47 protein-coding genes and 2 tRNA genes (1 of these 49 running past the window's edge) are annotated in these 49,143 nt (G+C 56.4%); 32 read left to right on the forward strand and 17 right to left on the reverse strand.

Annotated features, from left to right (window positions below):
* From TU74_RS15120 to TU74_RS15140, 5 genes are all read left to right on the forward strand, one after another.
* A protein-coding gene (locus TU74_RS15120; RefSeq protein ID WP_048376965.1) for an AsmA family protein crosses the window boundary here: on the forward strand, window positions 1-991 show its end. 1,229 nt of this gene lie to the left of the window's left edge; the window shows 991 of its 2,220 coding nt (coding positions 1,230-2,220); its start codon lies beyond the left edge, outside the window; it ends in the stop codon at window positions 989-991.
* A complete protein-coding gene (gene mutY, locus TU74_RS15125) occupies window positions 988-2,055 on the forward strand; it encodes an A/G-specific adenine glycosylase (protein ID WP_048376966.1) in 1,068 nt (355 codons plus the stop codon). The genes TU74_RS15120 and mutY overlap by 4 nt, the downstream gene beginning before the upstream one ends.
* A complete protein-coding gene (locus TU74_RS15130; RefSeq protein ID WP_047272894.1) occupies window positions 2,052-2,324 on the forward strand; it encodes an oxidative damage protection protein in 273 nt (90 codons plus the stop codon). The genes mutY and TU74_RS15130 overlap by 4 nt, the downstream gene beginning before the upstream one ends.
* Before the next feature lie 104 nt (window positions 2,325-2,428).
* Window positions 2,429-2,504 (forward strand) — tRNA-Phe (locus TU74_RS15135).
* Window positions 2,505-2,608: 104 nt separating this feature from the next.
* Window positions 2,609-4,357, forward strand: a complete 1,749-nt coding sequence (locus tag TU74_RS15140; protein ID WP_241485571.1) for a site-specific integrase — start codon at window positions 2,609-2,611, stop codon at window positions 4,355-4,357.
* 134 nt (window positions 4,358-4,491) lie between these two features.
* On the opposite strand, the gene TU74_RS15145 is transcribed toward TU74_RS15140, so the two are convergent.
* The 3 genes from TU74_RS15145 to TU74_RS15155 are packed head-to-tail and all read right to left on the reverse strand — an operon-like array spanning window position 4,492 to window position 6,735.
* Window positions 4,492-5,229, reverse strand: coding sequence for a hypothetical protein (locus TU74_RS15145; RefSeq protein WP_048376968.1), 738 nt, complete (start codon window positions 5,227-5,229; stop codon window positions 4,492-4,494).
* 23 nt (window positions 5,230-5,252) lie between these two features.
* Window positions 5,253-6,119, reverse strand: a complete 867-nt coding sequence (locus tag TU74_RS15150) for a hypothetical protein (RefSeq protein WP_048376969.1) — start codon at window positions 6,117-6,119, stop codon at window positions 5,253-5,255.
* Between the two features lies 1 nt (window position 6,120).
* The gene (locus TU74_RS15155; RefSeq protein ID WP_048376970.1) at window positions 6,121-6,735 is read right to left on the reverse strand and encodes a recombinase family protein; all 615 of its coding nucleotides are present in this window, start codon (window positions 6,733-6,735) and stop codon (window positions 6,121-6,123) included.
* 390 nt (window positions 6,736-7,125) lie between these two features.
* Between TU74_RS15155 and TU74_RS15160 the strand changes: the two genes are divergently transcribed.
* Both TU74_RS15160 and TU74_RS15165 read left to right on the forward strand, forming a co-directional pair.
* Window positions 7,126-8,634 carry an AAA family ATPase gene (locus TU74_RS15160; protein WP_048376971.1) on the forward strand — a complete coding sequence of 503 codons (1,509 nt, stop codon included), beginning with the start codon at window positions 7,126-7,128 and terminating at the stop codon, window positions 8,632-8,634.
* Window positions 8,635-9,372: 738 nt separating this feature from the next.
* Window positions 9,373-9,888: an Hcp family type VI secretion system effector gene (locus tag TU74_RS15165; protein ID WP_241485572.1), complete on the forward strand. Its 516-nt coding sequence runs from the start codon at window positions 9,373-9,375 to the stop codon at window positions 9,886-9,888.
* Window positions 9,889-10,132: 244 nt separating this feature from the next.
* On the opposite strand, the gene TU74_RS25105 is transcribed toward TU74_RS15165, so the two are convergent.
* From TU74_RS25105 to TU74_RS15185, 4 genes are all read right to left on the reverse strand, one after another.
* Window positions 10,133-10,492 (reverse strand): hypothetical protein, encoded by a 360-nt coding sequence (locus TU74_RS25105; protein WP_420912168.1) that lies wholly within the window; start codon window positions 10,490-10,492, stop codon window positions 10,133-10,135.
* Window positions 10,493-10,519: 27 nt separating this feature from the next.
* Entirely contained in the window at window positions 10,520-10,876 is a 357-nt protein-coding gene (locus TU74_RS15175; RefSeq protein WP_047291710.1) for a DUF6572 domain-containing protein, read from the reverse strand.
* A gap of 74 nt (window positions 10,877-10,950) precedes the next feature.
* Complete coding sequence (locus TU74_RS15180) at window positions 10,951-11,214, reverse strand: bacteriocin immunity protein (protein WP_047279765.1); 264 nt, start codon at window positions 11,212-11,214, stop codon at window positions 10,951-10,953.
* On the reverse strand, window positions 11,211-12,563 hold the full coding sequence (locus TU74_RS15185; RefSeq protein ID WP_053070017.1) for an S-type pyocin domain-containing protein: 1,353 nt from the start codon (window positions 12,561-12,563) through the stop codon (window positions 11,211-11,213). Before TU74_RS15185 ends, TU74_RS15180 begins: the two co-directional genes overlap by 4 nt.
* A gap of 249 nt (window positions 12,564-12,812) precedes the next feature.
* Here TU74_RS15185 and TU74_RS15190 point away from each other — a divergent pair, with 249 nt between their 5' ends.
* Window positions 12,813-13,283, forward strand: coding sequence for a hypothetical protein (locus TU74_RS15190; RefSeq protein ID WP_047272892.1), 471 nt, complete (start codon window positions 12,813-12,815; stop codon window positions 13,281-13,283).
* A gap of 274 nt (window positions 13,284-13,557) precedes the next feature.
* On the forward strand, window positions 13,558-13,854 hold the full coding sequence (locus TU74_RS15195) for a DUF3077 domain-containing protein (protein WP_230683743.1): 297 nt from the start codon (window positions 13,558-13,560) through the stop codon (window positions 13,852-13,854).
* A 6-nt stretch (window positions 13,855-13,860) separates the two neighbouring features.
* On the opposite strand, the gene TU74_RS15200 is transcribed toward TU74_RS15195, so the two are convergent.
* The 3 genes from TU74_RS15200 to TU74_RS15210 form a co-directional block, all read right to left on the reverse strand.
* A complete protein-coding gene (locus TU74_RS15200) occupies window positions 13,861-15,144 on the reverse strand; it encodes an arsenic transporter (protein ID WP_048376973.1) in 1,284 nt (427 codons plus the stop codon).
* Between the two features lie 17 nt (window positions 15,145-15,161).
* Window positions 15,162-15,515, reverse strand: coding sequence for a metalloregulator ArsR/SmtB family transcription factor (locus tag TU74_RS15205; protein WP_047279767.1), 354 nt, complete (start codon window positions 15,513-15,515; stop codon window positions 15,162-15,164).
* A 64-nt stretch (window positions 15,516-15,579) separates the two neighbouring features.
* Window positions 15,580-15,828: a DUF1272 domain-containing protein gene (locus TU74_RS15210; RefSeq protein WP_047272888.1), complete on the reverse strand. Its 249-nt coding sequence runs from the start codon at window positions 15,826-15,828 to the stop codon at window positions 15,580-15,582.
* 210 nt (window positions 15,829-16,038) lie between these two features.
* On the opposite strand from TU74_RS15210, the gene TU74_RS15215 reads away from it, so the two are divergent.
* Both TU74_RS15215 and TU74_RS15220 read left to right on the forward strand, forming a co-directional pair.
* A complete protein-coding gene (locus TU74_RS15215; protein ID WP_048376999.1) occupies window positions 16,039-16,644 on the forward strand; it encodes a biliverdin-producing heme oxygenase in 606 nt (201 codons plus the stop codon).
* Window positions 16,641-18,878 (forward strand): ATP-binding protein, encoded by a 2,238-nt coding sequence (locus tag TU74_RS15220; RefSeq protein ID WP_048376974.1) that lies wholly within the window; start codon window positions 16,641-16,643, stop codon window positions 18,876-18,878. Before TU74_RS15215 ends, TU74_RS15220 begins: the two co-directional genes overlap by 4 nt.
* A 60-nt stretch (window positions 18,879-18,938) precedes the next feature.
* On the opposite strand, the gene gltS is transcribed toward TU74_RS15220, so the two are convergent.
* From gltS to gabP, 4 genes are all read right to left on the reverse strand, one after another.
* A complete protein-coding gene (gene gltS, locus TU74_RS15225; RefSeq protein ID WP_047291719.1) occupies window positions 18,939-20,147 on the reverse strand; it encodes a sodium/glutamate symporter in 1,209 nt (402 codons plus the stop codon).
* A gap of 57 nt (window positions 20,148-20,204) precedes the next feature.
* Window positions 20,205-21,143 carry a formimidoylglutamase gene (gene hutG / locus TU74_RS15230; RefSeq protein ID WP_048376975.1) on the reverse strand — a complete coding sequence of 313 codons (939 nt, stop codon included), beginning with the start codon at window positions 21,141-21,143 and terminating at the stop codon, window positions 20,205-20,207.
* Between the two features lie 19 nt (window positions 21,144-21,162).
* Window positions 21,163-21,888 carry an IclR family transcriptional regulator gene (locus tag TU74_RS15235; protein WP_047279770.1) on the reverse strand — a complete coding sequence of 242 codons (726 nt, stop codon included), beginning with the start codon at window positions 21,886-21,888 and terminating at the stop codon, window positions 21,163-21,165.
* Window positions 21,889-22,083: 195 nt separating this feature from the next.
* Complete coding sequence (gene gabP, locus TU74_RS15240) at window positions 22,084-23,475, reverse strand: GABA permease (protein WP_047272883.1); 1,392 nt, start codon at window positions 23,473-23,475, stop codon at window positions 22,084-22,086.
* Between the two features lie 545 nt (window positions 23,476-24,020).
* Between gabP and TU74_RS15245 the strand changes: the two genes are divergently transcribed.
* From TU74_RS15245 to TU74_RS15265, 5 genes are read left to right on the forward strand one after another with little or no spacing between them, the layout of a single operon-like run.
* The gene (locus TU74_RS15245) at window positions 24,021-24,794 is read left to right on the forward strand and encodes an ABC transporter ATP-binding protein (protein ID WP_047291721.1); all 774 of its coding nucleotides are present in this window, start codon (window positions 24,021-24,023) and stop codon (window positions 24,792-24,794) included.
* A gap of 13 nt (window positions 24,795-24,807) precedes the next feature.
* Complete coding sequence (locus TU74_RS15250) at window positions 24,808-25,560, forward strand: transporter substrate-binding domain-containing protein (protein ID WP_048376976.1); 753 nt, start codon at window positions 24,808-24,810, stop codon at window positions 25,558-25,560.
* A gap of 57 nt (window positions 25,561-25,617) precedes the next feature.
* Window positions 25,618-26,310: an ABC transporter permease gene (locus TU74_RS15255; protein ID WP_048376977.1), complete on the forward strand. Its 693-nt coding sequence runs from the start codon at window positions 25,618-25,620 to the stop codon at window positions 26,308-26,310.
* Window positions 26,310-26,999, forward strand: coding sequence for an ABC transporter permease (locus TU74_RS15260; protein ID WP_047272879.1), 690 nt, complete (start codon window positions 26,310-26,312; stop codon window positions 26,997-26,999). The genes TU74_RS15255 and TU74_RS15260 overlap by 1 nt, the downstream gene beginning before the upstream one ends.
* Window positions 26,980-28,212 (forward strand): methyltransferase, encoded by a 1,233-nt coding sequence (locus TU74_RS15265; protein ID WP_048376978.1) that lies wholly within the window; start codon window positions 26,980-26,982, stop codon window positions 28,210-28,212. The genes TU74_RS15260 and TU74_RS15265 overlap by 20 nt, the downstream gene beginning before the upstream one ends.
* Window positions 28,213-28,251: 39 nt before the next feature.
* On the opposite strand, the gene uraH is transcribed toward TU74_RS15265, so the two are convergent.
* Window positions 28,252-28,662 (reverse strand): hydroxyisourate hydrolase, encoded by a 411-nt coding sequence (gene uraH, locus TU74_RS15270; RefSeq protein WP_047291726.1) that lies wholly within the window; start codon window positions 28,660-28,662, stop codon window positions 28,252-28,254.
* Between the two features lie 24 nt (window positions 28,663-28,686).
* On the reverse strand, window positions 28,687-29,166 hold the full coding sequence (locus TU74_RS15275; protein ID WP_048376979.1) for a GlcG/HbpS family heme-binding protein: 480 nt from the start codon (window positions 29,164-29,166) through the stop codon (window positions 28,687-28,689).
* A 136-nt stretch (window positions 29,167-29,302) separates the two neighbouring features.
* Here TU74_RS15275 and TU74_RS15280 point away from each other — a divergent pair, with 136 nt between their 5' ends.
* The 16 genes from TU74_RS15280 to TU74_RS15360 all read left to right on the forward strand — a co-directional run bounded on the left by TU74_RS15280 (window position 29,303) and on the right by TU74_RS15360 (window position 46,553).
* Complete coding sequence (locus TU74_RS15280; RefSeq protein WP_047291729.1) at window positions 29,303-29,977, forward strand: heavy metal response regulator transcription factor; 675 nt, start codon at window positions 29,303-29,305, stop codon at window positions 29,975-29,977.
* Window positions 29,970-31,337 carry a heavy metal sensor histidine kinase gene (locus TU74_RS15285; RefSeq protein WP_048376980.1) on the forward strand — a complete coding sequence of 456 codons (1,368 nt, stop codon included), beginning with the start codon at window positions 29,970-29,972 and terminating at the stop codon, window positions 31,335-31,337. Before TU74_RS15280 ends, TU74_RS15285 begins: the two co-directional genes overlap by 8 nt.
* Before the next feature lie 151 nt (window positions 31,338-31,488).
* A tRNA-Thr gene (locus TU74_RS15290) sits at window positions 31,489-31,564 on the forward strand.
* 172 nt (window positions 31,565-31,736) lie between these two features.
* Complete coding sequence (locus tag TU74_RS15295) at window positions 31,737-33,059, forward strand: tyrosine-type recombinase/integrase (RefSeq protein WP_048376981.1); 1,323 nt, start codon at window positions 31,737-31,739, stop codon at window positions 33,057-33,059.
* Window positions 33,060-33,971: 912 nt separating this feature from the next.
* A complete protein-coding gene (locus tag TU74_RS15305) occupies window positions 33,972-34,952 on the forward strand; it encodes an integrase domain-containing protein (RefSeq protein ID WP_048376983.1) in 981 nt (326 codons plus the stop codon).
* A complete protein-coding gene (locus TU74_RS15310; protein WP_048376984.1) occupies window positions 34,949-35,269 on the forward strand; it encodes a hypothetical protein in 321 nt (106 codons plus the stop codon). The genes TU74_RS15305 and TU74_RS15310 overlap by 4 nt, the downstream gene beginning before the upstream one ends.
* 154 nt (window positions 35,270-35,423) lie before the next feature.
* The gene (locus TU74_RS15315; protein ID WP_048376985.1) at window positions 35,424-35,705 is read left to right on the forward strand and encodes a SinR; all 282 of its coding nucleotides are present in this window, start codon (window positions 35,424-35,426) and stop codon (window positions 35,703-35,705) included.
* A 64-nt stretch (window positions 35,706-35,769) separates the two neighbouring features.
* Window positions 35,770-36,321, forward strand: coding sequence for a restriction endonuclease subunit S (locus tag TU74_RS15320; protein ID WP_241485573.1), 552 nt, complete (start codon window positions 35,770-35,772; stop codon window positions 36,319-36,321).
* Window positions 36,322-36,324: 3 nt separating this feature from the next.
* Window positions 36,325-37,848, forward strand: coding sequence for a type I restriction-modification system subunit M (locus tag TU74_RS15325; RefSeq protein WP_048376987.1), 1,524 nt, complete (start codon window positions 36,325-36,327; stop codon window positions 37,846-37,848).
* Window positions 37,838-39,055 carry a restriction endonuclease subunit S gene (locus TU74_RS15330; RefSeq protein WP_048376988.1) on the forward strand — a complete coding sequence of 406 codons (1,218 nt, stop codon included), beginning with the start codon at window positions 37,838-37,840 and terminating at the stop codon, window positions 39,053-39,055. Before TU74_RS15325 ends, TU74_RS15330 begins: the two co-directional genes overlap by 11 nt.
* Window positions 39,055-39,891 carry an HAD family hydrolase gene (locus tag TU74_RS15335; RefSeq protein WP_048376989.1) on the forward strand — a complete coding sequence of 279 codons (837 nt, stop codon included), beginning with the start codon at window positions 39,055-39,057 and terminating at the stop codon, window positions 39,889-39,891. Before TU74_RS15330 ends, TU74_RS15335 begins: the two co-directional genes overlap by 1 nt.
* Window positions 39,892-40,062: 171 nt before the next feature.
* Window positions 40,063-43,338 carry a type I restriction endonuclease subunit R gene (locus tag TU74_RS15340; RefSeq protein ID WP_048376990.1) on the forward strand — a complete coding sequence of 1,092 codons (3,276 nt, stop codon included), beginning with the start codon at window positions 40,063-40,065 and terminating at the stop codon, window positions 43,336-43,338.
* Window positions 43,335-44,111 carry a M48 family metallopeptidase gene (locus tag TU74_RS15345; protein ID WP_048376991.1) on the forward strand — a complete coding sequence of 259 codons (777 nt, stop codon included), beginning with the start codon at window positions 43,335-43,337 and terminating at the stop codon, window positions 44,109-44,111. Before TU74_RS15340 ends, TU74_RS15345 begins: the two co-directional genes overlap by 4 nt.
* 126 nt (window positions 44,112-44,237) lie before the next feature.
* Window positions 44,238-45,221 carry an adenosine deaminase family protein gene (locus TU74_RS15350; protein ID WP_048376992.1) on the forward strand — a complete coding sequence of 328 codons (984 nt, stop codon included), beginning with the start codon at window positions 44,238-44,240 and terminating at the stop codon, window positions 45,219-45,221.
* Window positions 45,211-45,765 carry a non-canonical purine NTP pyrophosphatase gene (locus TU74_RS15355; protein WP_048376993.1) on the forward strand — a complete coding sequence of 185 codons (555 nt, stop codon included), beginning with the start codon at window positions 45,211-45,213 and terminating at the stop codon, window positions 45,763-45,765. The genes TU74_RS15350 and TU74_RS15355 overlap by 11 nt, the downstream gene beginning before the upstream one ends.
* Window positions 45,765-46,553, forward strand: coding sequence for an SIR2 family NAD-dependent protein deacylase (locus TU74_RS15360; protein WP_048376994.1), 789 nt, complete (start codon window positions 45,765-45,767; stop codon window positions 46,551-46,553). The genes TU74_RS15355 and TU74_RS15360 overlap by 1 nt, the downstream gene beginning before the upstream one ends.
* Before the next feature lie 770 nt (window positions 46,554-47,323).
* On the opposite strand, the gene TU74_RS15375 is transcribed toward TU74_RS15360, so the two are convergent.
* Window positions 47,324-48,979, reverse strand: coding sequence for an ATP-binding protein (locus tag TU74_RS15375; protein ID WP_241485574.1), 1,656 nt, complete (start codon window positions 48,977-48,979; stop codon window positions 47,324-47,326).
* Window positions 48,980-49,143 lie beyond the last annotated feature (164 nt).

The following is a 49,143-nucleotide window of genomic DNA, read 5'->3' on the forward strand; positions in this document are numbered from 1 at the left end:
CCAGGCCGAAGTGCAATCGAGCGAGGCTGGCGCACTGGCCGCTTCGGGCGACACGCCTTTGCCCGCTGCACCGACCAAAAGTGGCTGGAGCACCGCCAAGCTGATTCCGGTCACTCGCCTCAAGGCGCTGGACCTGACCGCCGACATCAGCTTCGGTCAACTGACCATCAGCAAACTGCCGATCCAGAACGCAGCCCTCAAAGCCAACAGCCAGGGCGGCCTGCTGACCCTCGAAACCCTGCGTGGCGATCTGTACAAAGGTCACTTTGCCGCCAACGGCAGCCTGGATGTGCGGCCGATGCTGCCGCTGGTGAACCTGCAAACCCGGATCAACAACGTACCCGTGGAAAAAATCCTGCAGAGCCAGGGGCAAAAACCGCCAATCAATGGCCTGCTGACCCTCGACAGCAACGTCACTGGCAGCGGCAACAGCCAGAACGCGCTGATTGAAAGCCTCAACGGCACCGCCAATTTCGTGCTCAACGACGGTGTGCTGCTCAACGCCAACCTTGAACAGCAACTGTGCCAGGGCATCGCCACCCTCAATCGCAAAACCCTGAGCGGTGCGCCCCGCGGCAAAGACACGCCCTTCAAGGCGCTCAAAGGCAGCCTGGTCTTCCACAACGGCGTGGCCAGCAACCCTGACCTGATCGTGCGCATCCCCGGCATGAGCGTCAAAGGCGATGGCGACATCGACCTGCGCGTTCTGGGCATGGATTACCGGATCGGCATCACCGTTGAAGGCGACAAGAGCGCCATGCCTGACCCGGCGTGTCAGGTCGGTAAAAATTTCGTCGGGGTCGAGCTGCCTTTGCGCTGCCGTGGCCCGCTGGAACTGGGCGCCAAGGCCTGCCGTCTGGACAAGGAAGGCCTGGGCAAAGTCGCAGCCAAAGTGGCGGGCAACAAAATCAGCGAGAAGCTTGAAGAGAAACTCGGTGACAAAGTCAGCCCGGAACTCAAAGAGGCCCTCAAGGGGCTGTTCAAGCGATGAGAGACGAGCAGTTCGCAACCGTGGTGCTTGAGTGGTTCGATCGCCACGGCCGCCACGACCTGCCCTGGCAACAGGGCATCACCCCTTACCGGGTGTGGGTCTCGGAAATCATGTTGCAGCAAACCCAGGTCAGCACCGTGCTGAACTACTTCGACCGGTTCATGGCGTCATTGCCGACGGTCCAGGCGCTGGCCGCCGCCCCCGAAGACGAAGTGCTGCACCTGTGGACGGGGCTGGGTTACTACACCCGGGCCCGCAACCTGCAAAAAACCGCCAAGATCGTCGTCGAGCAATACGGCGGCGAATTCCCCCGGGACGTCGAAAAACTGGTGGAGCTGCCCGGCATCGGGCTGTCCACCGCAGGGGCGATTGCCAGCATCAGCATGGGCCTGCGCGCCCCTATCCTGGACGGCAACGTCAAACGCGTGCTGGCCCGCTACACCGCGCAAGAGGGGTATCCGGGCGAGCCCAAAGTGGCCAAACAGCTGTGGGCCACCGCCGAACGCTTCACCCCCCACGACCGCGTCAACGCCTACACCCAGGCGATGATGGACATGGGCGCCACGCTCTGCACGCGCACCAAGCCGAGCTGCCTGCTGTGCCCGCTTGAAACCGGCTGCCAGGCGCACATGCTGGGCCTTGAGACCCGCTACCCGATCCCCAAACCGCGCAAAGCCGTGCCGCTCAAACGCACCTTGATGCCGATGCTGGCCAATGGCGAGGGCGCGATCTTGCTCTATCGCCGCCCGTCGACGGGGCTGTGGGGCGGTTTGTGGAGCTTGCCAGAACTCGACGACCTCAAGGACATCGAACACCTGGCGCTGCAACACGCACTCACGGTCGGCACGCAACAGCCCATGCCCGGCCTGACCCACACGTTCAGCCACTTCCAGCTGGCCATCGAACCCTGGCTGATCCACGTCAAGGAGTCCGGCCATCACGTGGCCGAGGCTGACTGGCTCTGGTATAACCTCGCCACCCCGCCGCGCCTGGGCCTGGCGGCCCCGGTGAAAAAACTGCTCAAGTACGCAGCCGACCTATTGAACGCAGGAGAGTCGTCATGACCCGCACCATCATGTGCCGCAAGTACAAAGAAGAATTGCCCGCGCTGGAACGCGCGCCCTTTCCGGGCGCCAAAGGTCAGGACATATTCGACCACGTCTCGGCCAAGGCCTGGGCCGACTGGCAAAAACACCAAACCCTGCTGATCAACGAAAAGCGTTTGAACATGATGAACGCCGAAGACCGCAAATACCTGCAAGGCGAGATGGACAAGTTCTTCAGCGGCGAGGAATACGCAAAAGCAGAAGGCTACGTTCCGCCAAGCGAATAAACCCCGGTTTTAAAGGGTTTGGTCTGTAAGCGACGGTAATAATTAAATATTTTTCAAAAAAGTGTTTGACGGATTATCGAAAAAGGCTTCTAATGCGCCCCGTTGCCCAGATAGCTCAGTCGGTAGAGCAGGGGATTGAAAATCCCCGTGTCGGCGGTTCGATTCCGTCTCTGGGCACCAAAACATTTAAGCCCCTGATTCCGCAAGGTTTCGGGGGTTTTGTGTATCTGGAGTAGCTGTAGCCCGCCCAACTGAGTACACATGGCGGGTACACGATGGCATTCATGGCACAACCCTGGAAAGATCCGAGAAGCGGCATCTACTACATTCGCCGCCGCGTCCCAAAGGACGTGAAGCCCTACCTCCCCCAATTCGGCGAGTTCTACAAGCGCAGCCTTGAGACTACCTGCCGGATCGAAGCCAAAACTCGTTTCGCATCAGAGTGGACAAAATCCGAAGAACTCTTTGGCCGGACTCGCCTTCAGAATCAGGGCGACTTCCAACCCGCTGCGCGTGATGCCATACAGATCGCCGCATGGTGGGCAAAGCGAGAGCTTGAGGACTCCGAGCTATCAGGAAATTTTGAGCAATGGCTCATTTGCACTGACGATGATGTAGAAACACTTGCATCCTGCTTTGGCGCTGGGAAAGCGAGAGACATACTCAAGCGGCGCGACTTTGGGGCACGTCGCATGGCGAGTCTCGACAAGCTCATTTCTGAAGAGCTTTGTCGGCACAATCTCCCCCCGGCAACCAATGGCTCAGCCTTCGAGACCCAACTTCGGGAAGCATTCCTTGCGAAACAACTGGAACTCTCGGAGATCGCTTTCAAGCGCTATCACGATGACCACGCAACCACACTAAGCATGCCGCCAGAGGCACCACTCAGCTTCGACACTGCTCGGCATGAACGCGAAGAGAACAAGCTATCCGAGGTCTTCGAATCCTGGGCTCGCAGGGCACGCGACACTGACGGCGATAGTCGAGACGTGCGAAAGCGCATAGGCGAATACCAAGCGACCATCAATCGCTTCATCGAGCTATTGGGCGACCTGCCAGTTGAACGTATCAGACGCAAGACTGTAGAGGAGTTCCAAGGCTTCCTGCGCCGCCTTCCGAGCAAGGGCGATGGAATACGAGCTTTAAACGCCCCAGAACAGATCGCCAAGGCCGATGCGTTGGATTTACCTCGCCTTAGCACAGCCACGGTAAAAAACCGCCTAATGGCCCTCTCAGCGGTTCTTAGCTATGCGGTTCGAATGGAGTATCTGGCCGAAAACCCCGTGACCACCTCCGGAATTACCCAGCAGCTCGCCAAAGCCAGCAGCAAAGCCGCTCGTACTGCTCCACGTAAGTCGTACACTCGGACCGAGCTCATCACCATCTTCTCCAGCCCCGCTTTCCGAGGTGAATGGCTGCCTCCACGTGCCTCCTTCGGTAAAGCATGGTTCTGGCTGCCACTCCTTCTCTGCTATTCGGGTGCCCGCCGTGAAGAGATTGCGCAGATGCGAGCATCCGAGGTGAGACAGAGCGAGGACGGGATATGGTATCTGGACCTTATGTCTACGCCGGAGGAGGACGGTAATGACAAGCGCACGATGAAGACACTTGGCAGCCACCGGGCGGTCGCTGTGCACCCGGACCTTATCGAGTTGGGTCTCTTGGATTATGTGGCCGAGCTTCCACAGGACGGCCAACTGTTCCCATTGCTAACCCCAAGCCCTGACGGATGGTATGGACATAACTTCGGCAAACGCTGGAGCGAGTATCTGAAAAAAGTTGTTGGCTTACAGTCACCCGTCAGGCCAGCTCACGGATTCCGCCACGCTTTCAAAACGATGTGTCGAGAGGCCGGGATTCCTGAAGAAGTGCACGATGCAATGACAGGACACGATAACGGCTCCGTCAGTCGCAAATATGGGGAACGCCAACTACTCCATATTCAGCGTGAACATTTGATCACTCTTCCAAGTATCGCTCGGCTCGCTGGGCTCTTGGAGAAACCAGAAGCATCGACCGAGACATACAGATAGGCTCAAGCGAGCCAACCATATGCGCGTCCGAAGGAGGTCCACCTGGGCACAGGAAGCCTCCCTCGTGGACATCAAGGGATGCGGACAAGGTGGCCCGCTTTTCCCCACAGAGATATTGAGTGGCCCACTTAAGGTCAAACGCAGAGAGCCTCCAGTTCAGCATCTGAAGTGAACACAGGCTCGACCTCCTGGACCACCCTGCGACCAACCCTCCGACTTAACTCCTCGGCAACCTCCAAGTTCCGCTCACACAGGACCTCGACTGAACCGGGATAAACACCAGAAGCAGCCAAGTTGAGCAACTCCTGAAAGACCCACTTGAAGGATGTCCCAGAAAAACGACTGCAAAATTCAAGCACTTTCTCGGTCATCACGTCCTGAAGATCGGATGCAGCTCTGAGCAACTCACGGTTGGCTTCAAGCGCATCATGTCGAGGCATCCACTCAGGAACAAACAAAGGGGTAACTTCAGCCAGCCCAGCGGCCCGCACGGACTCTCTGAGGTAGCGGTACTGATGTTTGGTCATATTCAGCTCGAAGGCTCCCGTGAGCTCATTCTTCACCAACCCAAAACGAGCTTTGAGAATAGCCCCGAGCTCCGAGCGCTTTACTCCCTCAGGGCGAACACTCAAAGCCAGGGTCTTAGCCACAGCCTGCTGCTGGGAAATGGAGGCATGTTCTACCTCGACAAAAGGACCACCATCCTCTTTGTTTACCTTCGCTTTCAACTTCGTGACTTGCCTGCGAGAGAGGCCAGTTGATTCCGCTACAGCTCGTATGCTTAGTCCTTGCTCAAGTAGTCGGGTGGCGGTTAGCTCGATGACTTCTTCAGCTTGAACAATCTGCTGCGAAGAAACAGCGGGAGTTTCCATGGAGAGTCCTCATAGTTGTTTATCTACGAGTGAGGACTTTTGCCTCCATTGTGGCGGCTACGAGTTCGGCTCGAAGAGCAACCCGAAGACCCTCCCTGTTCACGTTTGGCTCTGCGCTGGGCCCTTTTAACAAAATCTGTCAAAGGGATACCTTTTTCGATGTTCTCAATGAAATAGTCCAAAGCTTGGGGATTTCCTCGAATACCGTCCGCTATGAACTTGGTAAACAGACGAGTCCCTGCATCTTTGACAGGTGGAAACAAGAGTCTTCTCTTCAGGTCAGCCCGGTCAGACGCAGCATCGGGGTCGACGATAATCCAGTAAGATACGCCGCCACATTGAAAGCAACGTCCCGCATCAATTTCCGCCTCACTGACGCTAATGCAACCGCTTGGAAACTCAAGAGACGGCTTCACATACTCAACATCGCAATCGTCTTCAAGGCAGTGCGGACAGGTAAACCTGCCAATCGGGTTAGACAGCCCCTGCCTGGCAAAAGAGTCCCGTAGGGCCGCCGCCTTAGTTCTTTTACGAGCCGCGACAGCCTGCTGAAGCACAGAAAGGACCTCTTCATACACCTCGGGCCCAGCATCAAGATATTCCCCTTCAGACAACGGAGAGACAGCTTTAGAAGTGCTCTTCAGATGCGCAGCGAGGTCCCGCCACTCAGCAGCAGGATTGTCATGCTGGAAGTCGTACAGGGAGGACATCAACAACTTACTGGCAGCTTCTGCGATCTGCTTGTCTGAAGTTTGGAGGGAGACGGTAACAGATTCCTTCGACACCCCCTTGGGACGGACCCTGAGGTAATAAATGCCCGAACGCTGGTACATCCATGGCTGACTGAGAGGACACTCGACAGGCACGCTTAAGGTCTTTCCTGCTTGCATCTTACGCCTCGCATTCGCCCAGCGAGTCAACGACCTTTTGAGGCTGTGGCGAAATGACAGCTACGCGACGGGCGCGCTTAACGGACGCAGGTGAGATTCCGAAGTGCTCTGCTGTGGCACTGATGCTCGCGTTGTTCTTCTCACGCCACCGGACCACTTGCAGGTCATCAATAACCTTTTCCCGCCCCAGGTTTTTACCTTCGGCCTTAGCCCGCTGGATGCCAGCCATTTGCCGGTCTTTGATATTTACACGCTCAAGCTTGGCCATAGCGGCAAGCATAGTGAGCATCATCTCTCCCATTGGTGTGCTCATATCGAAGCCTTCACGCAGCGAAACAACTGCTGCGCCCTTATCCTTAAGGGCCGTCACCGTCTCCAGCACGTCGATTGTGTCGCGGCCCAATCGGTCAATCGCGTAGACCACTATGGTGTCGCCCTGACGGGCGTAGCTCAGTAACTCACCCATGCCCTTCCTGGCACTGGCTTTGATGATCCCTGACGTCGCCTCGTCAGCAAACCAGCGGTCCACCTTGAAGCGCTGCTCTATGGCCGCCCGCTGGGTACTCGTTGTTTGATCCCCAGAGCTGACCCGGAGATAGGCGATTGTTTCAGACATAACACCTCCTGGCTCAAAACGTATGGCTCACAGCCTACCGAATGGCTCAAATAAATTCAACAGCAATGAGCCACCCTTGACCCCTACGCGCCGGCATGGCTCACAAGGTTCACGTTATGAGCCAGACAGGCTACCCCTACTCTGCCACCAGACCTTGAATCTCGATTTCGCTCGCCTCGACGCGTGTTCACAGTCAAAATGGCACACTGCCGGGGAGTACGGGGGTCACATGCTTGTGACGTTGTTTATAGAGGGCACTCAAATTTTTCGCCCAAAAAATGAAAACACCTACTTCTGCAATAGACGAACCACTCAGAAATTTAAAAACATATTTTTATACAGAACTGCTCTTCACTGGATATATCCAATTAAACAGGGACACAATGCAAGATGCCAATCAGCCAGCAAGTCATACATGCTCTAAGAATTGAAAAACTTAAAGGAATCTCCTTGCTGGATGAAATTCGATTTGATGAGAAACCGCTAACTGCCATTCTCGGCCCGAATGGCTGCGGCAAGTCCACAATCTTGCATGCTTTAGCTTGCTGTTACAGCCCTACGGAAGAAGGTCAACAAAACTGGCAATTTCGTGACTTTTTCACGCCGACTACGGATGCCACATGGACGGGAAGCGCCTTAAGAATGGTTCACTCATTCAGAGATGGAGCTATCGAGTTTCAAAACGTCGTCACGGAATATAGAAAAAACGTTGACCGATGGTCTCCTCGTTACGCAAGACGCCCAGGGCGATACTTACGCTTCATTGGCATCAAGTCTTGTGTACCCCGCATTGAACAAGAGACCTACACGTCAACAATAACATATAGGACAGAAGCTCATGTTGACTCGGCGCTCATTATGGCCAAAATGGGGACAGTCTTTAATCGCGCTTACAACGAGCTTAACATTCATCAAGCAAGTTCTGGGCGTCGATATCCGGGATTAGCCTTGGACGGCACTCGATACTCAGCGCTCGCAATGGGAGCTGGCGAACAGCGGGTCTTAGAGATCCTATCTGCTGTCTTCAATGCACCAAAGTACGGTCTTATATTAATTGACGAGATTGACTTGCTGTTACATACAGCGGCACTTACCCGCCTGACAGAAATACTTTTTGATCGAGCAGTGGATAAGTCTTTGCAGATTATATTTACCACACACAGAGAGGCAATTCTTGACCTCAAGGATAAGATAAGCATAAAGCATATCCATACGATTAAAGAGATACCCAAGACATATTGCTTCTCAAACACGAAGCCTGACGCACTTAGGCGACTAACCGGACAGCAGGATCGTCCGTTGGAAATATTCGTTGAGGACGAAATGGCCCTTGCCATAGTCGAGCATGAATTATTTCGACTTGGCATGAAAAGAGTCGCGAATATCACTCCTTATGGAGCAGCCACTAACTGCTTCACTTTAGCCGCCGGTCTTATTTTATCCGGAGGCCATAACCCGGAGAGTCAGTTATTCTTACTTGATGGGGATGTGTACGCCACTCGAGAACTCCAGCTTGAGCGCGCTAATGCAGTGCTAAGCGGGACAGAAGACTACGCGGTTGCACGTCGGCAGAATTGTCTTGCGGGAATAAAGAAACTCTGCGCTCAAAATGGCATACCACTGGCACCGGAAGCCCAACTACACAGCATGATTCGATCTCTTCCCCAACAGGAGGATAATGGCTTTAATGAAATAATAAACCTCGCGGCGGAAATCGAAGCTGTAGATGACACCCATTCACTCATCGAGCTTATTATTCGAACCCTTAATGTGCACCGCCCAGTAGGTCTCAGTACCATTGTTAAAGTTGCAGCTCTATCGCCAGCTTGGGAGCCCTATGTCGCAGAACTACGGGATTGGCTTACGGACCGGCGACCTGGGCTCATAGAGGTGACATGATCCGGACAGCAGAGCGTGTGTCTGGGTACACAAATCGAGTACACTACCTACAAGGCGTCCTCTTCGAAGGCACGTCAAATCAGGGCTTACAGGTCTTCAGATAGTTTCGGCGGTTCGATTCCGTCTCTGGGCACCAAAATACCGAGAAACCCCCAAGGAACCATGTGTCCTTGGGGGTTTTTTATTGCCTGCGATTTTAGGGTTGCTGGACCATTTCTGGACCAAGGCGCTTTAGGCGTGGGATTGAAAGCCGTCCAACTGACTTTCGGTACCAGCCCCAGCACTGAATAGTTTTAATCTGAATACAGTTTTCAGCTTGAGAGCCTCCCTCAGACACGCCGAGACGTCGGCCACGCTGCCCGCCCCCACGCAGCCCTTTCGTTTCCCCAGGCGCGCCACAGGGCCTCTAAGCACTTTACCGCCTCGCGCCCCAGACACTTGCAAGTCACGCGGTATGCGCGGCGGCAGGACGCTACAGCACATATCAAGAACCGAGAATCAAGACAAACGAGCGGCTCTCCCTCTCAAGTGAAAAGCCCAATAGCGTTGACCCTCCTTTTTAGTTCAAGCGCCTACCTGCCCCCAGGCTTACCTGGCCAGATCTTTTACCAAGTCGCTGGATCGAATCTCGACATATTCGTATATCTTTTCGGAACCCCCCTACATCACGCCTGAAACCCTTGTAATAGGATGCTCGGCTGACTAAAAGGAGTGTCACGTATGGCTAACCACGGCTAAATGACGATCACCGGCAAGGCTCAAGGATTGATTTCAGCGGGTTGTTCAACCCAGGATTCTATTGGCAACAAATGTCAGACAACGCACGCAGACGAAATCATGGTGCTGTCTTACAGCCACAACATGGTCAATATTGGAAATATTAATAAACCGACACACAACCCTATTATCATCACAAAAAATGTTGATAAGTCATCTCCCTTGCTAGCTCAAGCGCTCTCAAGTAGAGAAGAAATAAACTGCATCATCAGTTTTTACCGCGTCTCTTCCTTTGGCATGCAGGAAAAATTCTATTCTATCTCGATCAATGGTGGAATTATTGCTGACCTGACACTTGAAATGCCGCACGCTATTTTGCAGCACGACGCCGAACCGCAAGAACATGTCGCCATCCGTTACCGAGATATTACTTGGACCCACCACGCTGCTGGCACCAACGGATATGGCACATGGGGGCTTGAAATACATACGGATTTCCAAACAGGAAAGCAGATCTACCAAGAGGCCACGAAATGATTGTGTGGGCTTTCCCTGCGTTGGCCGTTTGCGGTATGCTTTTCGCCTACTTTCTAAAAATATACCTCTCAGGAAACAACTTAAATAATATTAAGTTATTTTTCTGCCTCATATTTAACGGCCTCTTTGTCGTGCCTTATATAGACATTATTGAAAATAATGATTTTCTATCTTTAGGACACAGGCCCGATATAATTTCAGAGCACCCATTCATTGGCTGGATTGCTTTTTCCTGCATATTTATTCATTCATTTTCACTACCGGTTAAGCGGCAAGTTAAATGGTTTTTTTCACGAAAGTAAACGAGGCCCTGTACGAAAAGTAATGTCGTAAACATCGCATGGCGCAGGCCAGCGAGACCATCGCCGCATAACTTTTCGCGCGTTTGTCGAAGCGTATAACGATGCGGCGGTTCTCCTTCAGCCAGGCGAACACGTATACGTCCCTCTTTAAGCGTCTGGAGCTGTTCTTCGGCATATAGGCTGCTGTCGCCCAAGCTGGATGGCCACAGCAATGCAACCACGCCCACCAAAGTACCAACAGCAACACCCGTGGTGGGCCCGGACGCCACCGCGCCAGCGGTGCCAGTAGCCACACCAGCCAATAGAAGTGATCCCAGTGAAGCGGGTCGTCACCTATTGCGAATTTTCTCGCTTTCTTTCAGCACGAACTCAAAGCCGATACCTGCACCTTTCAGTAGGTCAGTAACTCGGTCTATAAAGGTTTGGCCTTGTGCTGGCAGCTCATACAAACCGTTAACTCGGATGATGGGTAGCTTGTCTTTCGCGGGCGGGTAGCTTTCCAATAACTCTGCGCTCTCAATGAACGCAACGTAGCTGTTGATCTTTTCTTGAAGCAGTAGCAGGTGTTCGCCTTGTTGCGCTTTATCACCCCACTCAAGGTGGTCAGTGATTACCAAAATTACGTTTTCAGGCTCCCACTCGGGCACCGCAATAATATCGACTACTTTTGTTTCGGTGATGGACATGTCTGCCCCCTCAGAGGCTGGGGTTGGGTCGAATGATGTCAATTCTGGTGCCTCCGGGGAAGCCGGGTTTTCCTTTACCTACAACCGTACCTGAATCCCGGCAAGCCTTGAGCAGCGCGCCATTTTTTGAGTGTGCGCGTGATGCCTTCGGCTGAGTCGTCAGCATCGTCCTCGGGGAAAAATATCAAGTCCGAGCCTGCTGGATGTTCACAGATCGTGTTGAAGTGATGCACGAGCCTGTTCTCTTCCTCTTCGCTTGCGTCGTTCCCGATAATGCGTTGAAGCAGCTCTATGAATTCCTGTTCGGTGTAGTCGGAAACACTGTTTTTCAAAATCATTGTCTGTCTTCCTTGTGAATCGCTACGTGTCGTTTTGGCGTCATTATTGCGAGGTTGTCTACGTCGTACACCGCGCCGCCATGCTGAACGTTTTCAATATGATGGATCTCGTAGCGAGCGTTTTCACCGTTGTGCTCTGGTCTTTGAGCGAAGGGGGCTTTGCCATTTCGTAGTTTGTTTTGGTTCGTGAGCTTGAACTGGCTCAATAGCGCTGGGTCATTGCCCACGGCAGTCCAGAATGCCTTCCTGAAAGCATCGAAGCTGCTAAAGCGTTTGCCGATAAGTTGACTGGCAATACTTGTGGGTACGGGCGCTCCGAGTCCAGAACTCGCCCTGGCTAACCAGAGGCCCGTCACATCTTTCCCCTGTCCTGTAACGGTACCGGGGGCAAGCCGGACATTCATCACGATGTACAGCGGCTGAATGCCAGAGTCAGCCGGGAACACAAGGATGAAGTCTTTGTACTCGGGCGGGTAGATCGGGTTGACGATGATGCTATCCGCTTTCTCAGATGGCGGATAAATCCAGATTTGTGGGGCTTGAGGTGCACCCTCTAACGCTGGAGTACCTAAGGTGTTGGACGGGTCAGCGGCGGGGGTCCATATCAGGGTTACGCCATCGCCCAAGTCAGCCACTTGCCGGGAGCCTTGGGCAACGAACTGCACCACGGGAATCATTTCCCAGTCGCGGCGCTTCTGGGTGTTGTACCCGTACCCCTTCAAGGTGCCATCGGCCTGCTGCTCAACGTGCAGGCGAACACGTATACGTCCCTCTTTAAGCGTCTGGAGCTGTTCTTCGGTATATAGGCTGCTGTCGCCCAAGCTGGATGGCCACAGCAATGCAACCACGCCCACCAAAAGACCCGCAGCAACACCCGTGGTGGGCCCGGACGCCACAGCGCCAGCCGTGCACAAACCCCCACAAGACACACCGCCAGCGGTGCCAGTAGCCACACCACCCAATAGAAGTGTTCCCAGCGACGAGGGTACGTAGCCGCTGATTTTCTTAAGGGGAATGTTTCCTTGTGCATCCGTTTCACGGCCACCCAGCAAGGCAAACTCGCCATATTGGCTAACCGGATCGGTGGGGATGGCTCCGCCGGGACTGATGTAGTTAATGGTCCCTTCTGGCAGCGTGCAACGCTTGGCAAAGACGCATCCGCGTGAGGCCACCACATCCGGCTTCTTGATCGAACGCCTGCGTGCGTCAGCTTCCCGCTCGTTCCGTGCATTCGCCGCCAGTGTTCTGTCCCAAGCGGCCTGTGCTTGCTCTGTCGCCTCCCCATGTCGCCGGTTGCCGTCTATCCCATTACATCCCAGGGTATTGGGGAAGATGTTCTTAACCGCCATAACACCGCCTCTGCAATTTGACGATCCGTATTCACCGCCTAAGTGCAACAGGACGCTACTTCACAGGTGTTTGGCTTGTCGGTAGGAAGATTCTCAAGATTTATAAAAAGTCGTCTATCAGGCCTACCGGTTGTGGCCCGGGTTTACAGGGGTGAAGGGAGATAGAGCACGGATAACCAGCCACTTCGCTTGGCGATTGCGAAGAGATGGAGTTCAATCCTCTCCTCAGCCTCCACAGGACACACGTTCATGGCAACGCCAAAGAAACAGCACAAGCACGCGCAGCGGGCTAAGTCCAAAGCCAAACAGAATCGCATGGGCAAGCCGGCGAAAGCCTCGGCTTCGGCCCTGATCGATCATCCGTTCGATGACGTCAAAATCGACCTCAGCACTTTCGACTTCCAGGACATCAAGGAAAACGGCTTCGAGCCTGAGGATTTCGACGACCTGTTCCAGGCCATGAAAGCCGCTGAAACCCGCGGCCTGCAAGCGATGTGCAGTGTGTTCCTGCAATACCCGGTGCTGGAGCTGGTGATTTCGGAAGAAGAGGAAGAGGACGCCACCGATTTTCTGATGGGCTTGCTGATTGCTTTCCGCATGACGGTGCACGGTGACGACGAAGACGCCGCGCTGGCATGGGTCGAAACCCCGGCCTTCCAGACCGCTTACGTTGAAGCCTCGCGCCTGCTGGCCGAGCGCAGCGCCCGCAACACGCTCTGACAGTCAGGCTGCGCGCCGGTGCGCAGCGCCCGATTTGCCAAGTCAGCGTGCGAGGGATAAAGTCCGCAGCGTCACGGTCAATCCCGTGGCCGGGCGTAGGAACCCGATTCAAAGTTGGCGCGTAGCGCCCAAGACTGTCTTTCCGGCGTTTTTTTATGTCCGGAATAACGCTCTATGGCAGCTGTGTGCGGGCAGACTTCGGTCTGGCCGGGTGCCAACTTTCCCGGTATTCCTACCCCGCACATGGCTGCCACCCAATCCCGTAGGAAGGAACGTGGCAGCTCTTACTGAAAAGTTGGAGACCTTCATGCCGCACCTCACCACCCCGCTCGCCTTCCACGAAACCGGCCCGGCCCATCACAACCACCTGCTGTTCAGCGTGACACCCGACATCCCCGCCGTTCACGCCTTGCACAGCGCCAGCGAACTGCTGTCCGCCGCCACCCACACGCTGGACGCAGCCGCCACCGGCACGCTGTGTATCGACGCCCATCAGGCGTTCCTGCTGAGCCACGCCTTGCGCGCGGTCAAAGCCACCGTGGACGCCCTCGGGCAGGCGCCCGCCGACTGACCGCCCTCAGCCACCCAACCGAACGGCCAGCGCCGCCAGGGTGATCAGCAACACGGGCACGGTCAGCACAATGCCGACTTTGAAGTAATACCCCCAGGTGATGCGGATCCCCTTGCGCGCCAGCACGTGCAGCCACAACAACGTGGCCAGGCTGCCAATCGGTGTGATTTTCGGGCCCAGGTCGCTGCCAATCACGTTGGCGTACACCATCGCCTCCTTCACCACGCCCGTGGCGCTGCTGGCGTCGATCGACAGCGCGCCGATCAGCACCGTCGGCAAGTTGTTCATGATCGACGACAACAGCGCCGTCAGCAGACCCGTGCCGAAGGTCGCGCCCCACACGCCATGTGCGGCGAAAGCGTCGAGCCAACCGGCCAGCGCCTGGGTCAGCCCGGCATTGCGCAGGCCGTAGACCACCAAATACATGCCGAGGGAGAAAATCACGATCTGCCAGGGCGCTTCCTTGAGCACCTTGCGGGTTGAAATCCGGTGCCCGCGTGCCGCGATCAACAGCAGCAAGGCGGCGCATAACGCCGAGATGGCGCTGATCGGGATGCCCAGCGGCTCCAGCGCAAAACACCCTGCCAGCAGGATCCCCAGCACCCACCAACCGGCCATGAACGTGGCGCGGTCGTGAATGGCGCTGGCGGGCGCATCCAGCTCGGCCGGGTCGTAGCGCGCCGGAATATCGCGGCGAAAGAACCACAGCAGCATGCCCAGCGTCGCCGCCACGCTCACCAGGTTGACCGGCACCATGACCGCTGCGTATTGGTTGAAGCCGATCTTGAAGAAGTCGGCCGACACGATGTTCACCAGATTCGACACCACCAGGGGCAAACTGGCGGTGTCTGCGATGAACCCCGCGCCCATCACAAACGCCAGGGTCGCCGCAGGCGAGAAGCGCAGCGCCAGCAGCATGGCGACCACAATCGGGGTCAGGATCAGCGCCGCGCCATCATTGGCAAACAGCGCCGAGACCAGCGCGCCGAGCAGCACCATAAAGGCGAACAGCCGCTTGCCACGGCCCTGCCCCCAGCGCGCCACATGCAACGCCGCCCACGCGAAAAACCCCGCCTCGTCCAGCAACAGGCTGATGATAATCAGCGCCACAAAGGTGCCAGTGGCGTTCCAGATAATCGACCACACCAAGGGAATGTCGCTCAACTGCACCACGCCAAAGGCCAGCGCCAGCACAGCCCCCATCGAGGCGCTCCACCCCACGCCCAAGCCGCGCGGCTGCCAAATGACCAACACAATCGTGAACACAAAAATAGCACTGGCTACCCACATCGAACTGTCCTCGCCGCTCAGCAGCACGGGTTGCGTAGCGGGCGGTCGCCCATGGCGCCCAGCCGTTGCACATCGCTGTGCAGCCAGGCCCGGTTGGCGTTGAGGGTGATGTCCAGCACCGCCGAGACCCACGCGGGCAAGGCCGGGTTGAGGCGGTAATACACCCACTGGCCCTGACGGCGATCCAGTAACAAGCCGCACCGGCGCAAGTGCGCCAAGTGCCGGGAGATTTTGGGCTGGCTGTCATCCAGCGCACACATCAACTCGCACACGCACAGCTCGCCTTCCTGCGCGAGCAGCAGCGCCAGCCGCGCACGGGTGGGATCCGCCAGGGCTTTGAACACCGACGGCGGGGAAACGGTTTGAGTCATGACACAGGACCTTACAGAGGGACGCCCGAATATATGGACTTCCATATGTAACGGCAAGCCCGCCTCAGGCGCCGGGTGCGCACCCCTGCGGTTTATTGACCCGCACCGTGGACGCCGGATGCCGGGCCAGCTTGCTGGCTGGACGACGCGGGCGAGGCAGCAGTTCACCGCCGCAGTTGGGGCACAGGCCGCCCAGCTTCTGCTCCGAACACGTCGCGCAGAAGGTGCATTCGAACGAACAGATACGCGCCTGGGAGGCGTCCGGCGGCAAATCGCAATCACAGCATTCACAGTTGGGGCGCAGTTCAAGCATGGTGATTCCTCGCAGTCACGGGGCCATATCAATACGTGTTCAGGTGTACCGTCGATCCTGTGCGGTGTCATTGGGGTCGCACAAGGTGCTGTCAATCTGCCAGAATTTTGGGCTAAGACCTGTCAGATTTATTGCACTTTTTTCATGCCATGGCTTCAGAAAGTCATGAGCGCCTATTTTTTGCGCACGCAGAGAGCCCTGTTACACGGCATGCCACCAGTCCAATCTCCCCCCGCCGCGCCCAGCGTCCTGAACGATCTGCGCGCCGGTACACACACCCTGCATGTTGCGCTAGAGCAACGGCTACCGTTTTTTTCAGACGCGCTCGACCTTGACCATTACACCCGCTTGCTGAGTGCCTATTTCGGGTTTTATCAGGCATTGGAAGACCGGCTGACGCACAGCGCGTTCATTCCGTCAGGGTTTGACCTGGCGGCGCGGCTCAAGACGCCTGCGTTGGTCCAGGACCTGCGGGCGCTGGGGGTAGACCCGCACGCGCTGCCCCGCTGCCAGCACCTGCCCACCGTGCGCAGCGAAGCCCAGGCACTGGGGGTTTTGTATGTGCTCGAAGGCGCCACGCTGGGCGGCAATGTGCTGCGCAAACGGGTGGCTGAGCATTTGGGCCTTGATGCCGATAACGGCGGTGCGTTCCTGTTTGTGTATGGCGAGGACACTGGCCAACACTGGAAAGCATTTATTGAATTTCTGGGCAGTGTGCCGCTCGATGCCACAGGGCGGAGCGAAGCCGCACAGGCTGCCTGTTCAACGTTTAGCTGTTTCGAGCAATGGCTCGATCGCCAGGAGGTTTTGCTATGAATTCACTCGACACTGAGGCGTTTGAAGCCCTGCTGGTCAATTGCGCCGACGAACCGATCCGCTACCCCGGCGCCATCCAGCCCCACGGCGTGCTGGTGACCTTGTCCGAGCCCGCGCTGTGCATCGAGCAAATCAGCCACAACGTGCAGGACCTGTTCGGCCTGAACCCCCATGCGCTGCTGGGCCAACCGCTGAGCATGCTCACCGGCCCGACCGCCGCGGCCGCCATTGCGCAGGCCGCCGGGTTCGTCGCGAACGTGGACGCGCCGCCGCTGGAGCTGGACATGCAAGGGGTTGCGTACGAAGGCCTGTTGCACCGCGAAAGCGGCGTGCTGGTGCTTGAGCTGGAACTCAAGCCAGACGCGTTACAAATCAAAAGCACGATGGACAAAGTGCGCAACCTGAGCCGCATGCTGCAACGCCTGCAAGCGGCCAAAACCTTGCCTGCCCTGTACGACATTTGCGTCGAGGAAATACAGGCCCTCACCGGCTACGACCGTGTGTTGATCTACCGCTTTCAGGAAGAAGGCCACGGCCAGGTGATCGCTGAAGCCTCGGCGCCGTCGATGGAGCTGTTCAACGGGATGTTCTTCCCGGCCTCCGACATCCCCGAACAGGCCCGCGAGCTGTATCGCACGCACTGGCTGCGCATCATCCCCAATGCCGATTACCAACCGGTCGAACTGGTGCCGCGCCTGCGCCCTGACACGGGCCAAGCGCTGGACTTGAGCGGCGCGGTGTTACGCAGCGTGTCACCGATCCACTGCCAGTACATGCGCAACATGGGCGTGCTGTCGTCCATGAGCATTTCGCTGATGGACGGGGAGCGGCTGTGGGGCCTGATCAGTTGCGGGCATCGTCAGCCGCTGCACGTCCCCCACGAGCTGCGCATGGCCTGCCAGACCATCGGCCAGGTGCTGTCGCTGCAAATCAGTGCCCTGCAAACCCTGGAAATCAGCCGCCAGCGCGAAGCCAAAATGGAGGCGCTGGTGCAGCTCAACACGGCCATGGTCCACAGCCAGGAACACGTGTTTGACGGCCTGGCCGCCGAGCCTGAGCGGCTGATGTCGCTGACCGGCGCCAGCGGCGTGGCGATCCTGGAAGACAAGGTGCTGCACCGTTACGGCGAGTGCCCGCCACCCGATGAAATCCGTGCCTTGTACCAGTGGTTCAAGGCGTCGGGCGAGTCGGTGCTGTCGAGCCATCACCTGTCGACGGTCTATGCGCCCGCCGCCGCGTACAAGGACATCGCCAGCGGCCTGCTGGCCATGACCCTGCCCAAGCCGGTGGACAACGCGGTGCTGTGGTTTCGCAAAGAGGTGAAGGAAAGCATCCCGTGGAGCGGTGACCCAAAAAAGCCGCTCAATCTGGAGCCCAGCGCCACGGGCCTGCGCCTGAGCCCGCGCACGTCGTTTGAGTTGTGGAAGGTCGAAATGGACGGTATTTCCAACAAGTGGAGCCATGGCGACCTGTTCGCCGCCAATGACTTGCGCCGTTCGGCACTGGAAAACGACCTCGCCCGTCAGGTGCTGCGCGAGCAACAGGCCGTGCGTGCCCGCGACGAACTGGTGGCCGTGGTCTCCCACGATTTGCGCAGCCCCATGACCATCATTTCGATGCTCTGCGGCATGATGCAAAAAGCCTTCAGCAGCGACGGCCCGCACACCTCGCGTCGTATTACCTCGGCCATCGACACCATGCAGCAAGCCAGCAGTCGCATGAACGTGTTGCTGGAAGACTTGCTCGACACCTCCAAGATCGAAGCCGGGCGCTACACCATCAACCCGCAGCCGCTGGACGTGGCGCAGATCTTCGAAGAAGCGCTCTCGCTGCTGGCGCCTCTGGCGCTGGACAAGTCGGTGGAACTGACCTTCAACGCCGAGCCCGACCTGAAGATCCACGCCGACCCGGAGCGTCTGTTTCAGGTGCTGTCGAACCTGATCGGCAATGCCATCAAGTTCACCCCGGCCGATGGCAAGATCGGCGTGGCGGCCATGTCCAATGGCGATGAAATCGTGTTCAGCGTGCGCGATTCGGGCAAAGGCATTGCGCCTGAGCAGTTGCCGCACATCTTCGAACGCTACTGGACAGCCAAGGAGGGCAACGCGACCGGCACGGGACTGGGGCTCTACATTTCGCAGGGCATCATTAAGGCCCACGGCGGCCAGTTGCTGGCCGAGAGCAAGCCCGGTGAAGGCAGCGAGTTCCGCTTTACCGTGCCCAAGGTTGCCTGACAGCCCTCAGGCCTTGCCAGCTCACCTTTAACCGGTAGCGAGGCAAGGCCTGTAGGCAGGTCAGGCGAAGGCGTTGATGAACCAGGTGATCATCGGGATTGCCACAATGTCGATCAACACTGCGCCACACAACGGCACGATGATAAAGGCTTTGTACGAAAACACTTTGTAGTGGTCGCAGATCGCGCCCATGTTGGCCACTGCATTGGGCGTGGCGCCCAGCCCGTGCCCCATGAAGCCTGCGCACAGCACCGCCGCGTCATAGTTGCCGCCAAACAGGCGGAACAGCACGAAGATGCACAGCAACAGCATGATCACCACCTGCACCACCAGAATCACCAGCAACGGCATGCCGAGCTTTTCCAGTTCCCAGAATTTGAGACTCATCATGGCCATGGTCAGGAACATGCCGAGGCTGACATCGCCGAGGGTGCTGACCGCATGGTCGGGCAGCTCTACCACCTGAGTGCGGTCGTTGAAGTTGCGTAGCAGGATCGCCACGAACATGGCGCCCACGTAGCTCGGCAACACGATGCCAAGGTGCTGTTGCAGACTGCCGCCCAGCCAGAAGCCCACCACCATGATCACCACGATGCAGGTCAGCAGGCGCAGCAGGGTCGGCGCGTCCAGTGCCGCAGGCGGCGTGTGGACAACCCCTTCGAAGGCTTTGAGGTCCCCGGCGTCTTCGGCTGTGACGCTCAGCGTGTTACGTTCGATCAACCAGCGCGCCAGCGGGCTGCCGAGCAAGCCGCCTGCCACCATGCCGAAGGTGGCCGCCGCCAGCGCGGCGGTGGTCGCCCCCACGGTGCCCAGGTCTTCGGCAATCGGGCCGAACGCTGCCGCCGCGCCGAACCCGCCTTCCAGCGAGACCGCCCCTGCCATGATCCCCAGCAACGGGTCGATGCCCAGCGCCTTGGCCACGCTCACGCCGACCACGTTTTGCACCAGCGCCAGCCCCCAGCACGCACCGAGGTAGATAAACAGCAACTTGCCGCCCTTGCGCAACAGCCCCAGGCTGCCGCCCAACCCGACGGTGGTAAAGAACGCCACCATCAACGGGGTTTGCAGGCTGGTGTCGAGGGTCAGGTCGAGCAGTTGCCGATCGCGCAGCAGCCAGATCAGCAAGGCAAAACCGAAGCCCCCGATCACCGGGGCGGGAACGCACAGTTGGCGCAGCCAGTAACTGCGTTTTTTCAGTTGGGCACCCAAGCCTAGCAGGAGCAACGCGAGAGCCAGGGTGCTCAGCGCATCCAGTTGGAATGTCAGCATGGCGAATTTCTCTTTTTTTTATGATTCAACAAGCGGGTTCAGGGACGAGCGAAAAACTTAATCAATCAGGCTGGCCAGCAGCCGTGCACCAATGCGGGCGGTTCGGTGGTCCAGGTCCAGACCGGGGTTGAGTTCGGCAATGTCGGCCATGCGCACTTTGCCGCTGGCCTTGGCGCGCCGCACCAGGTGTTCAACGATGTTCAGGTCGACGCCGTGTGCAGAGGGCGCACTCACGCCCGGTGCCTGGCTGGCAGGCAGCACGTCCAGACAAAGCGTGAGGTAGAGGTGGTCAACGCCACTCAAAAACTCATCCAGCGCGGCCTCCAGCGCGGGCATGTCCCAGCTGTTCATGTGCCGGTCGAGGCGGTAACGCACGTTCAGCCGCTCGGCCTGTTCGAACAGGGCCTGGGTGTTGTTCAACTGGCTGACGCCCAGGCAGCAATACGCAAACGGCATGTCGGCGCGCTGGCAGTACTCGGCGATTTGCCGGAAGGGCGTGCCGGAACTGCTTTGCTCGGCGTGGCGCAGGTCAAAGTGCGCATCAAAATTGAGAATGCCGATGCGCGGTGCAGGGGTTTGCCCGCGCAGGTAATCGGCCAGCCCGCTGAAACTGGCGAAGGCGATTTCATGCCCGCCCCCCAGCCCCAGCGGCAAATGCCCTTGGGTCAGCAGCTCAGTGACCTGCGCGGCGTAAGCGTGTTGTGCGCCTTCGAGGTCGCTGCCCACACAGGCCACGTCCCCGGCGTCATACAACGGCGCGCTGCCGTGCCAGGCCAGATTGGCCAGCGCCGAGCGCAAGGCCGGTGGCCCCAGACGCGCGCCCGTGCGGCCTTGATTGCGTTTGACGCCTTCATCACTGGCCAGACCAATGAGCGCCGCGCCCGCCGGCATATCCGGCGCCAGCGGTTTGATCCATTGATGCCAGCGCAGGGCGCCCTGCCCTTCGGCGGCGTCAATGCGGCCTGTCCACAGGGTCATGTCAGGTACAACGGTCATGCGAAAACTCCCATTACATTCAATCCAGGCGAGCGCTCAGGCGCAGCGCGACGTCCTGCGTCCAACGGATCAGGCGTTCGCTGCGTTGCTGGGCGCGAAAGGCGGGGGCCATAAGGCTGATGGCGCCTTGCAGGCGCTCGCGGCTGTCGATCAACGGGGCGCTGACGCCCCAGATGCCGTCGTCGATTTCACTGAGGCTGACGGCGTAACCCTGAGCGCGGATCTGTTCAAAACTGCGCTGGTAGTCGGCGCACGCGGGCGCGTCGACGCCCTGGCTGTGCAACAGGGCGAGGCTGTGAGCCGGGTCCATGTGCGCCAGCAGCACCCGCGCCGAGGCGCCGACCAACAGCGGCTGGGCCAACCCTTTCTGGTAACAGCAACGCAGCGGCTGCGGGCTGTCGACCAGTTCGATGCAGATCGCCTGGCCATTACTGGGCACCATCAGCGCCACGCTTTCTTGGCTCAGGTCGGCCAGCCGTTTGAGTTCGGGCTTGGCCAGCGTGACCAGAACCGCCTCGCGGTCAAATTTTTTGGCCAGTTGCAAACAGGCCGGGCCGGGCAGGTAGCGACCCTGTCCGTTTTCTTCGGCCAGCCCCCAACGCAGCAGGGTTTTGAGGTGGCGGTAAGTGCTGCTCAGCGGCTGGCCCAGTTGTGCGGACAGCTCGCGGGCGGAGATGGCCTCGCCGGATTGCCCCAGCGTGACGAGGATGTGCAGCAAGCGATCTGTTGGCGTGTTGTTGTTCATTGTCGGCCCCATGCTCTTGCTCGCATGGTGCACGGAGTTTCCCATTAGCTGAAATTGCATTCCCACAGAGTGAGAAATACCCCGCAGATAGTGATCAACGGTCATCCCGGTGGGCATTGTTCAACCCAAAAAAAAGACCGCCATCAGTGTCGATGGCGGCCTGGGTGGCACTCAGCCGGTTGTGCCGTCCTGGCGTCAGTTGAGTACCGGTGCCCCCATTTTTTCAATGCGTCGACGACGGGCGACCAGCAGGCCCGCCGTGACCACAAAGATGCTCAGCAGGCCGGTGGCGATGATCTCGACCTGATGCGCTTCCTGAAACAGCATGACGGTCAAAATCGCCACGATGAACACGATCACCGCCCAGGTCAGGCCCGGGAACAGCCACATTTTGAACGCGATTTTTTCGCCTTCGGCGGTGCGCTTTTGGCGCATGCGCAGTTGCGACACGGCGATCACCAGATACACCAACAGGGCGATGGCGCCGGAACTGGCGAGCAGGAATTCAAACACTTGCGACGGGGCGACGTAGTTGGCGAATACCGCGAGAAACGCCGCACCGGTGGACATCATCACCGCCCAGTAAGGCGTGCCGCTGGCGTTGGTGCGTTTGGCCACCGCCGGGGCGTCGCCACGATTGCTCAACGAGAACAGCATGCGCGACGAGGTGTAGAGCGCCGAGTTCAGGCAGCTGGTCACGGCGATCAGCACCACGATGTCCACGATCAGCTTGGCGTTCGGGATGCCCATGCGATCCAGTACGGTCTGGTACGAACCGACCTGCGCCAAGCCTGCGTCGTTCCACGGCACCAGCGCCACGACCAGGAAGATCGACACGAGGTAGAACAAGCCGATCCGCCAGATGACCGAGTTGGTGGCCTTGGTGATTTGCTTGCTGGGGTCTTTGGATTCGGCCGCCGCGATGGTGACGATTTCAGTGCCCATGAACGAGAACATGGTGGTCAGCATGGCAGCCAGTACCGCGCCCATGCCGTTGGGCATGAAGCCGACGGTGTCGACCAGATGGGAAACACCGCTGACCTGGCTGTTGGGTAACAAGCCGAAGACCGCCAGTACGCCCAAAATGATGAAGCCGATGATCGCCAGCACTTTGACCAGGGCGAACCAGAACTCGAACTCGCCGTAGTTCTTGACGCTGAACAGGTTGGTGGCGGTCAGCAATAAGGTGATGACCAGGGTAAAGACCCAGATGGCGGTGTCCGGGAACCACGCGTGCAAGATGGTAGCGGCGGCGTTGGCCTCCAGCGGAATCACCAGGACCCAGAACCACCAGTACAGCCAGCCGATGGTGAAACCGGCCCAGTGGCCAATGGCACGGTCGGCATAGGTGGAGAACGAGCCGGTATCGGGCGAGGCCACGGCCATCTCGGCCAGCATGCGCATCACCAGCACCACCAGCGTACCGGCGGCGGCGTAGGCCAGCAGCACGGCGGGGCCCGCCTGCGCAATGGCGTGACCGGAGCCCACAAACAGGCCGGCGCCGATGACACCGGCAATCGACAGCATGGTCACATGCCGTGGCTTGAGCCCTTGTTCCAGATGGTTAGAGGATTGCGTATTGCTCATTGCGACTACCTTTAATTGAAGCCATTCCGAGCACCTGCGTTGACATTCGTAAAAAGTAACCAACACAGGCGTTTCGAATCCTTGACGCAATAAGTGAGCCAAAATGTGACAAAGTGCCGTTTTCCGCGGGCTGCAAAGGTGCGCAGAAAAATACACGGGCGCTTTAGCGCAAGGCTTTCGATGAATTCGTTACCGTAACACTCAGTTACACCTACCGAAAACGCACCCAGATTACCCATTTGCGCCACACAGGCCCCAAACCTGTGCGCATCTTTGACCTTTAGTAGGTTCGTGCTTCCAACGAAGGGCCAAAACTGGCACCATCGCGACCTTTTTTACGCGATACCTGTCTGGCCCGAGGGCAAAACACCGGCTTAGTTGTTGTCTACGCGACAGTCTGCTGTCGCAATGCGACCCACGACTGCCCCCAGCCTTTTTTGTACCCCTGAGACGGTTGGTGGCCTTTGCAGCCCTATGCTAGCTTGGCCTTCGCCAGGACGGCCGCCCAATAGCAGGATCGCACCCGAACACAATGAGGACCGCACATGGCTCTGGCCACGCCCGCGCTTGAAATCCGCAATTTGCACAAACGCTACGGCGAGCTTGAGGTACTCAAAGGTATCTCGCTGACCGCACGCGACGGTGACGTGATCTCGATCCTGGGTTCTTCCGGTTCCGGCAAATCGACGCTCTTGCGCTGCATCAACCTGTTAGAAAACCCCCACGAAGGCCAGATCATCGTGGCCGGGGAAGAGCTGGCGCTCAAAAAGGCCAAGAATGGCGAACTGATTGCGGCCGATGGCAAGCAAATCAACCGCATGCGCAGCGAACTGGGCTTTGTGTTTCAAAACTTTAACCTGTGGCCGCACATGAGCATCCTCGACAACATCATCGAGGCGCCACGCCGGGTGCTGGGGCAGAGCAAAGCCGAGGCCATTGAAGTGGCAGAAGCGCTGCTGGCCAAGGTCGGCATCGCTGACAAACGCCACGCCTACCCCTCCGAGCTGTCCGGCGGCCAGCAACAACGTGCCGCGATTGCGCGCACGCTGGCCATGCAGCCCAAGGTGATTCTGTTCGATGAACCGACATCGGCGCTTGACCCGGAAATGGTCCAGGAAGTACTAAGTGTGATCCGCGCACTCGCCGAAGAAGGCCGCACGATGTTGCTGGTCACCCACGAGATGGGCTTTGCCCGTCAGGTGTCCACCGAAGTCGTGTTTTTGCACCAGGGTCTGATCGAAGAGCAAGGGTCGCCTGAACAGGTTTTTGATAACCCGGTTTCAGCGCGCTGCAAACAATTCATGTCCAGCAACCGCTAACGGAGCAACACGCATGCAGAACTATAAAAAGTTTCTTCTGGCCGCTGCCGCCACGCTGGTGTTCAGTGCGAACGCTTTGGCTGTGGATAAGTACAAAGTCGGCATTGAGGGGGCTTACCCTCCGTTCAATAACAAAAACCCTAGCGGCCAGGTCGTCGGTTTCGACTACGACATCGCCATGGCCCTGTGCGCCAAGATGAAGGTCGAGTGCGAGGTGGTGACCTCGGACTGGGACGGCATCATCCCTGCACTGAATGCCAAGAAGTACGATTTCATCGTGTCGTCGCTGTCCATTACTGAAGACCGCAAACAGGCCGTTGATTTCACCGACCCGTACTACTCCAACAAACAGCAGTTCGTGGCAAAAAAGGGGGTCGAGTTCAAAACTGACATCGACTCGCTCAAAAGCAAGCAACTCGGCACCCAGCGTTCGACCCAGGCCGCCACTTGGCTGGAAGACAACGTCGGTGGTGACATCAAGCTGTACGACACCCAGGAAAACGCTTACCTCGACCTGTCTTCTGGCCGGGTAGACGGGCTGCTGGCCGACAAGTACGCGATCTATGGCTGGCTGAAAGATGACCCGGCAGGCAAAGACTACGAGTTCAAAGGCAAGCCGATCAACGAAGACGACAAAGTCGGCATTGCGCTGCGCAAAGGCGAATCCGACCTGCGCACCAAGTTGAACCTTGCCCTCAAAGAAATCAAAGAAGACGGCACCTACAAGAAGATCAACGACAAGTATTTCCCATTCAGCATTGAATGACCTGCCTGACCGGCGCGCCGCAAGGTGGCGCCGGTCCCTAGCAAAGCCTGCCTATTTATGACTATCGACTTATACGGATTCGGCCCGGCGCTTGCCGCTGGCGCGCTGATGACCGTCAAACTGGCACTCACCGCGCTGTGTCTGGGCCTGGTGCTGGGCTTGCTCGGCGCACTGGCCAAAACCTCGCCCTACAAGCCGGTTCGCTGGCTGGGCAGCACTTATTCGACACTGGTACGCGGTGTGCCAGAGCTGTTGTGGGTGTTGCTGATTTATTTCGGCAGCGTGAATGCCGTGCGCGCGCTGGGCGAGTTCCTCGGCATGCCCGACCTGACCCTCAGCGCGTTCGCGGCGGGTGTCATCGCGCTGGGCTTGTGCTTTGGCGCGTACGCCACTGAAGTGTTTCGCGGCGCCATTCTGGCCATCCCCAAAGGCCATCGCGAAGCGGGCCTGGCGCTGGGCCTGACCAAGCCACGGATTTTCACCCGGCTGGTATTGCCGCAAATGTGGCGGATCGCCCTGCCCGGTCTGGGCAACCTGTTCATGATCCTGATGAAAGACACCGCGCTGGTGTCGGTGATCGGTCTGGAAGAAATCATGCGTCAGGCACAAAACGCCGTGACCTTCGCCAAACACCCGTTCACCTTCTACATGGTGGCCGCCGTGATGTACCTGGGCCTGACCGTGCTGGCCATGGGCACCCTGCATGTGCTTGAAAAACGCGCAGCGCGCGGCTTTGTGAGGAGAACGTAATGGTCTGGGAACTCTTCATCAAGTGGCTGCCCAAGCTGATTCAGGGCGCAACCCTGACCCTCGAACTGACCGCGCTGTCGGTGATCGCCGGCCTGATCGTCGCCATCCCGTTGGGCATCGCCCGTTCGTCCCGGCTGTGGTACGTGCGCTCGCTGCCGTATGCGTACATCTTTTTCTTCCGCGGCACGCCGCTGTTGATCCAGTTGTTTCTGGTGTATTACGGCCTCGGGCAGTTTGAAGCGGTGCGCGACAGCGTGTTGTGGCCGTACCTGCGCAGCCCGTTCTGGTGCGCGGTCATCACCATGACCCTGCACACGGCAGCGTACATTGCCGAGATCCTGCGGGGCGCCATTCAGGCCATCCCGCCGGGTGAAATCGAAGCCGCGCGGGCGCTGGGCATGTCGCGCTTCAAGACCCTGATCCACATTGTGCTGCCGCGTGCTGCGCGCATCGGCCTGCCCGCGTACAGCAATGAAGTGATCCTGATGCTCAAGGCCAGTTCGCTGGCGAGTACCGTGACCCTGCTGGAACTGACCGGCATGACCCGCACCATCATTGCCCGCACGTACCAGACGGTGGACATGTTCCTGATTGCCGGTGTCATTTATCTGGTCATGTCGTTTGTGCTGATTCAGGGCTTCAAGCTGCTGGAGCGCTGGTTGCGCGTCGATGCCTGCCAGGGCCGATAAGGCCGACGTGTTGCGGGGAGCGTCATTGCTCACCCGCTTCCAGGCGCTGGACCGCTGGCTCAACCAGCATCAACACCTGTGGCGCCCGCGGCCATTCACGCAGTTGACTATGCCGTGGGAAGCGCAACACCCCGAACTGGCGCAGTGGTTGCGCCAGCGTTCGTTACAGGACGCCGAAGACAGCCACAACCAACCGCATCATCTGCCCGCCCCTGCACCGTTTCCGGCGCTGGCGGCGATGTCGCGTGCCTTGAGCGCCGTGTCGGCCTTGCCGACGCAAGGGTTCATGCCGGCGCTACCGCGTTTGCAAGTCGACGTGCCGGGGCGTAAATGGCAGCAGATCGACGCCTTCGCTCAGTGCCTGACGTTTCAGACCCCGCCCACTCATTGGCTGGACTGGTGCGCGGGCAAAGGCCATTTGGGGCGCCGCCTGCTCAGCTCCGGGCAGCGATTGACGTGCCTGGAATACGACCCGGCGCTGATTGAATCCGGTCAATTGCTCAGCCAGCGTCACCGCCTCAACGCCCGGCACGTGCAACAAGACGTGCTCACGGCCGAGGCCGCCGCGCAGTTGACGGCCGACATGACCCCGGTCGCGCTGCATGCCTGTGGCGATCTGCACGTCCGGCTACTGCAACTGGCGAGCGCCGCCGGCTGTGGACAACTGGCACTCTCGCCGTGTTGTTACAACCGCATCAGCACCCCGACCTATCAGCCGTTATCCACAGCCGCCCGTGCCTCGGGCTTGTCGCTGAGCCGGGAAGACTTGAGCCTGCCCATGAGCGAGACCGTCACCGCAGGCAGCCGCGTTCGCCGCCAGCGCGATGAGTCGATGGCGCGGCGGTTGGGGTTTGATGTGTGGCAGCGGCAGGCGCGGCAGTGTGACGACTACTTATCCACACCGTCGTTACCGAGCACGTGGCTAAACAAGCCGTTTGCGGACTATTGCGAGGACTTGGCGGCGCTGAAGCACTTATCCACAACCGGCACCGAAGACTGGGCAGCGCTGGAAGCGGCGGGGTGGCAGCGGCTGGCGCAGGTGCGCAACCTGGAACTGGTGCGCGGCTTATTCCGGCGTCCGCTGGAGCTGTGGCTGGTGCTGGATCGCGCACTGTACCTGAGTGAAAACGGCTACGACGTGCAACTGGGCGCATTCTGCGACCGTCACCTGACCCCGCGTAACCTGATGCTGCTGGCGCAGCGCTGTGGATAACTGACGCCAGCAGGGGACCTGCCTTTAGTGCTTCAAGGCCTAGGAACCGCGATAGGTCGAGAAGCCGTACGGGCTCAGCAGCAGGGGAATGTGGTAGTGCTGGTCGACGTTTTTCACGTCGAAAATCACCGGAATCTCCGGGAAGAACGTGTCGCGCCCGGCCTTCTTGAAGTAGTCGCCGGTTTTGAACACCACGCGGTATTCGCCGGTTTCCAGGGCCTTTTTGGCCGGGAACAGCTCGCTGATGCGTCCTTGTTCGTTGGTCACGCCCTGCGCCAGCGGCTGCCAGTTCTCACCGACGTGTTGCTCCAGCGTCACGTTGACACCCGGCGACGGCAAGCCGTTTTCGAGGTTCAACACATGCACGCTCAATGGGTTGCCTGCGGCCAATGCCAGGCTGGACACCGCGCTGAGGCTCAAAGCGGCCATCGTCATACGTATAGATTTCATCGGTCATCCTCCAATTAATAACAATTAACGCGCAATCGTCAGGCCGACGGCTTGCGCGGCGTTGACGGCACAGGCTTCATCCTGCTCAGCCCCACCGGCACCGGCCACGCCCAGCGCCCCTACCAGCTCACTCCCGGCAAACAGCGGAACGCCGCCGCCCAACAGCAACAACTCCGGGATGGAATTGAGGTTGGACGCTTCAGGGTTGTTGCGTGCCCGCTCGGCAAACAGCCGGGTCGGGGTTTTGGTCGACAGCGCGGTATAGGCTTTGCGCTGGCTGGCCAATAAATTGTGCGGCCCGACGCTTTCAGGTCGCATGGTCACCAGTGCGTTGCCACCCCGGTCCAACACGCTAAAAGCACCGGTACAGTGCGCGAGGGTGGCATCGGCCAGTTGCCGCGCCGTGGTCAGATCCAGCTCCGCATGCCTGGGCAATGCAGGGGCGGCTTGAGCGTTGATGGCGACGATCATGGCAGCGCCTGACAGCAGGGTTTTCAGCATCATTGGGCTTGCTCCTGAATGAATGACGCCACCTTACCCGGCGCTGTTCGTCAGAACCCCGTCAGTTGGATTACAAGTTTGTAATAGGCAACACCCGCGAAGACGCCTAGCCTGTGCAGACGATTGATCGAGGTGTGCGATGCGTTTGTTAGTGGTGGAAGACGAAGCCAAGACCGCAGAGTTTCTGGCCAAGGGCCTGAAAGAATCCGGCTTTGCTGTGGATGTGGCGTTGAACGGGCTGGACGGGCGGTACTTCATTGAACAGCAGGAATACGACCTGATCATCCTGGATGTGATGCTCCCGGGGCTCAACGGCTGGCAATTGCTGCAATTGATTCGCCAGCGAGGCGCCACACCGGTGTTGTTCCTGACGGCCAAAGACGCCATCGAAGACCGCGTGCGCGGCCTGGAACTGGGCGCCGACGACTACCTGCTCAAGCCCTTCGCCTTCGCAGAACTGCTGGCGCGGGTGCGCACCCTGTTGCGCCGTGGCCCGATGCGCGAAGCCGAGTCCTACACCATCGCCGACCTTGAAATCGACGTGCTGCGCCGCCGCGTCAGCCGGGGCGGCCAGCGCATCAGCCTGACCAACAAAGAGTTCGCGCTGTTGCATTTACTGGCCAGCCGACAGGGCGAAGTGCTGTCACGCACCCTGATCGCTTCGCAGGTCTGGAACCTCAACTTCGACAGCGACACCAACATGGTCGAAGTCGCCGTGCGCCGTCTGCGTTCCAAGGTCGACGACCCCTACATGCCGAAACTTATCCACACCGTGCGCGGCGTCGGTTATCAACTGGAAGCGCCCGATGAGTAAATCCATCGCCTGGCGTCTGGCGCTGGCGATTGCCTTGACCTGCGCACTGGTACTGAGCGTAATCGGGGTGTTTCTGTATCGCTCGTTGGCCTCGGAGCTGGCCCTGCGAGACGATCAGGCGCTGCTCGGACGACTTGAACAGATGCGCGCCTTGCTCCACGACAGTGACAGCCTCGAAGCCCTGCAAGCCCGCCCGCGCCTGTACCAGAACATGCTGGGCAATCAGGACAGCGTGCTGCTGGTCAACCGTCAGGATGGCGGGCAGCTCATCGCCATCAACCCGCATCAACAAGCCCTGCCCACGCTGCCACCCATCGCCAAAGACCGCGCGCCGCAACGGGCCGACATCCAGACCCGGGATGCGACCGTGCTGCTGGCGGGCATGGCGCAGGGGCCAGCCGGCGAAACCTTGAGCGTGATGGTCGGTAAACGCCTCGAAGAGCGCGAACACATCCTCGCCCGCTATCGCCTGAACCTGTACGTCGCCATCGGGCTGGGCACGCTGCTGGCCTTCGCCTTGGGCGGCCTGTTGTTGCGTCGCGGCCTGAAACCTTTGCACACACTGGCGCAGGCCATGCGCGGCATCAACCCGCGCAGCCTCGACCAGCGCATGCCTGTGGATAACGTGCCCACCGAACTCAAAGAACCTGTGCAGGCACTCAACGCCATGCTGGCGCGGCTTGAAGACAGCTTTGAGCGGCTGTCCCAATTTTCGGCCGATCTGGCCCATGAAATCCGCACCCCGCTGCACAACCTGCTGGGCAGCAACAGCCTGGCGCTGAACCAATCGCGCAGCCCGGCCGAATATCAGGACGTGCTGGCCTCGAACATCGAAGAATACGAACGCCTGAACCGCATGGCCGAAAACCTGATGTTCCTCGCCCGCGCCGAACACGGCCAGCGCCCGCTGCACCTGCACCCCGTGAACCTGCAGGACGTGGGCCAAGAGCTGTGTGATTACTTCGACGCCCTGGCCGAAGACCGTCAACTGCGCCTGGACAACCAGCTCCACGGGACGCTGACAGCGGATCTGCACTTGCTGCAACGGGCCCTGAGCAACCTGCTGGCCAATGCCGTGCGCCATGCCGAGCCGGGGTCGACGGTCAGCTTGCTGCGACGAGATGAATCGAGGTACTGCTGGATCGGCGTTCACAACACCGGGCCAACGATTGATCCGCAGCACTTGAACAAATTGTTCGACCGTTTCTACCGGATCGACCCGTCGCGAGCGGAACCGGGGGACTCGGGCGGCCTGGGATTGGCGATCGTGCGCTCGATCATGCACCTGCACGACGGCCAAGTCCGCGTCAGCAGCGACGACAGCGGAACGTTGTTTGAACTGGGGTTTGCCCGCGCGTAATGCCCAAATTGGCTGATCTTTGCGAGTCATTCGACAGCCTGGAAAACCTCCACAACCCCGATGGCGCCAGCGTTGCGGCAGAGACTGTGAAAATAGTCTGATATCAGGGGTTTACAAGCCAAAACATCCCGGTATACTCGTCGCCCATAACGCCGGTATAGCTCAGTTGGTAGAGCAACTGACTTGTAATCAGTAGGTCCCGAGTTCGACTCTTGGTGCCGGCACCATACAAGGTTCCAGAGAAGGCTTTCAAAATCTCTGCCCCCCCCGAAAAACCCGCCTTCTGGCGGGTTTTTTCGTTTTGGCGTTCCATCGGTTTCCGTCAGAAACTGGTGGATTCCAACCGTTTTAAGGGTAGAGTTTGGGATACAGGTCACTTCGATAAAAGGGAGTACCCTTATGTCGCGCACCACAGCTCCGCTTTCCGACGCAGCTTGCCGCTTGGCAAAACCTGCAGTCCGCGCCTACAAGCTTTTCGACGGCGATGGCCTCTATCTTCTAGTCCAACCCAATGGCCGCAAAGGCTGGCGGCTCCGTTACGTCAAACCTGACGGACGCGAAGGACTGACCTCGTTCGGTAACTACCCCGTCATTGGCCTCGCCGATGCGCGCCGCAAGCGCTTGGAAGTCAAGCGAATGCTGGCGGATGGCATTGATCCCATAGAGACCAAGCACCAAGCTAAGGCGGAAGCCGTAATCAAAGGCAGAACCTTTGAAAGCGTTGCGCTCGACTGGCATACGGAAATGTCGGCCAAGTGGGCACCAGGCCATTCCAAGACAGTGATGAGCCGCCTCAAAACCCACGTATTCCCGCTGATCGGCGCACGCGCCATTGTTGATCTCGACACCCATGACCTTATGCAGCCCTTGGAAGCGATCAAGAAGCGCGGAACGATAGACGTTGCTTTAAGGGTACAAAACTACCTGCAGAGCATCATGCGCGAGGCAAAGCGCCTCCGGCTTATCACCATAAACCCTGCTTACGACCTCGAAGGCTCGATCAAGGCCCCGCGGGTGGTGCACCGCCCCGCTCTACCCTTATCGCGACTGCCGGAACTGCAGGAGCGGATCGACACCTATAAAGGCCGGGCACTTACCCGTCTGACGGTGATGCTGTCGCTGCATGTGTTTGTACGATCCAGCGAGCTGCGTTTCGCACGCTGGAGCGAGTTCGACCTCAAGCGCGGCACCTGGGAGATACCGGACACTCGACCCGCGCTGGAAGGAGTAGCCTTTTCCACAAGGGGTACGAAGATGGCAGGGGATATCCATTTAGTACCCTTATCGCCGCAAGCAGTGGCGCTACTCGAAAAAATCCATGCACTCACAGGCAAATTCGCATTGGTCTTCGCAGGGGATGCCAAACCCTGGAAGCCCATGTCCGAAAATACGGTGAACAACTCGCTTCGGACGATGGGATACGACACCAAAACCGATATCTGCGGGCATGGATTTCGTTCGATGGCCTGCAGCGCACTGATCGAGTCAGGATTGTGGTCGGAGACAGCCATTGAACGCCAGATGAGCCACAAAGAGCGCAACAACGTCCGCACCGCTTACATCCACAAGGCCGAGTTCATCGAGGAGCGCAGGCTGATCATGAACTGGTGGAGCCGGTACCTGGAGGCCAACCGGCAGGAGCATGTCACTCCACACGAATTCGCGAACCAGACCGGAGCGAACGTCACTCGCTTAAAAGCAAAACGTGGCGCAATCGAGTAAGCGCTCGGCCTTCACATCTCAGTGATCCGCTTGTCCACGCGGGTCTATCCAAACAGGGCTGCAAAGCCGCCCTGCTTGGATGGACCTCACTTAAAAAATCTAAAGCCCACACAACTGTCTGTGGAAAACCACTGATTTCCACCGGTGGATAATTTCATCCACAGCCGCAGAACTCCCGAAAATTGGAGTCTTGACCCGAATTATCCACAGGCGTAGAAAAGATCGGGCAAAGCGCTGTCGTCGACAGCAACCCAGGTAGCTAGAACCTTTAAGGCTACGCCACACGGTGGTGGTTCTCCCAAAGTGCGATTAGCGTCCGGCGGCTCGCACGGTCACAGCGATGTGATGGATGCCTACTTTTACCAGTGTGCCCACTGCGGCAACTCATCCCCTTTCATAGCTGCCCTGCAGCAACCTATCCACTTGGCCATTCCCGTGCGCCAACCTGCGCCCGTCTCTTTCTCCCGGAAAGAGACGGGCGCTCCTACCACTGCTGTAGGCCACCTCGTACAAGGCTTTGCGGCATTCCCCCTCGTGACAATCGGCGTGACAAACACCGAAGTCACCAGCAACAGCGATGTAGATGATGGTGCCGCAGCCCAAGGAATGGACTGCACCTGACTGACAGTCAGGCATGCCCCGGTCATCGCATCACTGCCTTCACCCGACTCAGGATCTCGCGGCACTGGTCTCGTCAGCCAGTGCAACCTCCACCCGCCCACTTCCTCGAAAGTGCTCAGGAGGCCAGATCATGAGATGCCCAAGCTCCCGGCCGTAAAGAGCCGCCAGTCCCGCGTTAGTGGACAACCCTCACAGGTCGCAGGGGCCTTGATCCCTGATAACACTCAACATTCTTGGCGGGATGACGTGGGGATAACGCTTCAGTCGATGGGATCCTTGAGGAAAAAGACTATGGCGCTTGCAGGAAGAAGGGGTGGACGGAATTTTGGATGGGGGCGGCAGCTGAGTTATGCCGGGCCGCAGGCGTTAAAGGATATGTTTGGCGAGGGGCACTATGCCACGGTCAAAGCTCACGCAGACCGCTGGGTAGCCTTCGTCGAATGGTGCCGATCCGAACTCGGTCCAAATATCAATGACGCCCGCAAGATCGACCGGCAAATATTGTTCGATTATGCCCAGCACCTACGCCAACAGGTCGAGCAAGGAGGCCTGAAAATTGCCACCGCACAGAACCGGCTTTCCAGCGTGAATCGCACGCTGGAAGCGATCCGTGGTGATCGTTCGGTACGGGTCGCAAGCCCCAGCCAAGCCCTCGGCTTGCACAGATCTAATGTCAGAAGCGAGGCACCCAATGGACAAGACCGCGAGCACCTGAAAACCATAACCAAAGCACTCAATGCCCTGCAGCAACAACGTGTCAGCGCCATCCTGCAGCTTGCCCGCGAAACCGGCATGCGCCTGCGCGAAGCCATCCTGGCTGATCTGCCACGTTTGCATCGCGAAGCCGAGCGACTCGGCCGCGTCAACATCCAAGACGGTACTAAGGGCGGTCGTTCAGGCGCATACGCACCACGGTGGATAACAGCGACAACGAACGCACTGGAAGCGTTGCGAGCCGCCCGCAATGCCTCGCCCACCGGCAGCAACAACCTGCTCGCGCGCGACGAAAGCTACAAGACCTTCCTACAGCAAATCGTAAAACCGGCACGCGAGATCCTGCACGCATATAACTTGAAAGGCTTCCACGAATTGCGCGCCGCCTATGCCTGCGAACGTTACAAACAACTTACCGGGCATGCCGCGCCAGTCAACGGAGGCATCTGCTATCAGGAAAACCGCAAGCTCGACCAGACAGCACGTCAGCAGATCAGTCTGGAGCTGGGCCATGACCGCACAGACGTGATCGCGGCTTATATAGGAGGAAGACGATGACTAAGTCCTTCGACATTGGGCTTTTCCTTGATGCCGTACTCACCGGTTCCCATGCCACACAGCAGCGCCACCTGAGGCAGGCCCAAGCGATACAAAAGGCCATTGGGCAACGCTTCGGTCGAGACAATCCGTGGAGTTGGAAGCTTAAGCATTTCCGGTGGTTTGAGGAGCAACACCTTAAAGCCCGAAGCCCGGCGACGAGGTATTACTACCAGTTGACCGAGCGGCTAATTATAAAGCGGCTTAGGAAACCTGAACTTGAACAAAAAATAGGCAACAACGCGATCGCCTATCAGGAAACCGACAAATCTCTATAGAAGCCGTACTGAGAAAAATATTGACAGCGCAAGCAAAGGAAGAGATATTGCTCTCGCCATCTCCTCAGTACGCGATGTACAGAGAAAAAAGGAGATGCGGCAGGTTGCACCCTGCCGCTGTTGCAATAACTTACCCGTTAGGAGAGCTAGAGCTATGAAACTGTACCAAATTACCTATGACCTGCGTAAGAAACGTGATTACCAATCCCTGTATGAGCGCATTAAAGCCTATGGCACTTGGTGTCGGCCGTTGGAGTCCACCTGGATTGTTGCGACGACACAAACTGCAGCGCAGGTGCGGGATAACCTCAAAGCAGTGATGGATGCTGATGACGGGTTACTTGTAACCCGCCTTAAGGGCGACGCTGCGTGGTATGGGCTGGCGACCGAGCAGGCCAAATGGCTGCAGAACCAGTACCAACGCTGCGAAGTCTGACCACTCTTTTTGCGCCAAGGATGGCGCTATTCCAGAGCTATTTATGCCAACCCAGTTATTCAAGTTGAGCGAACTGGCTGATGTCCGCTCCGGATACACCTTCCGCGGTGCGCTGGAGCATGACCCTTCTGGTGATGTTCGCGTGTTGCAGATTAAGGATCTGCGCCAAAACGCAGCGATTGAACCCGATACCCTGATTGCTGTTGCCTGGGACACTCGTACCGCTCCGCCTCTGCTTCAGCCAGGCGACATCACCGTGATCGCCCGTGGTGATACCAACAAGGCCGTGCTCTATGTAGGCGAGCAGTCGGTTGTAGCGACCAGCCAGTTTTTTATTGTTACGGCTAAACGGTCAGAGGTACTGCCGGCATACCTGTGCTGGCTGATCAACTTGCCGCAAAGCCAACGCAGCCTTGAGCGCAGCGGCAGTGCGATTCAAGCCATCGGCAAAGCGTCCCTGATGGGCATGCAGATCCCCCTACCACCGCTCATGACCCAGCAGAAGCTAATTGCCCTGCAAGCAGTGTGGGATGAAGAGGATGAACTGATCGCGCGCTTGCAAACCAACAGAGAGCACATGCTGCAAGGCATTTACCAGCACCTTATTAAGGCTTAAGCCATGAACGACAAAGTAAACCAGGACGATATCAACAAGGCGCTGTGGGCAGCCTGCGACACCTTCCGCGGCACCATCAGTGCGGACACGTACAAAGACTTCATCCTCACCATGCTGTTCCTCAAGTACATCAGCGATGTCTGGCAGGATCACTACGACAACTATAAAAAGGAATACGGTGACGAACCGGAGCTGATCGAGGAAATGCTCAAGAACGAGCGTTTCGTGTTATCACGTGATGCCAGCTTCTACGCCCTCTACGAGCGTCGCCATGAGCCAGGTAACGGTGAGCGAATTGACCAGGCGTTGCACGCTATCGAGGAAGCCAACGGCACCAAACTTAAGGATGCCGGCAAGAGCGTGTTCCAGGACATCTCCTTCAACACGGACAAGCTCGGCGAAGAAAAGCAGAAGAACACCATACTGCGCCACCTACTGGAAAACTTCGCAGGGGCTGAACTCAACCTCAAACCGTCCCGCGTCGGCAGCCTGGATGTGATTGGCAACGCCTACGAGTACCTGATCAAGAACTTCGCCGCCAGCGGCGGGCAGAAGGCCGGTGAGTTCTACACGCCGCCGGAAGTTTCGGAGCTGATCGCCGAGCTGCTGGACCCGCAACCGGGCAACACCATCTGCGACCCAGCCTGCGGCTCGGCCTCACTACTGATGAAGTGCGGCCGCAAAGTGCGTGAACACCACAACAGCAAGCAGTACGCCCTCTATGGTCAGGAAGCCATCGGCTCCACCTGGTCACTGGCAAAGATGAACATGTTTCTCCACGGTGAGGACAACCACAAGATCGAGTGGGGCGACACCCTGCGCAACCCCAAGCTGCTCGACCAGAATGGCCAACTGCTGAAGTTCGATATCGTTACCGCCAATCCGCCGTTCTCGCTGGACAAGTGGGGCCATGAAGAAGCCGAGCACGACCCCTTTGGACGTTTCAACCGTGGCATTCCACCAAAAACTAAAGGCGACTTCGCCTTTATCCTGCACATGATCGAGACCCTTAAGGCCAAAACCGGGCGCATGGCGGTTGTGGTGCCCCACGGCGTGCTGTTTCGCGGCTCCAGCGAAGGAAAAATTCGCCAGAAGCTGATCGAGGAAAACCTGTTAGATGCCGTCATAGGCTTGCCGGAAAAACTCTTTTACGGCACTGGTATTCCAGCGGCGATTCTGGTTTTCAGTAAAGCCAAGACCGATGAAAACGTGCTGTTTATCGACGCTAGCCGCGACTTCAAGTCCGGTAAGAACCAGAACGTTTTGGGCGAGGAGCAGATCAACAATATCTTGCTGACCTACCGCCATCGCATCAACTCGGACAAGTACAGCCACCGCGCCAGCCTGCAGGAAATCCGCGATAACGCCTACAACCTGAATATCCCGCGCTACGTAGAAACCTTCGAGGCCGAGGAAGAGGTCGACCTGCTAGCCGTGCGTGCCGAGCGCGAGCAGCTCAAGGCGCAACTGGCCGAGCTGGAAGTGCAGATGGATGTGTACTTAAAGGAGTTGGGTTATGGTGCCTAATGGATGGAAGGAGGTTTCGTTAGCGAGCATATGTCGCGATAAGATTTCTTATGGCGTAGTACAGACAGGCGAACATGTCCCAGATGGAGTCCCTTGCCTTCGTGTGGCGGATCTACCAAATGGTAGAGTTGGGGCGATGGTAAAAACATCTGTAGCAATAAGTAACTCTTATAAAAGGACCCTTCTTCAGAACAGCGATATCGTTTTGGCCCTTCGCGGAGACATTGGCCTCGCCTGCCTAGTCAAGAATGAGTGGACCGGGATAAATATCACGAGGGGTATTGCAAGAATCTCTCCTGATAACTCTCAAATTTTGCCTGAATTTCTACTCTGGGAGCTGCGATCCCCCAGACTTAGAGGTGAGCTTTTGCGGAGAGCAGGAGGCTCCGCTCTCCAAGAGATATCTATAGGCGAGCTTAGATGTGTGACCGTACTGACCCCTCCTCTACCTGAGCAGGCGAAAATCGCCAAGATACTTTCTACTTGGGATCATGCCATCACCACCACCGAGCGACTGCTGGAAAACAGCCAGCAGCAGAAAAAGGCGTTGATGCAGCAGTTGCTTGGCAACCCTGGTAGTTCCACACAAGGATTGAAACCTAAGAATTTCAAACGAATTACCGATATCGCTGAGCGTATTCAAAGAAAATCTGATGGAGGTGGGCATCCGGTGCTGACCATCTCATCGCTAGGTGGATTTGTTCGCCAGGACGAAAAATACAGCCGCTTCATGGCTGGTAAGAGCGTTGAGAACTATATCCTGCTCAGGCAGGGAGAGTTTGCTTACAACAAAGGGAACTCAAAGACCTATGAATTTGGCTGCATATTTGACCTAGAGTCTTTCGAGACAGGTCTGGTGCCGCATGTGTACGTCTGCTTCAAGCTGAAACCCGGCCTCAGTCATCGTTATTTTAAATATTTATTTGAGGCTGACTACTTGAAACCGCAACTTGGTCAGCTGGTTAACACTGGCGTCCGCAATAATGGCCTGCTCAATATCAAGCCCAGCGAGTTTATGAACACCAAGGTTCCAGTTCCAGCACTATCTGAGCAAGAACATATCGCCAGTGTACTACACACCGCCAGCAAGCAGATCACCGACCTGGAACAGAAACTCGCCTGCCTTAAACAAGAGAAAAAGGCTCTGATGCAGCAACTGCTCACGGGAAAGCACCGGGTGAAGATAGATGAACAGGAGGTCGCCTGATGGCCAGAAAGCACCTTCCGTTTGTCATTGCCTACGACTTTGACGGCACCCTATCGCCAGGCAATATGCAGGAGTACGACTTTGTGCCCGCATTAGGCATTAAGCCCGCCGACTTCTGGCGCGAAGCAAAGACCATGGCTCAAGAGCAGCAGGCGGACGAAATTCTGGCTTATATGCGGCTGATGATCGAGAAAGCCCAATCTGCCCGAGTACCCGTGCGTAAAAAGGACTTCGCCGATTTTGGGGCACACATTCAATTATTTCCGGGTGTACAGGATTGGTTCAAACGCATCACCGAATATGGCCGTGTTAAAGGTGTAAAGGTAGAGCATTTTATTATCTCGTCGGGGCTGCGCGAGATGATCGAAGGAACTCCAATCAACAAGTATTTCAGCCGCGTCTATGCCTCGGGCTTTATGTACGACCATAACGACGTCGCACACTGGCCAGCATTGGCGGTGAACTACACCACCAAAACCCAGTATTTGTTCCGCATTAACAAGGGCAGCTTGGATGTACACGATAACTCAGTGATCAACAAGTTCGTCGAGCCAGCCGAACGGCCTGTGCCGTTCAGCAATATGGTGTTTATCGGCGATGGCGAGACCGACATTCCCTCCATGCGCCTGGTCAAGAATCAGGGCGGCCATTCGATTGCCGTGTACGGCAAGGGCAAACGCGGTGCCCGCGAAAAAGCACTCAAGCTGGTCAAGGAAGGGCGTACCAACCTGGCGACCACTGCCGATTACACTGATGGTTCGGCTATTGATCACGCCGTGAAGGCGATGATCGACAAGGTGGTATCGGATCGCACAATCGCAGAGGCGAATGGCTGATATGACATTAGCGACCTGATTTTCTATAGCACGGATGATGTTTTAACGCAGTTCACCCTGCGCGAAATGGATGTTCAAGCATGAGTGGGCCGATGACCCACATAGCAGTCAAATTCATAAGCTGATTGGTTTCCAGCAACAGCTGGCGGGCGGCTTGGAGAACTACAGCGGATGATACCAACACCTAAATTTCAGGAAGAATACAGCGCGAAACTTCCGGCTCTGGCTCTGCTGTGCAACCTCGGCTGGCAGTTCCTCTCGCCCGAGCAGGCACTAACAGCAAGGAGCGGCAAGAGCGACGAGGTGGTTTTGCGTGATGTACTACGCGAGCAACTGAGCAAGCGACGTTTCTTGTTTGGCGGGAGTGAATACCCACTATCAGCCAAAGCCATCGACAACCTGATCAGTGAAATGTGCAGCCCGGCGCTTAACGAAGGGCTACAGGCTGCCAATGAGCGGCTGTACAACCATTTGCTGTATGGCATCTCAGTGACAGAGTTCGTGGATGGCAAAAAAGCCAACCCTACCGTGGCGTTGATCGACTGGAACAACCCCGCGAATAATAGCTTCATCTTCACCGAAGAGTTTCGCGTGCTGCGCAGCAGTGGTGTGGAGTCGCGGAGGCCGGATATTGTTTGCTTCGTCAACGGTATTCCGCTGGCAGTAATTGAGGCCAAGCGTCCCGATAGCAATGCGCAGAAAGGCCCGACCATCGACGAAGGCGTTTCGCAGAGTTTGCGCAACCAGCGTCACGACGAAATCCCAAGGCTATTCGCCTACAGCCAATTGTTGCTGTCGATCAATGGCAGCGACGGGCGCTACGCCACATGCGGCACGCCTGCGAAATTCTGGGCGGCTTGGCGTGAGGAAGATATCGCCACCGCAGAGTTGTATGCGCTGAAGAACCGCAAGCTGAGTGCCGCGGAGAAGGCCTCTATTTTTAGCCACCGCCCTCCCCGTGATCTGGACTGGTATGACACCCTGATCGCTGGCGGCGAGCTAGCGCTGACCGGCCAGGATCAGTTGCTTATCAGCCTGCTCTCTCCTGCCCGGCTGCTGGAGATTACTCGCTACTTCACCCTGTTCGATAAGAAGGCTGGCAAGATTGTTGCTCGCTATCAGCAGGTATTTGGCATCAAACGGCTGATCGAGCGAATTACCCACAAGCGCAAGGACGGTGGCCGCGAGGGCGGGGTGATCTGGCATACAACAGGCTCGGGCAAGTCATTCACCATGGTTTTTCTGAGCAAGGCGCTGATCCTGCATGACTTGCTCAAACAGTGTCGCATCGTGGTGGTCACCGACCGGGTCGATCTGGAAAACCAGCTGAGCAAGACTTTCGCCTCGGGCGGCGAACTGGCAGGCAAGAAGGATCGCGAGGCCGCGATGGCCACTTCCGGGACGCGCTTGGCCGAGCAGATCGGCAAGGGTAATGAGCGCATCATTTTCTCCCTAATCCAGAAGTTCAACAGCGCCACCAAGCTGCCGCAATGCGTGAACACTAGTGCTGACATCATCGTGCTGATCGATGAAGGTCACCGCAGCCAAGGCGGTGAAAACCATATCCGCATGAAACAGGCGCTGCCCAATGCGGCTTTTGTGGCGTTTACCGGCACGCCCCTGCTCAAAGACGACAAGACCACAAATAAGTTTGGTCCCATTGTGCATGCCTACACCATGCAGCGAGCAGTGGAGGATCAAGCGGTGACGCCGTTGCTCTATGAAGAGCGCATCCCCGATCTGGATGTGAACGCGCGCGCTATCGATAGCTGGTTCGAGCGCATCACTGAAGGGCTGAGCGAGCAGCAGAAGGCCGATCTAAAGCGCAAGTTCGCCAAGAAAGGACAGATCTACAGCACAGATGATCGAATTCGCTTGATTGCACTTGATATCGCCAACCACTTCGTGAAAAACATTGATGAAGGCCTCAAAGGGCAGTTGGCCTGTGACAGTAAGGCGTCGGCGATCAAGTACAAGCAATACCTGGACGAAGCGGGTCTTTTCGAAAGCGCTGTGGTGATGAGCCCACCGGATAGCCGCGAAGGCAACACCGAAGTGGATGAAGCTGCTTCACCGGAGGTAACTCAATGGTGGAAGAACAACGTTGGGAGCGCGGATGAGCAGGTCTACACCAAGCAGTTGATTGAGCGTTTCGATAAGGATGATTCGCTCAAGCTTTTGATCGTAGTGGACAAGCTGTTGACGGGCTTCGATGAGCCGAAGAATACCGTGCTTTACATCGATAAGCCGCTCAAGGAGCACAACCTGATTCAGGCCATTGCACGGGTCAACCGATTGCATCCCCTGAAGAAGTTCGGCCTGCTGATTGACTATCGCGGCATTCTTTCCGAGTTGGATACCACGATTCAGAAATATCAGGATTTGGCTTCACGCACTCAGGGTGGCTATGACATAAATGACATCGCCGGCCTCTACAGCCAGATGAGCAGCGAGTACAAACGGCTACCTCAACTGCACAAAATACTCTGGGCGATTTTTGCCGATGTGAAAAACAAAGGCGATATCGAACAGTTACGCCAGGTACTGGTACCCAAGATGCAAGAGCGCGACGGTGAGTTGGTGGATGTAAATCTCAAAGTGCGCGAGGACTTCTATGAGGCGCTAACCGAGTTCGCCAGTTGCCTGAAGGTTGCATTGCAATCAGCCTCTTTCTTCGAGGACACCAGCTTCAGTGACGCTGACCGCGCTCACTACAAGGAAACGCTCAAGCAGTTCTCCAGCCTACGCCAAATGGCCAAACAGGATGCCGGTGAGACAGTAAACTATGACCAGTACGCCGAACAGGTGCGCAAGTTGCTGGATAAGCATGTAGTCGGCGTGGAGGTTAAAGATCCGGGTGGTGTTTATGAAGTTGGCAAGATGGGGCAGCAAAAGCCTGAGCAGTGGAGTGAGGACAAGGTGCGCAACGAAACCGACATCATCAAGACCCGCGTGAGCAAGATGATTGAGCAGGAGCTACGTGATGACCCCTATGCCCAAGAAGCATTTTCTAAGCTGCTGCGCCAAGCCATTGAAGATGCCGCAAAGCTGTTCGATCATCCGCTCAAGCAGTACCTGCTATTCCACGAATTTGAGCAGCAGGTACAGGCGCGCAAGCTAGATGAACTGCCGGACGTATTGGCTGGTAACCGCCATGCCCAGGCTTACTTTGGTGTTTTCAAGAAAAGCCTTCCGGAAGCCCTGATCTCAGCCGATGAACAGGTACAGGGGCACTGGGTGAAGCTGGCTTTTAGCCTGGATGAAATGGTCATGACCTCTGTGGCCGAACATTCTATCAACCCACAGAACATTGAAAGCGATATCCGCAAGAAGTTGTTACCGCTGCTCTTCAAGGAGTGCAAGGCGGTGGGGGCCGGCATGGATCAGGCGAAGGCCATGGTTGAGTGGGTGGTGCAAATTACGCGGGTGGGCTTGTCCGGTCTATGAGCGCTCCCATCGTTACGAATGCTCCATCTAGTCCACCAGGGCAAAGCCGGCTGAGCTTTTACTACGCCGATGAGTTGATACAGGTTGAGCGGGGCCCACGGGGGCGCGAGGTTTCGCGCATTCTGATCAAGGTCGATCCAGACTGCCGCGTGCGGGTTAGTGCACCGGCCGGCGCTAGCGATGAACAGGTATTGGGTGTACTGAAGCGGCGCGGCCGTTGGATTTATCAACAGCTTCGTGAGTTCCGCTCTCAGCTCACGCATGTCCGCCCGCGGCAGTACATCAGCGGAGAAAGCCACTACTATTTGGGCAAGCAATATGTGCTTAAGGTCGTGGAGGCTCCTGATGAGCTGCAACAGGTGCGTCTATTGCGTGGCAAGCTGGAAGTGTCTGTCCGGATGAAGTCGGCTGGAAAGGTACGCGAGCTACTGCAAGCTTGGTACAAGACCCGCGCCCGAGAGGTTTTTGATCGACGTCTGGAGGCAGTCTTGCAGCAAGCCCTTTGGGTTTCTGGCAAGCCGCCACTGCGCATCCTCAGCATGCAAACGCAGTGGGGCAGTTGCTCCCCCGCCGGGCGCATCACGCTCAATCCCCACCTGGTTAAGGCGGCTAGTGAGTGCATTGACTATGTCATCCTGCATGAGCTTTGCCATATCGCGGAGCATAACCACAGCGAACGCTTTTACCGGCTAATGCAGCAAGTGATGCCACAGTGGGAAAGCGTGAAAAAGCGGCTAGACGGTATGGCGGCTTCCTTACTCAACGGCGGTTGATTTTGATCATACATGTGGATGCCGACTCTAGAATTACTACTGACCAAAAGCAGCCTCCTAGTTAGTCGGCACTATTGATCCGATTTTTTGCCGCAAGATCAACTTTCTTGATAGAGACCATCGCTGATGGAAGACAATTTTAAAAGCATGGAAAAGGGTGAGCTACACGTTCACTTAAATGGCCTCGTCAGTACGCGCCTAGTTATTGATTTACTCCAGCAGCAGGGAGCAGAAATTCCTGATAATTTCGATTTAGAAAGAGACCTCACCAGATTCACACCTTCCCCTGACCTTCAGACATATCTAAAGCCTTGGCAAGTTTTAAGGCTTATTCCTCAAGGTCGCACAGCTCTCAATTTAATGGTTTTTAGCGCATTCGAAAACCTAGCAGCTCAGAATGTAAAGTTTGTCGAGTTACGGAGTAGCATAATTTATCTTGCACTCCTTAATAACGTCACAGTACCCGAGGCGCTCTTGTGGTTGACCGAAGAGATTTACAGTGCCTCATTAAAATACGGCATTAGGGGCGGGCTGATATTAACGATTTCACGCGGAGATTACGCGGCGGAACATCTACGCACCCTTTTAGCTGCTTACGCATCCATTGGTAAGCCCGAAATAATAGTGGGACTAGATCTAGCTGGCAACGAAGATACAGTATCTCCAACAGAGCTCCCTCAATTATATCGGAAAGCAAAATCTGATTTGGGATTAAAAATCACTATACACGCAGGGGAAACAGGCAATCCCCAAAACATTATAGAAGCTATAACTGAATTTGATGCTGATAGGATTGGACACGGTACAGCCGCATTCAAATCAACTAAAATCATGGAATTGATGCACAAGCGCGATATATGTATAGAGGTATGCCCTATTAGCAACCGCCTAACAGGCGCTGTAAAATCAAGCGAGTCCCATCCTGTACGCGAATTCATTAAATTCGGTGTACCATTCGTTATTTGTTCGGACAATCCGGCGATTCATGGTGCGAGCATTAGCGATGACTATAATGAGTTCTATAAAGAAACAGAAAACAGTGCCATCCTAGAGAACATGCTGACCTTACAAAAAAAATATAGCTTCATGGAAGATCAAAATGAAAATTAGATTTGTTTCAAAAAACGACTTTAAAGTCCAAGAAGTCCAACAAATACTTCAAGATACAGGTGTAGAGGTCATTGCAGCCCGATACTCTATTGATGAAATCCAAACTGAGAATGTTGACAGTTTGGTCAGAGATAAATTACTGAAGGCTTTCAAGATAATAGGACACCCGGTATTCGTTGAGCATACCGGTCTGTATATTGAAAGTCTCAATGGCTTCCCTGGTGGATTAACACAGATTTTTTGGGACAAGCTTCAAGCTGACAAATTCTCGACCCTATTTGGTTCCGGGGAAAATATTAACTTGGTCGCAAAAACGATAATTGGATATTGCGACTCTATGAAAATCCATCTATTTGAAGGTGCAATAAAAGGCACAATATCTGCTGAGCCCCGAGGAAACAGAGACTTTCAGTGGGACTGTGTTTTTATTCCCGAAGGCTTTACTCAAACTTTCGCGGAAATGGGGGAAAGAAAAAACAACATATCGATGAGGCGTCTTGCATTCGATAAGTTTAAACAGTTTCTTAAATATGGAAATGTTTGATGGAACAGTTACTGTCATCTTTTAAGCAAGGTAACGTTATACTTTTCGTTGGTGCTGGAGTATCCACCAATCTGGGGCTTCCATCTTGGGGTGAACTGATCGACAAGATCGCTCAAGAATTAGGGTATGACCCTGAGATCTATAAGACATTTGGCGATCATTACGCCCTTGCCGAATATTACCGAATCAAAAAAGGTAGTATTGGTCCCCTCCGAAGCTGGATGGACCGAAGCTGGCATGCTCCGACCATCAATATAGAATCGTCAAAAATCCATGAACTGATTGCAAAAGCCAATTTTCCAATAATTTACACTACAAACTATGATCGATGGCTCGAAAACACATTCGACCACTTCCAAAAGCCATACACCAAAATAGCATCGGTATCTGACGTAACTAAGATAAGGCTTGGAAGCACTCAAATAATTAAGTTTCACGGAGACTTCGATGATGATACCTCGATAGTACTTGATGAAACTAGTTATTTTGAAAGATTAGAATTCGAAACACCTCTAGATATTAAATTGCGATCGGACGTACTCGGCAAATCAGTGCTATTCATTGGGTACAGACTTGCCGATATAAATTTAAGGTTTCTATTCTACAAGCTATCCAAAATCTGGAAGGCCAACTGCAATAGTGAGGCACAGCCTCGGTCATACATTTTCTCACCTAGACCAAACCCCGTCCAAGAAGCCATCCTTAACCAATGGGGAATAAACATGCTTTCCTCTCAGGTAGACTCCCAAGGAGATGCTCTCGCGGAATTTTTAGAGAATTTTGTGTAACTCAAATGCAGCTTTACCAGCCTAAACTAAAGAAATTTACGACTTCGGCCTGATTTTAGAGAAGGCTTTCAGCAGGCCGAAAGTCTAAAAGCAGACTCTGCAATTTATTAGCCACATCGTTGCACTTTCTGTATCTCAGGGTAGTTTTAGGGGTAGAACAGGAAACTATCGTTTTTATCTAACTGTATTAAATGAAAAAAATCAGATTTTTCGACTCTTGGTGCCGGCACCACACAAGGTTCCACAGACAGCTAGCAAAGTCTCTGAAACCCCCGAAAAACCCGCCTTCTGGCGGGTTTTTTCGTTTTGGCGTTCCGCCGGACTCCGCCAAAAATCTTATGGATATCAGCCGCGCTAAGGATACAGACAAGGGAAAGGTCGTTCGATAAAGGGAGCAGTACCCTTATGTCGCGTACCACTGCCCCATTCTCCGATTCGGCTTGTTGCTCAGCCAAACCCATTGACCGCGCCTACATGTTTTTCGGCGGCGACGGCCTCTCCCTTCCAGTCCAACTCAATGGCCGAAAACCGTCGCGGCTCAGGTATGCAAAGCCTGATGAAAACGAAGGACTTGTATCGTTTGGCAATTACCCAGTGGTCTGCCTTGATACATATGACCTTATGCAGTACTTGGCGCGAGGCAGGCTGTTGTTGCGTTTTTTTACGTACCTGCGAACTGCATGTCTCCCGCTGGAGCGAGTTCAGCCAGTAGCGCGCAACCTGAGAAATCCCGGACACACGGCCAGCGCCGGAGGGAATAGGCCGTTAGCCTACTCCTCATCCTGCCCACCTGCGTGCGCTTTGTACGCCTGCTTTTCATGAGTCGGCTTAGTCGGAAAAGCCAACTGAATCTGCCTGCTTTTTACCATTCCATTCAGGTACTGCTGACGGAGGGCATCTGGACTGCGCTTCACCAAATTAGCCAAAACGTTGAGCGTCAGATAGTGCCCCTTGCATAGGGTGATAATCACCTGTTGCATACGATCCTTTTGCATGCGCTCTCGCTTGCGCGGTTCCTCAGCCAGTATTTCAAGCTTTTCTCGAAATTCTGCATCAAGCCTGTCCAAAGCATCGATTAGGGGCGCGTCAATGTTATCGCTCAATACACAGCCATCATCGTTTCGCTGCATATCCAGCTCGGCCTTATGTTCGGAGCTAGTACCGTTATGTTCGGAGCTAGTACCGTTATGTTCGGAGCTGCTGGCGTAATGTTCGGAGCTCTGCACCGGACCTGCGAACACTTGCTCCGGCGTTGGCAGTTGTTCACCTGGCAGGTGATAAATCATGCCTCGTGAGCGCCCGTCAGGCACAAGGAATCCCTCGCGCACCAAACGCGCAAGCAGTTGGCTCAAGTCATGAGCATGAGTATCACAAATCTCAAGGAGACGATTATGACTGACCACCCGCTCAATCGCGGCCGTGGCCAAGATCAACCTGGCAGTGTGTTCCAAGCTCTCGAAACGAACACCAAATCGCTCTCGTAGCTGCTCCACCACCCCCTCTGGGAGCAAGTCCAACATGCGAAGCTCAAGAAGGGTTTGCTCGGGCTCGGGCTTTTCATAAAGGGCCGGCGGTCGCCAATGCTGGCTGCGCCATCCGCTGTAGATTTTTGGAACCCCAGAACCACCACGCTCGCCAAGGCCGATAAGAAGGAACATTTGGTGCATTAGCCTGTTACGGCAATCGCTGATGCCACCTTGCAACACCTGCTCAAGGGGTAAACGTAAGCCGCCTGGATTGCGAAAGCCAAACAAGTCAGGACGCTTCACGACTAACACAGAAACCCGCCCGGTATAGTCGGCATGGACCAAGGTATTAACCAAAGCCTCGCGCAAAGCCTCATGTACCGGAGTGTCATCTTGGCGCTGATCACCTTTGAGAGCGAAGGGTACTTTTAGGTCCTCAACCAACTTGCGATAAACCCGCCGGTAGAAATCAAACAGATTTCCTGACCACGTTCCATCAGGCACGAGTCTATCCACCCACCGTAGTTCTGTTTTAGCGTGGGGCCGTTCCTGATAGTCCACAAAGTAATGAGGAACACTCTCCTGGATTGAGAGCCAGCGTCCGAACATGAGTAAACCTGCCAGAGTCAGCCCTTCGACTCCGTTCGCGCGGTCCTTACGCCAACCTCCTATCTGTCGGAGAAACTCAATCCCTTGGTGCTCCAGCGCCGGATGGCCTGGCTTTATGTCGCTAAGCATCTGGCGGTAGATACGCAGACTGTCCGGGTCAATGTCCGCGAAGTCGTAATTCGGCAAAATCCGCTCATCCCGACAGTCCTCCACTTGCTCTGCGAACATGCGGCGCACATCTTCCTCAGAACAGCGCCGATCCCCCTCATGTAATCGACGATAAGTGTTACCTAGGGGCTGACCATTGAGAAATACCGGCTTCTGCTTACGTGACGCCGCCGGAATTTTCACTTCAAGTACCTGTTTTCCCTCCAGCTCTCTGACGACCTGTAGTGGTCTAATGAAACCGGACACTCATTTAGGCGAGAATGCTCGCCCCAAAGAGGTGTCTGATGACCAAGCAACGCCGTACCTTTACCCCTGAGTTCAAGCGCGAAGCAGCCTGTCTGGTGCTC

It is taken from the genome of Pseudomonas lundensis (genome assembly GCF_001042985.1).
Lineage (GTDB): Bacteria > Pseudomonadota > Gammaproteobacteria > Pseudomonadales > Pseudomonadaceae > Aquipseudomonas > Aquipseudomonas lundensis.

What these genes read in the sequence shown, in the direction of transcription:
- TU74_RS15150 (WP_048376969.1), bottom strand. Translation starts at nt 6,119, where the DNA reads ATGCAAGCAGGAAAGACCTTAAGCGTGCCTGTCGAGTGTCCTCTCAGT.
- TU74_RS15280 (WP_047291729.1), top strand. Translation starts at nt 29,303, where the DNA reads ATGCGTTTGTTAGTGGTGGAAGACGAAGCCAAGACCGCAGAGTTTCTG.
- TU74_RS15160 (WP_048376971.1), top strand. Translation starts at nt 7,126, where the DNA reads ATGCCAATCAGCCAGCAAGTCATACATGCTCTAAGAATTGAAAAACTT.
- TU74_RS15360 (WP_048376994.1), top strand. Translation starts at nt 45,765, where the DNA reads ATGGAACAGTTACTGTCATCTTTTAAGCAAGGTAACGTTATACTTTTC.
- gabP (WP_047272883.1), bottom strand. Translation starts at nt 23,475, where the DNA reads ATGAGCAATACGCAATCCTCTAACCATCTGGAACAAGGGCTCAAGCCA.
- TU74_RS15130 (WP_047272894.1), top strand. Translation starts at nt 2,052, where the DNA reads ATGACCCGCACCATCATGTGCCGCAAGTACAAAGAAGAATTGCCCGCG.
- gltS (WP_047291719.1), bottom strand. Translation starts at nt 20,147, where the DNA reads ATGCTGACATTCCAACTGGATGCGCTGAGCACCCTGGCTCTCGCGTTG.
- TU74_RS15305 (WP_048376983.1), top strand. Translation starts at nt 33,972, where the DNA reads ATGGCGCTTGCAGGAAGAAGGGGTGGACGGAATTTTGGATGGGGGCGG.
- mutY (WP_048376966.1), top strand. Translation starts at nt 988, where the DNA reads ATGAGAGACGAGCAGTTCGCAACCGTGGTGCTTGAGTGGTTCGATCGC.
- TU74_RS15260 (WP_047272879.1), top strand. Translation starts at nt 26,310, where the DNA reads ATGGTCTGGGAACTCTTCATCAAGTGGCTGCCCAAGCTGATTCAGGGC.
- TU74_RS15175 (WP_047291710.1), bottom strand. Translation starts at nt 10,876, where the DNA reads ATGTCCATCACCGAAACAAAAGTAGTCGATATTATTGCGGTGCCCGAG.
- TU74_RS15245 (WP_047291721.1), top strand. Translation starts at nt 24,021, where the DNA reads ATGGCTCTGGCCACGCCCGCGCTTGAAATCCGCAATTTGCACAAACGC.
- TU74_RS15190 (WP_047272892.1), top strand. Translation starts at nt 12,813, where the DNA reads ATGGCAACGCCAAAGAAACAGCACAAGCACGCGCAGCGGGCTAAGTCC.
- TU74_RS15355 (WP_048376993.1), top strand. Translation starts at nt 45,211, where the DNA reads ATGAAAATTAGATTTGTTTCAAAAAACGACTTTAAAGTCCAAGAAGTC.
- TU74_RS15180 (WP_047279765.1), bottom strand. Translation starts at nt 11,214, where the DNA reads ATGATTTTGAAAAACAGTGTTTCCGACTACACCGAACAGGAATTCATA.
- TU74_RS15200 (WP_048376973.1), bottom strand. Translation starts at nt 15,144, where the DNA reads ATGTGGGTAGCCAGTGCTATTTTTGTGTTCACGATTGTGTTGGTCATT.
- TU74_RS15155 (WP_048376970.1), bottom strand. Translation starts at nt 6,735, where the DNA reads ATGTCTGAAACAATCGCCTATCTCCGGGTCAGCTCTGGGGATCAAACA.
- TU74_RS15235 (WP_047279770.1), bottom strand. Translation starts at nt 21,888, where the DNA reads ATGAACAACAACACGCCAACAGATCGCTTGCTGCACATCCTCGTCACG.
- TU74_RS15215 (WP_048376999.1), top strand. Translation starts at nt 16,039, where the DNA reads ATGCCACCAGTCCAATCTCCCCCCGCCGCGCCCAGCGTCCTGAACGAT.
- TU74_RS15220 (WP_048376974.1), top strand. Translation starts at nt 16,641, where the DNA reads ATGAATTCACTCGACACTGAGGCGTTTGAAGCCCTGCTGGTCAATTGC.
- TU74_RS15285 (WP_048376980.1), top strand. Translation starts at nt 29,970, where the DNA reads ATGAGTAAATCCATCGCCTGGCGTCTGGCGCTGGCGATTGCCTTGACC.
- TU74_RS15350 (WP_048376992.1), top strand. Translation starts at nt 44,238, where the DNA reads ATGGAAGACAATTTTAAAAGCATGGAAAAGGGTGAGCTACACGTTCAC.
- TU74_RS15255 (WP_048376977.1), top strand. Translation starts at nt 25,618, where the DNA reads ATGACTATCGACTTATACGGATTCGGCCCGGCGCTTGCCGCTGGCGCG.
- TU74_RS15275 (WP_048376979.1), bottom strand. Translation starts at nt 29,166, where the DNA reads ATGATGCTGAAAACCCTGCTGTCAGGCGCTGCCATGATCGTCGCCATC.
- TU74_RS15345 (WP_048376991.1), top strand. Translation starts at nt 43,335, where the DNA reads ATGAGCGCTCCCATCGTTACGAATGCTCCATCTAGTCCACCAGGGCAA.
- hutG (WP_048376975.1), bottom strand. Translation starts at nt 21,143, where the DNA reads ATGACCGTTGTACCTGACATGACCCTGTGGACAGGCCGCATTGACGCC.
- TU74_RS15325 (WP_048376987.1), top strand. Translation starts at nt 36,325, where the DNA reads ATGAACGACAAAGTAAACCAGGACGATATCAACAAGGCGCTGTGGGCA.
- TU74_RS15330 (WP_048376988.1), top strand. Translation starts at nt 37,838, where the DNA reads ATGGTGCCTAATGGATGGAAGGAGGTTTCGTTAGCGAGCATATGTCGC.
- TU74_RS15250 (WP_048376976.1), top strand. Translation starts at nt 24,808, where the DNA reads ATGCAGAACTATAAAAAGTTTCTTCTGGCCGCTGCCGCCACGCTGGTG.
- TU74_RS15265 (WP_048376978.1), top strand. Translation starts at nt 26,980, where the DNA reads ATGCCTGCCAGGGCCGATAAGGCCGACGTGTTGCGGGGAGCGTCATTG.
- uraH (WP_047291726.1), bottom strand. Translation starts at nt 28,662, where the DNA reads ATGAAATCTATACGTATGACGATGGCCGCTTTGAGCCTCAGCGCGGTG.
- TU74_RS15295 (WP_048376981.1), top strand. Translation starts at nt 31,737, where the DNA reads ATGTCGCGCACCACAGCTCCGCTTTCCGACGCAGCTTGCCGCTTGGCA.
- TU74_RS15165 (WP_241485572.1), top strand. Translation starts at nt 9,373, where the DNA reads ATGACGATCACCGGCAAGGCTCAAGGATTGATTTCAGCGGGTTGTTCA.
- TU74_RS15210 (WP_047272888.1), bottom strand. Translation starts at nt 15,828, where the DNA reads ATGCTTGAACTGCGCCCCAACTGTGAATGCTGTGATTGCGATTTGCCG.
- TU74_RS15205 (WP_047279767.1), bottom strand. Translation starts at nt 15,515, where the DNA reads ATGACTCAAACCGTTTCCCCGCCGTCGGTGTTCAAAGCCCTGGCGGAT.
- TU74_RS15315 (WP_048376985.1), top strand. Translation starts at nt 35,424, where the DNA reads ATGAAACTGTACCAAATTACCTATGACCTGCGTAAGAAACGTGATTAC.
- TU74_RS15335 (WP_048376989.1), top strand. Translation starts at nt 39,055, where the DNA reads ATGGCCAGAAAGCACCTTCCGTTTGTCATTGCCTACGACTTTGACGGC.
- TU74_RS15185 (WP_053070017.1), bottom strand. Translation starts at nt 12,563, where the DNA reads ATGGCGGTTAAGAACATCTTCCCCAATACCCTGGGATGTAATGGGATA.
- TU74_RS15140 (WP_241485571.1), top strand. Translation starts at nt 2,609, where the DNA reads ATGGCACAACCCTGGAAAGATCCGAGAAGCGGCATCTACTACATTCGC.
- TU74_RS15340 (WP_048376990.1), top strand. Translation starts at nt 40,063, where the DNA reads ATGATACCAACACCTAAATTTCAGGAAGAATACAGCGCGAAACTTCCG.
- TU74_RS15310 (WP_048376984.1), top strand. Translation starts at nt 34,949, where the DNA reads ATGACTAAGTCCTTCGACATTGGGCTTTTCCTTGATGCCGTACTCACC.
- TU74_RS15145 (WP_048376968.1), bottom strand. Translation starts at nt 5,229, where the DNA reads ATGGAAACTCCCGCTGTTTCTTCGCAGCAGATTGTTCAAGCTGAAGAA.